Source organism: Salinivibrio sp. MA607, assembly GCF_001996245.1.
In the GTDB taxonomy this organism is placed as follows: domain Bacteria; phylum Pseudomonadota; class Gammaproteobacteria; order Enterobacterales; family Vibrionaceae; genus Salinivibrio; species Salinivibrio costicola.
Genome location: NZ_MUFJ01000028.1, coordinates 1 through 48,440, shown reverse-complemented (window position 1 = coordinate 48,440; position 48,440 = coordinate 1). Strand labels below are relative to the sequence as shown.

At 46.9% G+C, this 48,440-nt stretch carries 39 protein-coding genes; 18 read left to right on the top strand and 21 right to left on the bottom strand.

What is annotated here, in order from left to right; translation table 11 throughout:
* Positions 1–78 precede the first annotated feature (78 nt).
* Positions 79–2,859, bottom strand: a complete 2,781-nt coding sequence (locus BZG81_RS12610; protein ID WP_077677548.1) for a glycoside hydrolase family 3 protein — start codon at positions 2,857–2,859, stop codon at positions 79–81.
* A 238-nt stretch (positions 2,860–3,097) separates the two neighbouring features.
* On the opposite strand from BZG81_RS12610, the gene BZG81_RS12605 reads away from it, so the two are divergent.
* A complete protein-coding gene (locus BZG81_RS12605; RefSeq protein ID WP_077677547.1) occupies positions 3,098–3,988 on the top strand; it encodes a helix-turn-helix domain-containing protein in 891 nt (296 codons plus the stop codon).
* A gap of 153 nt (positions 3,989–4,141) precedes the next feature.
* Here the strand turns inward: BZG81_RS12605 and BZG81_RS12600 are convergent, their stop codons facing one another.
* Genes BZG81_RS12600 through BZG81_RS12585 form a run of 4 tightly spaced genes read right to left on the bottom strand, consistent with a single transcriptional unit; the run spans position 4,142 to position 9,648 of the window.
* Positions 4,142–5,023 (bottom strand): DUF7281 domain-containing protein, encoded by an 882-nt coding sequence (locus BZG81_RS12600; RefSeq protein WP_077677546.1) that lies wholly within the window; start codon positions 5,021–5,023, stop codon positions 4,142–4,144.
* Complete coding sequence (locus BZG81_RS12595; protein WP_077677545.1) at positions 5,020–7,812, bottom strand: hypothetical protein; 2,793 nt, start codon at positions 7,810–7,812, stop codon at positions 5,020–5,022. The genes BZG81_RS12600 and BZG81_RS12595 overlap by 4 nt, the downstream gene beginning before the upstream one ends.
* Positions 7,806–8,381, bottom strand: a complete 576-nt coding sequence (locus BZG81_RS12590; RefSeq protein WP_077677544.1) for a condensin complex protein MksE — start codon at positions 8,379–8,381, stop codon at positions 7,806–7,808. Before BZG81_RS12590 ends, BZG81_RS12595 begins: the two co-directional genes overlap by 7 nt.
* Entirely contained in the window at positions 8,371–9,648 is a 1,278-nt protein-coding gene (locus tag BZG81_RS12585; protein WP_077661305.1) for a hypothetical protein, read from the bottom strand. The genes BZG81_RS12590 and BZG81_RS12585 overlap by 11 nt, the downstream gene beginning before the upstream one ends.
* Positions 9,649–9,965: 317 nt before the next feature.
* Here BZG81_RS12585 and ylqF point away from each other — a divergent pair, with 317 nt between their 5' ends.
* Complete coding sequence (gene ylqF / locus BZG81_RS12580) at positions 9,966–10,910, top strand: ribosome biogenesis GTPase YlqF (RefSeq protein ID WP_025744796.1); 945 nt, start codon at positions 9,966–9,968, stop codon at positions 10,908–10,910.
* A 67-nt stretch (positions 10,911–10,977) separates the two neighbouring features.
* Here the strand turns inward: ylqF and BZG81_RS12575 are convergent, their stop codons facing one another.
* From BZG81_RS12575 to nrdD, 4 genes are all read right to left on the bottom strand, one after another.
* Positions 10,978–12,969: a methyl-accepting chemotaxis protein gene (locus tag BZG81_RS12575; RefSeq protein ID WP_077677543.1), complete on the bottom strand. Its 1,992-nt coding sequence runs from the start codon at positions 12,967–12,969 to the stop codon at positions 10,978–10,980.
* Positions 12,970–13,134: 165 nt separating this feature from the next.
* Positions 13,135–14,319, bottom strand: a complete 1,185-nt coding sequence (locus BZG81_RS12570; protein WP_077661306.1) for an amino acid aminotransferase — start codon at positions 14,317–14,319, stop codon at positions 13,135–13,137.
* Positions 14,320–14,393: 74 nt separating this feature from the next.
* A complete protein-coding gene (gene nrdG, locus BZG81_RS12565; protein WP_077661307.1) occupies positions 14,394–14,891 on the bottom strand; it encodes an anaerobic ribonucleoside-triphosphate reductase-activating protein in 498 nt (165 codons plus the stop codon).
* A 10-nt stretch (positions 14,892–14,901) separates the two neighbouring features.
* On the bottom strand, positions 14,902–17,043 hold the full coding sequence (nrdD, locus tag BZG81_RS12560; protein WP_077677542.1) for an anaerobic ribonucleoside-triphosphate reductase: 2,142 nt from the start codon (positions 17,041–17,043) through the stop codon (positions 14,902–14,904).
* A 284-nt stretch (positions 17,044–17,327) separates the two neighbouring features.
* Here nrdD and BZG81_RS12555 point away from each other — a divergent pair, with 284 nt between their 5' ends.
* The 4 genes from BZG81_RS12555 to BZG81_RS12545 all read left to right on the top strand — a co-directional run bounded on the left by BZG81_RS12555 (position 17,328) and on the right by BZG81_RS12545 (position 19,855).
* Positions 17,328–18,251 carry an endonuclease/exonuclease/phosphatase family protein gene (locus tag BZG81_RS12555; RefSeq protein WP_158011847.1) on the top strand — a complete coding sequence of 308 codons (924 nt, stop codon included), beginning with the start codon at positions 17,328–17,330 and terminating at the stop codon, positions 18,249–18,251.
* 120 nt (positions 18,252–18,371) lie between these two features.
* Positions 18,372–18,515, top strand: a complete 144-nt coding sequence (locus tag BZG81_RS15625) for a hypothetical protein (protein ID WP_158011801.1) — start codon at positions 18,372–18,374, stop codon at positions 18,513–18,515.
* Between the two features lie 95 nt (positions 18,516–18,610).
* Positions 18,611–18,928, top strand: a complete 318-nt coding sequence (locus BZG81_RS12550; RefSeq protein ID WP_077460778.1) for a hypothetical protein — start codon at positions 18,611–18,613, stop codon at positions 18,926–18,928.
* 132 nt (positions 18,929–19,060) lie between these two features.
* Positions 19,061–19,855: a DUF2797 domain-containing protein gene (locus BZG81_RS12545; protein ID WP_077677550.1), complete on the top strand. Its 795-nt coding sequence runs from the start codon at positions 19,061–19,063 to the stop codon at positions 19,853–19,855.
* Positions 19,856–19,918: 63 nt separating this feature from the next.
* Here BZG81_RS12545 and BZG81_RS12540 read toward each other — a convergent pair whose 3' ends face one another.
* Positions 19,919–20,350 carry a hotdog fold thioesterase gene (locus BZG81_RS12540; protein WP_077677549.1) on the bottom strand — a complete coding sequence of 144 codons (432 nt, stop codon included), beginning with the start codon at positions 20,348–20,350 and terminating at the stop codon, positions 19,919–19,921.
* A gap of 193 nt (positions 20,351–20,543) precedes the next feature.
* On the opposite strand from BZG81_RS12540, the gene BZG81_RS12535 reads away from it, so the two are divergent.
* Complete coding sequence (locus BZG81_RS12535) at positions 20,544–21,344, top strand: M48 family metallopeptidase (RefSeq protein ID WP_077677540.1); 801 nt, start codon at positions 20,544–20,546, stop codon at positions 21,342–21,344.
* A 158-nt stretch (positions 21,345–21,502) separates the two neighbouring features.
* Entirely contained in the window at positions 21,503–23,026 is a 1,524-nt protein-coding gene (locus BZG81_RS12530; RefSeq protein ID WP_077677539.1) for a sensor domain-containing diguanylate cyclase, read from the top strand.
* Between the two features lie 98 nt (positions 23,027–23,124).
* Here the strand turns inward: BZG81_RS12530 and BZG81_RS12525 are convergent, their stop codons facing one another.
* The 3 genes from BZG81_RS12525 to BZG81_RS12515 form a co-directional block, all read right to left on the bottom strand.
* On the bottom strand, positions 23,125–23,574 hold the full coding sequence (locus BZG81_RS12525; RefSeq protein WP_021023812.1) for a PAS domain-containing protein: 450 nt from the start codon (positions 23,572–23,574) through the stop codon (positions 23,125–23,127).
* Between the two features lie 4 nt (positions 23,575–23,578).
* Positions 23,579–24,580: a response regulator gene (locus tag BZG81_RS12520; protein WP_077576957.1), complete on the bottom strand. Its 1,002-nt coding sequence runs from the start codon at positions 24,578–24,580 to the stop codon at positions 23,579–23,581.
* 119 nt (positions 24,581–24,699) lie between these two features.
* Positions 24,700–26,286 (bottom strand): hypothetical protein, encoded by a 1,587-nt coding sequence (locus tag BZG81_RS12515; RefSeq protein ID WP_025744561.1) that lies wholly within the window; start codon positions 26,284–26,286, stop codon positions 24,700–24,702.
* Between the two features lie 287 nt (positions 26,287–26,573).
* Here BZG81_RS12515 and BZG81_RS12510 point away from each other — a divergent pair, with 287 nt between their 5' ends.
* Entirely contained in the window at positions 26,574–27,722 is a 1,149-nt protein-coding gene (locus BZG81_RS12510; protein ID WP_077460782.1) for a fatty acid desaturase, read from the top strand.
* 80 nt (positions 27,723–27,802) lie between these two features.
* Here BZG81_RS12510 and BZG81_RS12505 read toward each other — a convergent pair whose 3' ends face one another.
* Together BZG81_RS12505 and BZG81_RS12500 are read right to left on the bottom strand one after the other, a co-directional pair.
* A complete protein-coding gene (locus BZG81_RS12505) occupies positions 27,803–28,780 on the bottom strand; it encodes a CobW family GTP-binding protein (RefSeq protein WP_077677538.1) in 978 nt (325 codons plus the stop codon).
* 227 nt (positions 28,781–29,007) lie between these two features.
* The gene (locus BZG81_RS12500) at positions 29,008–30,222 is read right to left on the bottom strand and encodes an RNA-guided endonuclease InsQ/TnpB family protein (RefSeq protein WP_077677537.1); all 1,215 of its coding nucleotides are present in this window, start codon (positions 30,220–30,222) and stop codon (positions 29,008–29,010) included.
* Positions 30,223–30,245: 23 nt separating this feature from the next.
* Between BZG81_RS12500 and tnpA the strand changes: the two genes are divergently transcribed.
* The 3 genes from tnpA to BZG81_RS12485 all read left to right on the top strand — a co-directional run bounded on the left by tnpA (position 30,246) and on the right by BZG81_RS12485 (position 33,531).
* The gene (gene tnpA / locus BZG81_RS12495; RefSeq protein ID WP_077677536.1) at positions 30,246–30,659 is read left to right on the top strand and encodes an IS200/IS605 family transposase; all 414 of its coding nucleotides are present in this window, start codon (positions 30,246–30,248) and stop codon (positions 30,657–30,659) included.
* Positions 30,660–30,793: 134 nt separating this feature from the next.
* Entirely contained in the window at positions 30,794–32,182 is a 1,389-nt protein-coding gene (locus tag BZG81_RS12490) for a TldD/PmbA family protein (protein ID WP_077460784.1), read from the top strand.
* Complete coding sequence (locus tag BZG81_RS12485) at positions 32,179–33,531, top strand: TldD/PmbA family protein (RefSeq protein ID WP_077677535.1); 1,353 nt, start codon at positions 32,179–32,181, stop codon at positions 33,529–33,531. Before BZG81_RS12490 ends, BZG81_RS12485 begins: the two co-directional genes overlap by 4 nt.
* A gap of 97 nt (positions 33,532–33,628) precedes the next feature.
* Here BZG81_RS12485 and BZG81_RS12480 read toward each other — a convergent pair whose 3' ends face one another.
* A complete protein-coding gene (locus BZG81_RS12480) occupies positions 33,629–34,585 on the bottom strand; it encodes an alpha/beta hydrolase (RefSeq protein ID WP_077677534.1) in 957 nt (318 codons plus the stop codon).
* Positions 34,586–34,955: 370 nt separating this feature from the next.
* Between BZG81_RS12480 and BZG81_RS12475 the strand changes: the two genes are divergently transcribed.
* The 6 genes from BZG81_RS12475 to BZG81_RS12450 all read left to right on the top strand — a co-directional run bounded on the left by BZG81_RS12475 (position 34,956) and on the right by BZG81_RS12450 (position 43,807).
* Positions 34,956–36,347 (top strand): L-cystine transporter, encoded by a 1,392-nt coding sequence (locus BZG81_RS12475; RefSeq protein WP_021023917.1) that lies wholly within the window; start codon positions 34,956–34,958, stop codon positions 36,345–36,347.
* Positions 36,348–36,521: 174 nt separating this feature from the next.
* Positions 36,522–37,085, top strand: coding sequence for a PhnA domain-containing protein (locus tag BZG81_RS12470; protein ID WP_077460788.1), 564 nt, complete (start codon positions 36,522–36,524; stop codon positions 37,083–37,085).
* A gap of 71 nt (positions 37,086–37,156) precedes the next feature.
* A complete protein-coding gene (locus BZG81_RS12465; RefSeq protein WP_077677533.1) occupies positions 37,157–38,827 on the top strand; it encodes a LytS/YhcK type 5TM receptor domain-containing protein in 1,671 nt (556 codons plus the stop codon).
* Positions 38,791–39,504: a LytR/AlgR family response regulator transcription factor gene (locus tag BZG81_RS12460; RefSeq protein WP_077576950.1), complete on the top strand. Its 714-nt coding sequence runs from the start codon at positions 38,791–38,793 to the stop codon at positions 39,502–39,504. Before BZG81_RS12465 ends, BZG81_RS12460 begins: the two co-directional genes overlap by 37 nt.
* A gap of 131 nt (positions 39,505–39,635) precedes the next feature.
* Positions 39,636–40,862, top strand: a complete 1,227-nt coding sequence (locus tag BZG81_RS12455) for an OFA family MFS transporter (protein WP_077677532.1) — start codon at positions 39,636–39,638, stop codon at positions 40,860–40,862.
* 266 nt (positions 40,863–41,128) lie between these two features.
* Positions 41,129–43,807 carry a bifunctional diguanylate cyclase/phosphodiesterase gene (locus BZG81_RS12450; protein ID WP_077677531.1) on the top strand — a complete coding sequence of 893 codons (2,679 nt, stop codon included), beginning with the start codon at positions 41,129–41,131 and terminating at the stop codon, positions 43,805–43,807.
* A gap of 157 nt (positions 43,808–43,964) precedes the next feature.
* Here BZG81_RS12450 and BZG81_RS12445 read toward each other — a convergent pair whose 3' ends face one another.
* The 5 genes from BZG81_RS12445 to BZG81_RS12425 form a co-directional block, all read right to left on the bottom strand.
* The gene (locus BZG81_RS12445) at positions 43,965–44,921 is read right to left on the bottom strand and encodes a hypothetical protein (RefSeq protein WP_077677530.1); all 957 of its coding nucleotides are present in this window, start codon (positions 44,919–44,921) and stop codon (positions 43,965–43,967) included.
* 1 nt (position 44,922) lies between these two features.
* Positions 44,923–45,879, bottom strand: coding sequence for a hypothetical protein (locus BZG81_RS12440; RefSeq protein ID WP_077677529.1), 957 nt, complete (start codon positions 45,877–45,879; stop codon positions 44,923–44,925).
* Position 45,880: 1 nt separating this feature from the next.
* Positions 45,881–46,765, bottom strand: a complete 885-nt coding sequence (locus BZG81_RS12435; RefSeq protein ID WP_241827392.1) for a hypothetical protein — start codon at positions 46,763–46,765, stop codon at positions 45,881–45,883.
* A gap of 73 nt (positions 46,766–46,838) precedes the next feature.
* Complete coding sequence (locus tag BZG81_RS12430; protein ID WP_077677527.1) at positions 46,839–47,795, bottom strand: hypothetical protein; 957 nt, start codon at positions 47,793–47,795, stop codon at positions 46,839–46,841.
* Position 47,796: 1 nt separating this feature from the next.
* Positions 47,797–48,440: hypothetical protein (locus tag BZG81_RS12425; protein ID WP_077677526.1), on the bottom strand; the 644-nt coding region annotated here is incomplete at its 5' end.

Here is a 48,440-nt window from a genome sequence, read left to right as displayed (position 1 = left end):
GTTAAAATACTCTACTTTATTGATATAAGCGCCTGATAAGATACGAAGTATTCATAAAAATATATACTTACCGTCCTTTCAATTATAACATTTTTGTGCAGACACCTTTTCTAGCTCAAGGCCAGGTTTAACAAAACTTATACCTAACATGTAATAACCTCGGTCTAACTTTATTTTGCTTCCTTCAACTTCAACTAAATTACCATTGGTTCCATTCAGAGATAGAGTCATACAGAATTGATCATTAATAAATAAACTACATGATGATTGAGCTAAAGCGCCTCTCTGATAGCTCATTAAGCTATTAAACTGATAGGTGCTGGGTTCTGTCACCTCAACTGCTATTAAGATATCTTTTTTTGTATTGAGGACGATATCATTTTCAATGGAATAAATAGGTTCTGTTGGTGGCTTTGTTAAAGCGGGAATTGATTTGATTGGGTCATAAGCTTGCAAAGGGCGATCCATAACAGGTGAACCTATGATAAAACGACAAATATTTATTGCACTTCGCTGTAACTCACCTATTGTAAGCGTACCTTTTTCCAGCGCAATAAGTGTATCATCTCCCATAACGTTACGCTCCGCGCCATCATTACTCACCACCATGTACAGGTCGTTTTGTGCGCGGATCATAAATGAGGTATTAGTTTTTTCTGCTTTTCCTGCATAGATCGGATGGTTCATTTTCGCCCACCAATCAGTCATCACTATACCTGTATAGCCCCACTCATTTCGTAGAATGGTAGTGTTCAGGTCATAGTTTGATGCTGCCCAATAGCTATTAATCGGGTTATAAGAAGTCATAATACTTGATACTTCACCAAACTTTACCGTTATTTCAAAAGGTTTTATGTGAATGTCTCTTAATGCTCGTTCAGATACAATGCTATCAACATCTGTGCGTGCAGTTTCCTGATCATTTGCTGCGTAATGTTTTATAGTACCTGTAACTCCAGCCTTTTTAAGACCTCGAGTTTGAGCTGCTGCTAATAAGCCAGTTATTAAAGGATCTTCAGAGAAGTATTCAAAGTTTCGTCCATTCAACGGATTACGGTGGATATTAATGCCAGGACCGAGAAGAGTATCAATTTGGTTTGCACGGAGCTCTTGACCTACCAGATACAATAGTACCTCATTAAGTGCGGTGTTCCATGTACATCCGAGTAGGGTCCCAATTGGTATTTGAGTTGCTTTATGACCGCTATCCATACGAATTCCAGAAGGTCCATCGGCCGCTGCAGCTACTGGAATACCCATTTCAAATAGACTATCACATACACCACCAAAAGCAGCTGCAGTTCCTGGCGTCACCTTTGGACTACACATTCCCTCACCACGAACAATAGTCGCAAGCTGACTTAGAGTCATTTGGGCCACAAAAGTCTCTAAACTTGCCTTATTTTGCTTAACATCATTAAGCTTGATACCACGATCACCTGTAATTTCATAACTTTTTGGTGTATTAAGCTGTATTCGCTTATCCAAATCAACTGTACGTTGAGGTACAGCTTCATAACTAACTTGAAAGTCACATTTACCGTTTACTTTCCTCGGTTTTAGACGCTCGAAGGATCGAACTGGAGCACAGGCCTCATTTAATCTATCAATCACAAGTAACGCATTTAAATCAAATTTGGCTTCGATTAGTTTGGCTTCACGAACGCTACCCCCTAACATAAACTGGTATGTACCCGCTTCCAAGACATTACAATTACGATGTCCCGTCACACCAGTATCATCATAAGATGCCAGTGTGCTAATTGGAATACTGATCTGGACTTCTTCGCTTTCTCCTGGTTGGATCAGTGGAGTTTTACAAAATCCGGCAAGTATTCTAGATGGCTGACCAAGACTACCTTGAGGCATCTCTACATATAACTGAACTACCTCCTTACTCGGATGTATGTGACCACTGTTTGTTATTTTTATATCAAAATAAAGTTGAATATCTGTATCTTTCCCACAGCTTTCAAAAGCGACTAGTTCACGGTGGAAGTTTGTGTATGATAGACCAGCACCAAATTCAAACTGCACTGATTCGGGACTAAAAGTTTCAAAATAACGGTAGCCAACATAAATATCTTCAGCATAGATATTATAATCTTTCCGACCAAAGTTAGAAGAGGAAGGATAATCCCAGATGCTATATGCAATAGTGTCTGTTAATCGCCCGCTTGGTGACTGTAATCCTGAAACAATATCAGCAAGTCCATGACCACTTTCCATGCCAGCAGCCCAACTATAGATTACGGATTTAATAGACTTAGCATTTTCAATAGTATTTAACCAAGCCATATCCATAATATTAGTTACATTCATAACCACGATCACATTGTTAAAATGACAATTAACTTTAGTAATCATATCGATCTCATCKGTAGTAAGGTAATAGCTACCCTTTTCCAATGAATTATCTTTATCTTCTCCCGCCGTGCGCCCTATAAAAATCATGGCTYTGTTAGATTTCGCGGCCGCATCTTTAACTAATTCATCTTGCAGTGGCATCTCTTTTTGAAACCACGGCTCCGCCGCCCAGCCACCACCACCATCATCAAATGGATGATTAGAGATCCATTCCTGGTAAATCGAAATTAGTTCTTCATTTAAGTGGATTCTATCATTGGCCCTCAGCCCCTCTAGTACATTAACCGCGTACGGAACATTTACTGCTCCGCCTGATCCTGTTCCGCTACGATAAGTATCAATTTGGCAACGGCCAAAGAGAGAGACGGTATCTTGTGTATTTATAGGTAATACATTACCGTCATTTTTCAATAGGACTATCCCTTCAGCCGCTGCCTGGCGACTAACAGATACTAGGTCTTTTTGCGCCTGGATGATTTTTTTACTTTCCATATAGGCCTCCAATAGTCAATTTTTAGATTTATCCTAATATTCATGATTTTAGGTTACATGATCATGTAGAGTCAGGTACCAGATACATCATGTTCATCACCTCAATTGGGATACGAGGCATACAGGTATTCCCCATTTAGTAAAGTTGAATAGTATTCGTTTTTTTCTTCAGAAATAGTATGATTAAAAGTATCCTTGTTCTACCAAAATCACGCCATAAAAAGGGATTATTACGACAATGAGCATAACCTACAATCTACACTTACATCAGAAGCACGATCATGTTAAATTTGCTTACGTTGACGGACACCACCTACATGATTTTGCAGAGCATAAACACGATTTCTCCGAACTTTTTCTAGTTATCAGTGGTAGCGGTAAACATTCTGTCGCTGGATATGAGTACTCTCTTAATAAGGGAGACGTATTTGTGATTAATGGCGACGTAGAGCATGGCTTTCGAGATGTCAATCAACTAAAAGTAATTAACTTGATGTTTGACCAAAAAATTCCTTTTTTTGAGACTCCGTCCATTAGACAACTGTCCGGATATCAAGCTATGTTCAAAATCGAACCACTAGCGCGTCAAACAACAGATTATCAAGCCAAACTTACGCTCGAAAGCAGTCAGTTATCTTTTGTAAAAAAGATACTTAGAGAGGTAAAGATAGAATATTATGAGTCAAAATCTGGATTCGAGGTTATGCTCACTAGTTTAATGCAACAATTAGTAGTTACTCTAGCTCGTCAGTACCAAAGACAAAGCAATGAGCTTCCACAAACGACATTAGCTCTTAGTCGTGCGCTCATTTTTATTGAGCAAAACTTCAATAAGGTAAGTATAAGTAGTACTGAAATAGCTAAAGCAGCATTTATCAGCCGAAGGCAATTAGAGAGACTATTTCGTGATTTTTTGGGTAAGTCGCCTAATAATTATCTACGTGAGTTACAGTTGAACTTCGCAGCAAAACTTCTATGTGAAGAAAGCCAACGATCCATACAGTATATATCAGAACAATGTGGATTTAGAGACAGTAACTATTTTTCAAAGTGTTTCAAGAGCAAGTTTAACTATAGCCCTAGAGTTTATCGAAACCAATTATTAAATGTATCCGTCAACGTATATTAATCATAAGAAAGATCTGCGTCTGACATCTTAAATCTAGGTTATAATGAAAATAGACAATTAAAAGCTACCGGCTGTTACATCACGCTATAACATATGAGTGATAAGTATATAATTTACCGGGCTGTAGCAGTTGGTAAGCTTATTATAGCGCTGCTACCGTTCATTCAACCAAATCACCTCTTGCTCCAAAGCTAAGCCATGCTTCTTCATTTCCGTCACCAACTCTCGTAACTCTGATGACTGTACTAAAAGCTTTTGGCTGTTGCGCTCGAACGAGAAAAAGTCCCGGGCGGTGTCAACCCAAAGCTGGTTTTGTCCATAACGCAACAAAAACGCCTTCCAATTCGGCATCATCCAAAACTCTGCTCTTTCTGTGAGCTTCTCTTTGAGGCGGCGGTAGTTATTCAGCCCTACTCCATCATAGTCAGCAAAGAAGTAGACTATCGGTGCCCTTTCAGGCACCGATAACCAATCAATTAGTTTGTTGTGTAGCTGCCCGCGGTACCAAATAACGGTAGTAGGTTCGTTATTTGGCAACCAATCTAGTCTGTCAAATAGCGCTTGATTCTCTACCAGCCAAATGGAATGTTCTGTGTGAAGATGTCTATTTCGCTCTCCGCCCACCTCAAGCGACAAGACACCAAACGCTTCTGTGGCTGCATTTAAGTGCTCGGTTGGCACGCCGGAAACGTCCCACAAAGGGTTCGCAACCGTTTTAGCCAGAGCGTACGTGACATCGTGACCTGCGTATCCTTGTTTGCTGCTGCGTGTCGAAGCTATGTTTGCCGATCGTTGCGGTACACTGGAAGATACACGTTGGTCGGGGGCCAACCGTTCAAGTTCAACGGTGGCTACATCCATATCTTGAATTCGATAAACAACACCACGGCCTTTAGGCGTAATTTGCACACACCGCGTTTTGTGATTGAACGCTTCAAGCTGCTTCTTTTGAGACGGTGTCATTGTACTTCCGGCAACGGAATCAGGGTAAACCTCAACGAGTCGCGAGAGTGCTTTCACCAACGCCTGGCTCATAGCGATGGCTCTGCATATGATTGGGGCAGCTCTTGACTCTCTAGTGGTTCGAAAATCTGCCAGCTATTTCGACTAATATGATTTTTGCCATTGGCTTGGTGAATTGGCACACAATAACGCGCGGTGGTTAAGGGGGCTGGTGAGGCAAATATCAAGGCAAAACCGAATTGATCCGCAATCTCTATCAAGCTCGTTTGGTTCTGGGTATCCAAAGCTGACGCTTCATCCAAATAACAGACTGCTTTCATTTGGTGGCGTTTATCTTGCATGAGGTACAACATCGCCAGACCCGTCACAAGCTTCGCCATCAATACGGTTCCGTTAGAGGCGGCACTATCAATTTCTTCAAATGACTCTTGCGGCTGGCCGTGCTTGGCAACGACAAATTCAAGCCGGAATAAGTCTGCTACTCTTAAACCTTGGCGAGCATTGCCTTCATCAATCAGCAGGCTCTTCGCGCGCTCTAAATCAGCATCATCGAGGATACTGCCCTGATCAAATAGCTCAAAACTTTGACCACTTTCAGTTTGCTCTGCTTGTTGGATCAGCACATTCATCGCATCAACAAGCAGACTTTGTTCGACTGGCTCAATTTTGAAAATTTTAAGATCTGACAGCTGCCTTTGGCTGATCAGGCGGTTGAATTCCTTCATCTTACTTTGCAATGCATATAAACCACTGCGCAGCTCTCTTAAACTGGCAGTGACGTTGACGACGGCCGATCGGGCCCGCCTTTCCAGTGCTTTTTTCTCATCGTCCAAACAATGATTGAATTGAATAATACCCTCTAATTCTTCATCTTGTGTTTGCGCCATCTGAAACTTCGTCAGCCCTTTTTGACCCAATTCATTTTTCATTTGGCGCAGTTCTTTTGATAGCTGATCAAGGGCTTTGCAATCTTCAATGTAGTCCTGAAGACGATCCGGAAGTGACGCCAAAGACCAATCATCCCCCGCTATCCAGGGCGAATGTGGCTGGTCAGAAAGTCCGCTAAATAGCGCTTGGTCATCTATTCTTTGTTTTTTTAGTTTTTCAACACTGCTCTCGTCTGAAGCCAGTTTATTAAGCTTATCCGCTACCTCACTTAATTGCCTTGAAAGATAGGCTTGCTTTTCTCCTGAGTTGTTAAGCGCATCGTTAATCGCTACTCGCTGTTTCTCAACAGCCTGTCTTTGCTCGATTCGCTGTGCTTGATTGTGTGTTAACTCTTGTAACTGTTGGAATTCTTTTAGCTGTTGTTCACACTGCCTAACAGCACTATTTAATTCGGCCTTTTTCCTCTCAGCCGCCTCTTGCTCTCTACTTGCTTGTAGTAATTCTTTGAGCTCGTTTATTTGCTCATTAACGCTACCAATTTCCTCCAAAACCTCTGACTCTGTTTTCTGCACATGCTGAGGCAATAGCTCATGAAGCGACAATGTTAAGCCGGGGAGCAAGCATTGCTGTGAGGACTCGCGATTAAAAACGCTTCGCAACTGCTCAGCATTAAGCGAGTACTGTGAGGGTGGCAGTTGCAGAACTTGTTGGCTGAGCACTTTGTTTAGATTATCTAACTCGTGTGTATTGAGCGTCTTAGAAAGGTGAAGGTATAAATTGTCATTTAGGGTTCGCTGTTGATACTGCAGCCGCTGGCGCTGCTGTTCTTTTTCTTGCAATTGTTTTCGAAGCATCTCGGAAGAGGAGCGCTGGGACTGAACACATAATGTGGCCTGCGCTTCATACTCTTTCTCGGCGGATCGTAACTGGCTCTCTAGGAATCCTTGATCCGGAATCAGGGCAAAACGCGCTTCCAGCTCTTGATGTTGCTTCTCCGTATGATCTAGCTTTGCCAGCTCATTGACTAAGTCTTGGCGTTTCCCTGCTTGAGCGATATCTTGCTCTCGAAGTTCACGTGAGGTTTGTTCAAGCTTAGCCTTTTGCTTAACTAGCTGTTCCCGCGTCGTTTGAACGTGACCATGCCAGTCTTTTAGCAACGCATCCACTTTCGGTTGGCATACGGCAATCTTTCCTCGTAAAGATAAGGTACGCTCAAACTTTTGCTCGAGTTGGTAAATCATCTTTTGATTATTGAAAGCGGCTAGGTACTGCTCGTGCTCTAAGTTAATGTCTTGAAACGCTTTTTCCCATTCCTGCTTAAAATCAATACTGGCGTTGGGTAGCTCTCGACTAAATATCGTTAACAAATATTCTTTCACATCACTAGAATTTAGTTTGTCGAGTCGCAGCGTCTTGGTGAGTACCTGCTGGAAGGAACGGGCATCGCTAATATGCTCAAGCTTAAATACGGTAAAGTCAATATCGCTCGTCTTCTTGCTTTTTGCACCGCCATAAATCAAGTGACGGAAGTCCCTCTCGTTATATCGATGGACGCTATATTTCTTTTTTGCTAAGTGACTGACAAGCTTTGGTTGGCTGACGATATTACCATCATCTAAACGATAATCGTCTAAATTCAACTCTCCCTTGTAGGCAAAGTACTCATAGTCATGGCCCACCCCTTTACCGACACACCCAAACACTACTGTGCCCGTTTGCGGTAGAATTACTTCTAGTAAGATATAGGCGCTGTTATTTGGGAAGTAAAAGCGACGCGTTTGATCTCGCGTGTGCGAGCCAAAATCCATTTTTCTCTGATCGATGATAAGTAGAAATTGAAGCGCATTGATAAGGCTTGTTTTGCCATGGTTATTGGGTGCGATTAATGATACAGAATCATCGAGAGGAAGTTCAGCGCGCTGGTATCCCGCACTGCCGATTAACGCTACACGTTGAAAGCCATAACTTAACATGATTCATCTTCCTCATAAGCCGTAGCCGCTATATCACTCTCAGATGCGTGCTCTGTAATTGCTTGGAAGTGATCAAGGTAGCGATATACCGACGGCAACAAACGCCAGTGATTGTTCTCTTGAACGGCAAAACCTTTTCGCACAGCGTTGTCGAGTATCTTTGCGAGTGCATCTCGGTCTAGCTCTTCTGCATCCAAAAGTCCTTGATGCTTTCCGTAAATGTCATCGAGTAAGGTGTTATCAATTGTCCATTGGTAAAACTGGCCAAGGGAGCGACCGCTATCCGCTTGATGATCAAATAGCACCATTAGCAATAACGCTAAATGACGCGATTGTTTATTGATGTTCTGATTACCTTCTTCATCATGAAACCAAGCAAAGCCGCGTCCATCAATGCGCAAATCAAAACCTAGGTTTGCAAATAGATACTGATACTGTTCTGCTTGCAGCTCAAGCTCATGCCATAGCGCGGCATCCGCCGAGCGGTTAAGGTGTCGTCCAGAGCTAAAAAGGTGAAATAACTCGGTCAAATATGCCAGTTCATTTAAATCGATTTTACTATTTCGCATGATCTATACCCTTTGCAGGAGTTGGATCAGTTAATGCCCTGATTTTATGGGGGTAATAAGTAACGGCGACGGTGTTTAACGCTGTAGTATTCGAGTGTGGCCCTAACGTGCTTTCCCATTGAGGCTCTTGCACAAGTTCATGGTAAAGTCTTAATAACGCTGCGTCCGATAAATGCGGATAGTGTTCCCTCAGCCATATCATAAGATTGTCAACCGGCAACGAATCGCTCAGCTTTTCTCTCAACCGCGCTTCATCCACCCAGCTGACCGTTGAACTCGTCGGTCCATCTCCTTCATCAGGGAAAACGACAGCAATAGGCTCAAAATTCATGAATTCAGCCATTAATTCGCGCACCTCATTGCCCAATTGAATTTTGGTGACACGGCTACTTGTCCACAAAGGTAGCCCCTTGGCGTTGAGCCCTCGCGCTAATCCCTTTTTACGAACTTGACTGAGCTGCTTACTAATCACCGCTGAAAGCTGGTTATGCTGTCTTGCTTCCTCACGTAATGGCAGCAAAGTATCAGCACATTGTTGAGCAATGACGCGTCCTTGATAACGAAGCTCTTTCACTTGATAAGCAATCTGGCGCATCGCCAGCCTTTGTTGATACAAAGCTCCACGTATCGAGAGTCGATCGACCGCATCATCCAGTGCTTCTTCTGCTTTTTCTAATAACGGGTAGAAGCTACCACCAAGGCCGCTGTCCATCATTTCGTTCATCGGCTCAACGTATTGATCGTACACTTCTAGGACTTCACGGTAACGACGCTCAATCGGCATACTGGTATCCGCCGATTTCGCTAATTCTGCTATTTCAAAAATTGCTTGTTTGTCTTGGATTAGCTGTTGGGTGATCTTTCTGACAAGCTCTGAGAGTCTGTTCGCGCCGGCACGCAGCAAATCATTGTCCGACCCATCTAGCCCTTCTAACACCTGGCTGGTGGCGTCTTTAATCGCGTCGACTCGCGCTCTAAGTACCGCTGATAAGCCAAGCTCATGCTCTTGCGTCAAGCCTCTCACAAAATCCACGACTAATGTATTTAGCTGATAGTCACTACTTCGGTTAATAGGTTGCAATATATCTGCATTAACAAGGCTAGTGAGTACAGTATTACTGTCTGTTTGCTTATTTTTGAATTGATTGATCACCTGCTCAAGTACTCTCAGCTCAAACGCTGGAAACTCTCGCGAAAGCCGCGTTAGCTGCTCAATAACCTCCCAATGTTGATGTAACTGAAAAATGAGACTTTTAGGTGCGACCATTTCACTCCCTTATTCAACGACTTGCCGGCTTTCATTCCGCCGAGACTATCTGCAGGTTTAACTATTTTTATGATGTCTCCTTAATAGCAGTAGGTAAACACTAAACGCATAAACATGTCGAATAACTAGACTAGGATCTAAATTGCGCACGTAGTCTATTAGGTGAGAGTAGCTATTTCGATACCGCGCGTTGTCATCGATAATCCAGAACACCTCAGCTTTTCTCATCGATACCGTTAAGTGGTATGATGCGCGCCATTGTCGCGCCACTGACTTGTATGACGTTGGCGCATTCGCATCAGCAAGGTTGTACAAACATGGTTAACAACAAGATCCAGTGGTTTCCGGGCCATATGCACAAGGCTCGAAAGGAAATCGAAGAAGTCGTCCCTAAGATCGATGTGATCATCGAAGTGCTCGACGCACGCATCCCCTTTAGTAGCGAAAACCCTCTGATCCGCACACTGCGTGGCGACAAGCCAGTGATCAAAGTACTGAACAAACGCGATCTTGCCGATCCGGCTATGACAGATATTTGGATGGCCCACTTGGAGCAAGAGCAAGGCGTTTCAGCAATGGCGATCACCACGCAGCAGCAAAGTGAAGTCAATCGAATCATGGAGCGGTGCCGCGCACTGGCCCCTCATCGCGAAGCCATGGGTAAAAATATTCGCTCAATGATCATGGGGATCCCTAACGTAGGCAAGTCCACCATCATTAACAGCCTTGCCGGCCGAGTGATTGCAAAAACAGGCAACCAGCCCGCCGTGACGCGCCAGCAGCAACGGATTAACTTGCAAAACGGCGTAGTGCTCTCTGATACACCGGGAATTTTATGGCCAAAGGTTGAGAACCCACATAGCGGTTTTCGTCTCGCAGCAACCGGCGCTGTGAAAGATACAGCAATGGACTACGACGAAGTGGCTTTTTATACCGTGGAGTACTTGGCGAGTGCCTACCCCGAGCGGCTACAAGAACGCTATCAGCTTGATGTATTACCCGACACAGACATTGAGTTGATGGAAGCGATTGGTGCCAAGCGCGGTTGTCTGCGCGCGGGAGGGCGGGTTGACTTRCACAAAGCCTCAGAAGTGCTGTTGCATGATTTACGCGCCGGTGCGCTAGGTGGCCTCACGTTAGAGAAACCGGACATGATTGAAACCGAGCTGGTGCAGGTTGAAGAAGACAACGCCCGTCGAGAGGAAGAAAAAGCCGCTAAAAAAGAGGCCCGTCGTAAGCGTTACCTCAAAAACAAGCGTTAATACAGCCAGTGACATGACAACCAGTCTCATGCCAAAGGGGCATTCGGCTCCTTTGGCAAGGATGCAGCTAGACTTTAAATTGCCCCACTAATTGTTGCAACGCCGTATTTGCCGCTTGTAAATCATGTGCACGCTGCTCGGTAGTTTGCCCATGTTGATGCAGCTTAGCGACGATATCACGGATAGACGTCATGGTTTGACTAATATCTTCAGTGACCTGGCTTTGCTCGGTGGCAGCCGTGGCGATTTGCGTGCTTAGCTCGTCAACCTGCGTCACTGATTGGGTCATGGTTTCAATCCGCTGCTCAACCTGTTGGCTACTCTCTGAAGATGAAACACACTGCTCTCTCGTCTCCTGCATAGATTGACTGGCCTGTGTCACAGCGTCACTGACCTGTGCCAACATCTTATCGACTTCACCGGTGCTCTGTTGCGTCCGCGAGGCGAGGTTTCTCACTTCATCCGCGACAACCGCAAAACCGCGTCCCTGGTCGCCCGCCCGAGCCGCTTCAATCGCCGCATTCAAGGCCAGTAAGTTAGTCTGTTCTGCAATATCACCAATCACGCCGAGAATCGATTCAATTGCTTTAGTATGCTCTCGCATTTGCGCGACTTTTTGCTCACTGGTTTCCACGTTATCGACAAGGGCTAAGACACTGCGTGTCGATGCCTGCGTCTCTTCACGCGCTTGCTGGGCTTCTGATTGCATCTGACGCGTGACATCATGGCTTTGATTAACGTTTTCCGCGACATCAGAAGCAGAGGCACTTAGTTGATTAATCGCGGTAGCAACGCCTTCTGTTTCTCTTACATGGGCATCTAATGTCGATAAGGTTTGGCTAGCATCATGACTGATTTGCTCAACATAGTTCGAACAGGTTTGATTTGCGCTCATCACTTTCTGCACTAAGTCTTGCAAGTACGCGATGAAGTCATTCACTGAATGAGAGATGCTATCCAGCTCATCATTACCTTTTGTCGGCAATCGTAGTGTGAGATCCGCATCGCCTGAGGATAAGCTATCCACATTTTGCTTAAATGTCGCAAATCGGCCATGAAGTCGTTTAAACGCAATGAGCATGACCACGAGCAATAAGCCGATCAGAGGTAACTGGATCCAAGCAAGGGTGGTGAGAATTTTATCGCTCAACGCCGTGAGTGCCGAGGTTGGCTTGGCAACGACCAGCGTCCATGGCGTACCAGAGACTGGCGACAGCAATAAAGTTTGCTCCTGGTCTTTACCTTCAAAGATCAAACGCTGCGTCTGTTGATTTAGAGCCGTATCAATAGCCTTGGCGAAAGGCGTGTTGAAACGTGAGACCGATTTAAGTACATCGTCACGCGTGAAACCACCACGGCTTTGGCTAAGGATCTTGCCATCGGATTCCACAATGGCAATGTTGGCATCTAAGGCTTTTTGCTTTTCCGCGACCAATTGATTAAAAAAACCAAGCGTGACATCAATGGTTGCTACACCATATAAATTGCCTTGCTGATAAATCCCCATGGCACAATTGGTACGAGGCTGAGCGCTGGCACCATCTTTATAAGCATTGGCCCAAACGCATGCTCCCCGAGGCGCATTTTGACCCGCACGATGCCAAGGTTGGGTGTAATAATTTGGGGCCTCGTCGCTATTCCAGTAAGTATTCTCAACTAATTGTCCGCTGTCATCACGGTGATAAAAGGTAGAGGCGCGATCAACGCCCGCGAGGCGTTTATTAGGTAGTGGCCATATACCGCCTCCAAATACCAGAGGGTTGCCGTACTGATCAATAAGGTGCGGTAGTTGGGTATCGATTTRGGCGCTGGTTAAGGTTGGGATAAGTTGCGTAATGGCGCGCTGCTGCGCTTTTACTTCACGAAGAGCGAAGGTAATATCGCGACCCACTTCATTCAGGTTAAGCTTAAGTCTTTCTTCTCCCTCTTTTTTTAGCGTCGGTGCAATCCATGTCTGTATGCTAAAAACAGTCAGGATCGTCGCGATCAGTAAAAAGACGATCAATCCGATACTGTATCGACCTTGTATGGTGGCAAACGGTGATCGAGTCGGTTGCATGAAAATATTCCCTATTTACGAACAGCTCAGCTACTCACATCACCATACTTTTGTGTACCAAGAAAAGCGTGGGGGAGCATCACATTATGTGTGCACGATTATAAAAAACCCGTCGTACCGAAGTACAACGGGCGTATGCTAATGCCTTTATGTAATTATCATTGTTTATGACGTCACATCCACCAGCGCATCGGCCAACCTATCGATATGTCGCTCTGCCAGGCCAGCAATGTTTATCCGGCTATCTCCTACCGCATAGACGCCGTGTTTGTCTCGCAACTGATGGATCTGCTCACCAGTCAAACCAAGTACGGAAAACATGCCACGATGGTGTTGGATAAAATCAAAATAACCGTCACCTGTGCGATCGCGAAGGGCTAACGTCAGGCCTTCTCGTAAGGCATTAATGCGGGTGTTCATGGCTTTAATTTCATTGCGCCATTGCTGCGTAAGCGCATCATCCGTCAAAATGGTTTCGACAATTGCGGCACCGTGATCCGGTGGCATGGTATAGGTGCTGCGCGCCAGTTGCATGATGCGCCCTTTCGCATTCTGCGCTTCTTGGGCAGATTTACCCACCACAATCGCCGCGCCTGTACGTTCTCGATACAAGCCAAAACTCTTAGAGCAAGATGTCGCAATTAATAGCTCTTCAACATTATCGGCTAAAAGACGCAAACCCCGAGCATCTTCTTCTACCCCATCACCAAAGCCTTGATAGGCAATATCAACAAAGGGGGTAAATCCGTTGCGATTTGCAAGCTCTGTGATCGCTTCCCATTCCTTCAGGCTTATATCAGCACCTGTGGGGTTATGACAACAACCGTGTAACAATACCACATCGTCGGCGCCCGCCTGTGATAAGGCATTCAGCATGGCATCGGCATCCACCATTTTGGTCTCACGATTAAAATACGGATAGAATTTCACCGTCAGGCCTGCCGCTTCCATCACCGGCTTGTGATTCACATAGCTGGGGTCTGTCAACCATACGGTGGTCACCGGCTTCGCGAGATTCATCAGATCGGCCAGCATACGCAGCGCCCCACTTGCGCCTGGTGTTTGCACGGCGGCACAACGGTCATATGCGTCCGTCCCTTTGAGTAAGAGATCGACCATAGCTTGGTTGAAGTTTTCATTGCCGGCCAGGCCAACATAGGCTTTCGTTTGCTGAGTTTGCGCTAGGGATTGTTGTGCCGCTTTAACGGCTTGCATAATTGGCGTTTGACCATGACTATCACGGTAAACGCCAATGCCTAAGTCCATTTTATGCTCACGCGGATCGTCACGATAAGCCAGTGACAAAGAGAGAATGGGATCCTGCTGGGCAGGCGAGAGCAGATCTAACATAGTAATACGTCCTTTTAAGCCTGGATGCTCAAGATACGCTATACCCTACCCCATGCGGGAAAATTGGCAACCTCTTACCCGCGATTCTCTTGTCGATGTTGCGCACGCTCGGACAGAAAGTGTACGCATTGGTTGGCACTCCCCCGCCATACGAGGTTTGGATCGGCCTCTGCTTGGATAAATTTGCCGTCGATCAACACATCAATCAACGCCACCACCTCTTGCTGCTCAGAGGATAATTGTTCCAGCGTGTAGCCTGTCCACAACCAAATGTCTTTATCCGGGGCACTTAACACCACCTCTTGTAACAATTTTTTTACACTGTCGAGGTTAGCAGGATGCAAAGGATCGCCACCACTTAACGATAAACCGCGCCGCGGGATCCGTGTATCGAGAAGATCACGAATGATCTGATCTTTAATCACATCAGTGAAAAGGTGGCCACTTTTCAGCGGCCATGTGGCTTTGTTATAACAGCCTCGACATTGATGCTCACAACCTGAGACAAACAAAGTGCAGCGCGTGCCAGGCCCATTGACAATATCGACCGGGATATACTGGTGATAATGCACGATATACTCCCTACATATGTTTAACGCGGCGGATCACTTCTTGCTGCTTACCTGGGTTAAATGGACGTGTATCCGGGCTACCCAAATAGCCACAGACGCGACGAGTCACCGACACGCGCGCTGGGTCGTGATTACCACATGCCGGACAGGTAAAGCCTTTGCTGGTGCAATCAAATTCGCCGGTAAACCCACATTCATAGCATTCATCGATCGGCGTATTGGTGCCATAGTACGGCACGCGATCGTAGCTATAATCCCAGACGTTCTCCAACGCTTCTAAATTATGCTGGATGTTGGGATACTCGCCATAGCAAATAAAGCCACCATTGGCTAAGCGTGGATAGTCCATTTCGAAATCGATTTTATCGTAAGGTGTGACTTGTTTTTCCACGTCGAGGTGGAAGCTGTTGGTGTAATAGCCCTTATCCGTCACCCCTTCAAGCACACCAAAGGCTTGCGTATCAAGCTGGCAAAAACGACTACAGAGGTTCTCACTCGGGGTGCTATACAAACTAAAGCCATAGCCTGTTTCTTCTTTCCAGCGCTCGGTCGCATCATGCAAGTAGGCGACAATCGCTTTCGCTTTCTTTTGCTTAACCACGCTGTCGTAAAGATGCGGCGTGCTGCCATAAAGGGCATTAATCGTTTCGTGTAGGCCAATATACCCTAGCGAAATCGATGCTCGGCCATGTTTGAAAATCTCACTGACTTCATCATCTGGGTTAAGGCGGATCCCACATGCACCTTCCATATATAAAATGGGCGCCACGCGGGCTTTTACCCCTTTAAAACGCGCAATTCGAGTATCGAGTGCCTGACGAGCAATATTTAACGTTGCATCGAGGCGCGCATAAAAGGCGTCTTCATCCCCTTCTGCTTCAATCGCCAATCTGGGTAAATTGACACTGACCACGCCCAAGTTATTCCGCCCTTCATGGATCAATTCGCCGTTTTCTTCATAGTCACTTAAGAAGCTTCGGCAGCCCATCGGAGTTTTAAACGAACCGGTGACCGATACAACTTGGTCATAATTGAGAATATCGGGATACATTCGTTTTGAGGCGCATTCAAGCGCAAGTTGCTTGATCTCATAGTTCGGATCGTCAGGCTGTCGGTTTAAGCCCTCGCGAATGCAAAAGACCAATTTAGGGAACACAGCGGTTTTGCGATTTTCGCCCAAACCGGCAATACGGTTGGCTAAAATAGCACGTTGTACTGCACGCGCAGACCATGATTCACCGAGCCCTAACCCAAACGTAACAAACGGGGTTTGCCCATTGGCCGTATGTAAGGTGTTTACCTCATACTCCAGCGATTGAAACGCATCAAAGCACTCTTTATCGGTTCTTGCTCGCGCATATGCCTCGGGCTCAGCAATGGCCCACTCTCGCGCCACAAGTAAATGTTTTTGGTAGCTTGCTTCAACGTAAGGCGCTAACACCTCATCAATACGATTGATGGYGGTGCCACCGTATATATGACTCGCCACTTGCGCGATAATTTGTGCCGTCACCGCTGTGGCGGTCGAAATCGACTTAGGCGGGGCAATTTCTGCGTTCCCCATTTTAAAGCCTTTTTGCAACATGCCGGCTAAGTCAATCAACATGCAATTAAACATGGGGAAGAAAGGCGCATAGTCTAAATCGTGGTAATGAATTTCGCCGGATTCATGGGCGCGGACAACGGCGCTCGGTAGCATGTGCTGTTTGGCGTAATGCTTCGCCACAATGCCCGCGAGTAGATCGCGTTGCGTCGGAATAACTTTGCTGTCTTTGTTGGCGTTTTCATGCAGCAACTCGGTGTTCGTTTGACCGACCAACCCTTGTACCTCATGATTCAATCGCCCTCGGCGCTCTCGTGCAATGTCTCTATCGTGGCGGTATTCAATGTACGCGCGCGCGACCGCTTTATGCGGGCCAGCCATAAGCACATCTTCTACCGCATATTGGATGTGATCGATATCTACTTCGGCATCGCCAGCAAATTGCGTCGCAATGGTATCCGCTAAACGACGAATCGCCTCATCAGTCAATGGGCATGATTCAACGTCACGCAGCGACTGCGCTGATTCTCGCGCACACGTCACCGCCTGAACGATACGATCTGCATCAAATGGGACGCGTGTTCCGTCGCGCTTAATTACCGCTGGCATATGCCCTCCACACCATATATAGGATTATAAAAACATCATAAACACAAGATGTGGCATTAGATAGCAAATGCGGGATCGATTGTGTTGACTCAGATCATCGAACTTTCGAATAACCAAAGTCGGCCGTTTAAACGCCTATCTGTTCTCCAGTTTGCTGATCTGTATTGTTGCAATTRTTAGCGAAAATCAAACCTTGTCCGCAATTTGATCGCGAACTCACCTACACGTTGAATATTTGCAGTAGGATCACGGTGAAAAGCAAATGATTAAGGTAAGGGGCAATCGTGCTTCGACGCGTCGGACTGTTGGTGCTGCTAGGGCTATATGTTGCCCCAAGCTATGCACTCACGGTAGCAACATGGAATTTTGAATGGCTAACCTTAAAGACCGATCAACGGGCTGGTATTCGCCATGAAGAGGATTACCTACAACTCGCGGCCATATTGGCGCAGATCTCTCCAGACGTGTTGGCATTTCAGGAGGTCGATAGCCCTGAGGCGCTAGCCCGTGTGGTACCAAAAGAAAAATATAACTATTACTTTTCCGACCGTTACGCCGCACTCAAATCCTCTTCTCACAGTCAGCAGCTGACTGGCATCGCCGTGCGCAAAGGTTGGCAGGTGGACGATCGGAAGGATTTTCGTGAGATTGCCTTACCCGGACTGTTTGGACCCCCTTCTTTGCGTTATGGCGCCTATGTGGTGGTCACGCCTCCTGGCCATGCACCTATTCACTTGTTATCCGTTCATCTCAAGTCGGGATGTTTTCACCAACGCCAAGGCACAAGCAGCTGTAAAAAACTGAGTCAACAATTCAGAGCGCTCGCGGAATGGCTCGCGGATCGTGATGATAAAAACGTTATCATTGCCGGCGACTTTAATCGCTACATCGGGGAAAATAATGATCCATTTTGGCATACATTTAACGCTCATCGCCTTGAAATCGAGGCCAATCCCCCCAACATCGTCAACGTCACCAAAAACGTGCGAGCACGCTGTAAAGCACGTCGTTACAACTGGCGTACTCAAACCTGGAACCAGGTGATGTACAGCCGCTTAGTGGATCATGTTTTGGTCTCTGAGCCTCTTGCAGCCCAATGGCAGTACAGTTTTCAGTATCAGTTTGACTACCACAAGGTAATGACATACCGGCTCAGCGACCACTGCCCGATTGTTGCGCACTTCGACATTGAGTCGGCGTCGAAATAGATTGACCCAATCGCAAAAGGTTGAGAAGGTCGTAATGCCGCTAGGAATGTCATGGTATTGACACAGTGAGCCGTTAGCCTTGCTATATGTGATGGGTTAACGATCACTCAAGGAGAAAAAATGAACAGTTTACAGCATCAGGTTATCCCAACAGATGATGACCTGTTAGCCGATTATCTTGATGATACATCGGCGTATCATCGCCCCAACATAGCGGGCCACAATGATGTCTTTAGTGATGATATTGAAGACGCCACACGCTAGTCTGATTGCCTCAGCGTTAATTTAACTTCACGCTGACAACGCGTCATCCTACCCTTGTTACGTTGTCAGCAAATCCACCGACGTGTCGATATATTATGAAAAAAGCTCTCTCTGCGGTGCTGTTATGCGCCTCTTTTCTGTCTTTTCAAGCCCTTGCGGCCCCCGAACTGATAGCCAAATCAACCCTTGATTTTGGTGACTTCGAAAAAACAGCGAATGTCGAGATCGAGGGCAATATTCAAGACGATGTACTTCGTCTTGTTGAGCGTGGAGTCAAAGAAGAAGAAGCTGACTACTTTGTGATTAACCAAGTCAGTGAAGATACCCACAAAGAGGTATTGATCGTGTCGGTGACCCTCTACCGTGAGTTCACTACTGACAATCAAAAACGCTTTGAGAATCGGCTCGGATAAGCATGGAATGATAAGAGAGGTAGGTACGAGTGCGTCCCAGCGTCGACCTACCTAACGCTTTAGGCTTTCCTTTGTTACACTTCTGCACTTTATAACGATAAGAGCAATGTTGTGATTGGAACCTTAAATAAAATGCGCACCGAAGCAGGCGCATCCGTGCAGTATTTTCTCCGTGTCGGTGAGCAAGAACTACACCTTAACCCGCTACTGGGCCACACGCTCACCCTGACACACACTGGCAATATCTTTTGTGATGCGTGTGGTCGAAAAACCAAAAAAAGCTATTCACAAGGTCACTGTTATCCCTGCATGAAGAAGCTAGCGCGCTGTGACATGTGTATTATGAAGCCTGAAACCTGTCATTATGCACAAGGGACATGCCGGGAGCCTGAATGGGGCGAGCAGTTTTGCATGACCGACCACATCGTGTATCTCGCCAACACGTCTGGGCTAAAAGTCGGGATCACACGCGCGAACCAAATGCCAACCCGCTGGCATGATCAAGGCGCCACGCAGGCCTTGCCAATCTTCCGTGTGAAAACCCGCCATGTATCTGGCCTGGTTGAGGTGGCAATCGCTAAACACGTTGCCGACAAGACTAACTGGCGTGCGATTCTAAAGGGGGACAACGACGTACTTGATTTACCAACAGAAGCGGAACGCCTCACCCAGGCCATTGCATCCGAGCTTGCTGATATCCGTTTACAATTTGGTCAAGATGCCATTGTGCCGGCTGAGCAAGACGCACTGACATTTAGTTACCCTGTCACTGAACACCCAACCAAGATAAGCTCCCACAACTTTGATAAAAATCCGCACGTAAGCGGTATATTGAAAGGAATAAAGGGCCAATATTTGATTTTCGATACTGGCGTGATCAATGTGCGTAAATTTACCAGCTATGAAGTCACGGCTTCGCACGAGTAACTGACACTTGGGATTTCCCTAAAACCGTGCAAGGCTACCCACAGACTTGCACGGCGTCTGCTTTTATCGGTGTGCTTTWTCWGTCAGCACCGCCATCGTAAGACGGCTCACGCATATATCGCGGCCGCGTTCATCTTGGAGGGTAATACTCCAAACTTGCGTGGTTGCCCCAAGATGAATCGGGCGTGCGACCCCGGTCACTGTGCCGTGTCGCATCGCGCGTAAATGATTGGCGTTAATATCGAGGCCGACGCAGTATTTCCCTTCAGGCACACACATATTAGCGGCGAGTGATCCCAAAGTTTCAGCCAACACCACCGACGCACCGCCGTGCAACATGCCCAGCGGTTGATGCGTATGCGCGGCAACCGGCATGGTGCCTGTTAAGCTGTTGTCATCAAACGCCGTATAAATAATCCCTAAATGCTCAACCAAGGTATTCGCCGATGAGGCATTTAGCCCCGCGAGCGACATGTCTTTTTTCCAAATGCTCACCATGTCTCACCTATTATTCATTCAATAACCGCTAACGGTTGCCCTGATGATCAACGTCGACTAGCGCAACACGAAGAAAGCAGCACCGTAGACGCCGGGGCGATAAGACAGTACATTACCTGTACTAACTGAGCGCCGTTCACGGCATGCTTCGGTCACGCCCATGTTAGGTAAAACGATACAGGAAACAATCATGCGACGCRCGGCCCACACAGTCATTCTGTCTATCTGCTTCATTCTCACACTTACAGCCTGCTCAAATTCACCCACAGGCCGGAATCAGCTTTTGCTCTTTTCTGGCAATCAAATGGCTGACCTAGGCCAGCGTTCATTTGAGGAAATGAAGCAATCCCAGCCAATCAGTCAGGACAAAGCCGTGAATACGTACGTACAGTGCGTGACCCAAGCGATTTTAAAAGTGGTTCCGCCTCAATCAAATTTTTCCGAATGGGAGGTGGTGGTGTTCGACAGTGAGCAAGTGAATGCGTTTGCTTTACCAGGCGGAAAAGTAGGCGTCTATACCGGCCTACTCAATGTCGCAGAGACGCCCGATCAATTAGCAGCGGTTATTGGTCATGAAATTGGTCATGTGTTAGCCGATCATAGTAATGAACGTCTTTCTCGCTCTCAACTTGCCGCACTGGGCCTAACGGTTACCGGTATGTCTCTATCAGATAGCCCTCATGCCGCCATGGCAATGGCAGGTTTAGGACTTGGTGTGCAAGTCGGTATTTTGCTGCCCTATAACCGCGCGCAAGAATCAGAATCGGATAAAATTGGCCTACAGCTGATGCATCAAGCCGGTTTCAATCCGAGTGCCAGTGTCGACCTATGGCGCAATATGGCCAAAGCGTCTGATGGCGCACCACCCGAACTGCTCTCGACGCATCCGTCTCCCAACACTCGCATAAAAGCACTCGAGTCAGGTGTGTCTCGCTTGCCTAACGTCCCTCACCGTATGACAGCCCAGTGCCAACGCCCGCGTACAAACTAATCATATGCAAACATTGTATTAACAAAGTGAATTCACTCACAAAGGCACTATCTATCGTGACTGATAATCGATGAAGCACAGTAACCCCTACCCTTGTCACACAAATCATTAACCTTTGTGTTACGCTTAGCCTAGGTTTTAGTGGGTAGTGATTCTGTGTGATTAAGCAGTCTTTCATCTTTTTGATTTGCATGCTATGGGCGCCGTTTACGTTAGCAACGTCACAACCCCATGCAGATTTATTTGATCAGATGTTTGAAAAACATGCACTGGTCATGATGCTAATCGATCCTGATAAAGGCGATATTCTTGCTGCTAACACAGCTGCCAGCGAATTTTATGGGTATTCGCGTGATACGCTGGCGCAAATGAACATCACAGAGATTAACGATTTATCCCCTCAATCGGTTGCAGAAGAACGAAAGCTGGCAGCATTAGAAAAACGTCGTTATTTTGTGTTCCGTCACCAGTTAGCCGATGGCTCAACCCGTACCGTTAAAGTCTCATCGGTTCCGGTTTCTTATCGCGGCAGTCCAGTGCTTTTTTCTATCGTCACCGACATCAGTGAATTTCGCGCCACACAAGAATCCTTGTGGCATTACCAAAATCGTCTAGAGCACATGGTTGATGAACAAACTCAACAGCTTGAAAAACGCACAGACCACCAACTGATTGCGACTTCACTGGTTATTATCTTTCTCGGTGTGATGTTGACCACGATGTGGCTGGTGTTACGCAAAAAACGCCGCACCGAATATGAGTTACAACTTGAACGTGGTCGTCTCGATGAAATTATCCGTGGTACACATGTAGGCACGTGGGAGTGGCACGTCCCGAGTGGTCAGCTGGTAGTGAATGATCGCTGGGCCGAAATCATCGGATACAGCCAAAAAGCGCTTGCTCCGATCACGATAGAAACATGGAAGTCACTCTGTCACAGCGAAGACTATGTCCATGCTCAAGAGAGAATACATTCAGCCTTTGGTGACTTAACGCCAAACTATGAATGTGAGTTCAGAATGCTGCATAAAGAGGGTTTCTGGGTCTGGATATTATCGAAAGGCAAGGTGATGGAGTGGGATCGGAGCCATAATCCAGTCCGGATGGTTGGTACACACCAGGATATTAACGAAACCAAGCGTTTGTACCTGCAGTTTGAACACATGGCCCATACAGATACCTTAACAGGTGCCCTCAATCGAATGGCATTCAAACAACGCGCCGACCAAGCACTGGTCCAAGCTCGGCAGCAAGGTGCGCACTTTTCTTTACTTTTTATTGATTTAGACGGCTTTAAAGCAATTAACGATACCTACGGCCATGACGCAGGTGACAGCGTACTCGTGGAAACCACAAAACGCATGAGTAGTAGTATTCGCAATTCTGATACGCTTGCTCGCCTTGGTGGCGATGAATTTGCCGTATTGCTCGAATACACCAGCCATCCAGATGACGCGGGGCGCGTGGCTGAAAAAATAATTGCCGGTTTAAGCCAGCCCTTTCATGTCAATAACAATCAAGAAGTCACACTCTCAGCGAGCATAGGTATTGCCTGTTACCCTGAACATGGTGAATCGTTTGAGTCGTTATTAAGTTGCTCGGACGCCGCCATGTATTATGCAAAAAGGACATTAAACGGCGGCATTTTTGCGTACTGTGATCCCAAACGAGACACGATTTGACCTTAAAAGCTCGCTCCACCTCAAAAACAAAAATAAGCCTTATCTAAAAAATCGAGTCGCAACCAGTAATTTCGCTATGATGACGCGCAGTACTTACTCTATGATGACGCTATAGCTTTAGGGCTTTGACTCGCTAATGCCTCATTGGTCACATCTTGAATCGAAATAAACATATGATTCACTTCACCACGCGTATTGGCCATCGGATGCATGGTGATATTTTGGTACATAAACGGTAACTGTCCGGTAATCGGGCGCACATGACGGCAGCGAAACAAATAAGGTCGCTGTTGCCAAACAATGAAACTGCGACACCGTAATTCGAAAACCGGCTGAGACTTGGCGCGAAACCAGGACGCATTGATCTCGGGAAACACGTCGAACAGCGAACGACCTTGTACATCTTTCGCATGTTTGCCGCTATGGTGGATCATAAATCCGTTCCACATTTGGATGTGAAAATCGCGATCGAGTACGATTAATCCCATATCGATATGCTGCACCATATCTAGCATCCAATGGAATTGATCAAAATCTTGTGTGCTCATTCCATTACTCCTCATCCATCAGGTACGCTAACTTGGCATCCAGTAGCGGTAGTGATTCATCCAACAGCAGCAATAGAAGATCGCATTTTATCTCGGTACCATCAATCTGATAACTGACCTCAATGGTCACTGTTCGCTTCCATGAACCCTTCATCGCCGAGATCAATTGGTCAACGTCAGCATGTTGTCCAAGTAAGGCCGGATAGCTTTGCGAAAACTCTAACGCCGCCTGATCGCCCAGTCCGCGGAGAAAAGCGCTGATTAAAATGTTGCTCACATCCACAAGGAGCTCTAATTCATTATCCACCGATCCGTCGTCTGGGTAGTCGAGCAGTTGGATCATTTCAGTAATACTCGAGTCACTGATCAACATCAGCGCTTCACCAGCGATCCCTTCACCACTAAAGCCTTGGCACACTCCATTCATGGTGTTGGACTGGGCCAGATGGCGAATCGTCATGGTTAATTCAGTCACCTCAAACACATTGACTTGCGGCAAAGGCATATGGACAAACACACCGCAGTGCCGGGCGAGTTTATCCGCCGCCTGGCCCATGGCAATGTTCACGACTTCCATATAAATATCACGACGGCTCAGTTTTTCGTGCGACGTTTGCGCACGCTGGGTATCTAAAGTGGATGTATTAGGCAAATAGGCTTTGATTAACGCATCGACCCGCTCGCGACTAATCGGCTTTTTAACAAAGTCTTTCGCGCCTCGCTCCAACACTTGCTGCTGTGCTAATGGCTGGATATCACCCGACACCACCACAACCGGAGTGGTCATGCCCGCTTTTTGCATAGCCTCTAACGTTTGATAACCGTCTAATTCTGGCATGGTCAAGTCTAGAAACATGATGTCAATCGGCTGACTGTTGAGCACGTCGAGTGCCACTTTACCGTTTTCAGCAAAGTGCACGTCAGCATCGAGGTCTTGAGGCAAGGTTCGAGATAGCTGTTTGCGCGCCAGGGCAGAATCATCGGTGATCAATATTTGTTTGGTCAAAAGCCTCTCCTTTTCGACTTCTTAGCTGAGACTATGGCAGCGTGATCACTGTAAGCATAAACCAAGTTCGCCAGGTATGAGGTCGAACCCGTAAAAATCACTGAGATTATTTGAGATCGCTAAGGATTCACGTTTGATTGCGTGACATCGTGTTCGCACAGATAGCTCAGCCGGTCGGGGCGAGTCATCAGCATCGGGGCATGCACGTAGAAATGACGTAAACAGGTTAAACACAGCTGGACGCATTGATAGACTTTTTCACGGATGGTCTCAGGATCGTCATCAAACTCCCCAGTTAACAAGGCACGCCAATCCTCGGCAAGCTGATCAATCATAGCAAGGTCCGTCTCTTGCTCGATAATATGCGTCAGCGCCGCTTTTATCGGGACAATGTCTTCACTGGCAGCAAATATATTGCGTAACGCAATAATCACATCCATCAAGGCATCTTGTGTGACCGGTTTTTTTGCTGCCGCATAGAGGCGAGACATGGCCAATCGAATCCCGCTGGAATCGGTATCATCCACCAGCATGCTCCAACGCTCAATATCCACTAAGTCTTCATCACCAATTGCCACAGGATCGCTGGTTTCCGCTACGGTGCTAAAATCTTGTCGTCGGTTGTCCAATGAAAATGGATCAATACGCCACACCCACTCTGGCGCGACAAATGCCTTATGTTGGCCAAGATAACAAAGCGCCATGCATAAAATGATATTCAGCTCGGTAGTTTGCTGCTCGCCCTCGGCATCCAGAACCTCCTCGGGCCAATCATCGTCTTCAAGAAAGTCGCCAAAGTTGATCGCAAATGCGTAGCCAGACTCTAACATAAAGCCATTATTCCGGCGCTTCGCCATCAGCCCCGCCGCTTGTAAGACATATTCAGCAATACCCGGGGTGTAGCGCCGTACACTGCCCCATTTGGTATCGAGTTCGGCCAAATTCGTGAGCGCCGCATTACGAAATCCTACAAACATGGGAATATGCGCGACCTCACCATCGGCAAGGCTGCGTGCCATGTCTAACATCTCTTGGACGGTAGTCACGAAACGGTCAGCACTGACCACGCCACGTATCCGCATTAAGTCATAACTATTGACCAAAATGGAGACAGGGAGACTGGCTAAACTCACCATGCCGCGATGTCCGGTGGCATCTTTATAGTCACCACACGTTTGTTGTGGCTCTTTGCCAGTGGTGGTGAATAATCTTGATAAGGCAGGATCGGCCGCCATCCGCTTTTGCACCAACTTACTGATAGGGAATTGCTCAATAGCTGCGGTCAGGTAACCTGCTCCCCGATAAAAAAGGTGCGGGCGTTGTCCCGCCTTAATCAGAAACAAGGGATACAGCTCACCGGCCAGTTGGCAAAATGCACTGGTCAAGGGGTCGGCGGTGGTGATCCGCGTGGCGAGCTCTCCCCCTTGTTGTGCCCGCCACACATTAAAGACATGACGACCATTTTGCATCACATGGGGGAGGCGATAAAAAAAAGATTGTTCACTTTCTCCCTGGTCGACCGCGGATACCCGTAGCTGACGGCACAGCTCGATATACTGGTTCAGCGTGTCTCGCTGGATCCGGCTTAGTCCGAGTTTCTGCATTAAAATTAAGCGGCCTTCGGCCTCTGTGACATTCAAGATGTAACTCACCACACGGTGGCCCATCGCCTTCACAAAGTGCGGTATGGCCGGATAGGACATCATACTTCCTAACCTTTCGTGAATAAGGAACACGTATACATATCGGCACACATCCTAAAAACTATAAAAATCAAAAAAGCGTCAAACCAACAACGCCAACGAGCGAATAGGCCATGGCATCCTCCCAACGCTTTCCCATGTTTACCTAAGTATAGCCATTTCAATCATTAATCTTTCGATGACAAACCCAGAAACAATTTTGCGCACAAAGGGGATGACGAGGCCTTGACCAATTGATGACCCCCATCTATTCTAGCGTACAAGTGTACGCTTAAATAAAGATAAGAGTTATGGAAACCAAAACGACAACCTCACCGCCACAAAAACCACGTTTGATTTGGCTAAATATCAGCGTATTTACGCTCACGTTTTTCATCGCAGTCATTGGCACCCCGCTTTGGGCTTGGCACCATGGTTTCGATTGGATGCAGATCACCGCACTGATTGTCGCCTTTAGTTTTTGTGGGCTGTCGATAACGGCAGGCTATCACCGCTTATGGGCCCACAAAACTTATCAAGCCCATCCGGTCCTGCGGTTTATTTTTGCCATTGGGGGCGCGTTTGCACTCCAAAACAGTGCCCTTCATTGGTCATCCGATCACCGTATTCACCATCGTCACGTAGATGACAACGATGTCGACCCTTACTCGGCGAAACGCGGCTTTTGGTTCTCGCACCTAGGCTGGATGTTACGTGAATATCATCCCGACCGTTATGGTGATTACAGCAATTGTCGTGACTTGCAAAAAGACAAGATCGTGATGTGGCAGCACAAGCACTACTTGGCCCTGACACTGGCAACCAACTTTGGTTTTCCTATCGCGTTTGGCGTGATTCACGGCGATGTGTGGGGGGCCATTTTACTGGTCGGCTTCACACGATTAGTGCTCAGCCACCATACAACGTTTTTCATTAACTCCTTGGCCCACGTATGGGGAAGTCAACCGTATACCGAGAAGAATACAGCCCGCGATAATGGTGTTTTAGCCTTTATGACCTTTGGTGAGGGGTACCATAATTTCCATCACATCTTTGAGAATGATTACCGCAACGGCATTCGCTGGTGGCAATTTGATCCAACGAAGTGGTTAATTAAAACGGCCTCTTGGCTTGGGTTGGCTGAAAAGCTGCGTGTTACGCCGGAAGAAAAGATAGAAAAAGCACGGGCGACAATGCAGCTTCAGCGTGCAACGCAAAAGCTAAGCAATAAGCCCAATGCCGCGCATCGCTTGCAAATTCTACAACAAGAATACGATACCTTGGTGGCGAAGATGGCTGATTACTACACGCTCAAAAAACAATTACTGGCATTTGAACGCGATAAATTCCGCGAAAAAGTAGAAAAGGCCGAGTTAAGTCAGCAATATCAAGATTTGAAACTGCGTTTTCATCAACAAAAACGCAGCTGGCAAGTACTCACAGCGAAATACGCCAGCTAACCCAACGTCATCGTCAACGTCGATAAAAATCGGTCAGTGATACTGACCGGTTTTATTGTCATTTTCTATAACGGCGTGATTTATTCGGCCGGCGGCTCGAGAAACGAAAGCAAGATGGTTTCTAACTCATCCCACGGTAAGGGTTGGATATCAATCACCTCAATCCGTGACTCTGCCGTTTCAATCGACATGGGTGTGACGGTGACAACCTGATTGGCAACGTTAAACGCAAAAAATCCCTCTTCGGTGTTTACCACCGCCTTGATTCGCTGAGCATTGAGATTGCTAAATAACCCATACAAGGCATCAAAGGGAAAACAACAGTGCGCGGCAAATAACCAACCACAACTGACATAGCCCTGCCCCTGATTTTCTTTGCGGGTAAAAATGTCATCTGGACCCAACGCAAGCGTGGTCATCGGCTCAGCATTGCTGTGATGATGGTGATAATGCGCTTTGCGATCTTGCCGAGGTAGCGAAAGCCATGCCGTCTCGAGCGCGCCGTGTTCAACGCCAGTCACCAAGCTTTTCTTGCCATCAAACGCCGCGACATAATCATAAAACGTTGCGATTTGCCCTTCAGTACACTGATCGAGCTTGTTGGCGATCACCACATCCGCTAACGCGATTTGATCGTGAAAATTCTGATTTTCACGATAACGCACATCGTCAATGCAACGCGGGTCCACCAAGGTCATCGTCGCGTGTAGCGACAAATGGGTATCGAAAGGCGGCTGGGTAAGCTTACCGATAATATCCTTAGGATGACCCAGCCCTGTCGGCTCAATTAAAATTCGATCCGGCTTTTGCGCTAATAGCGTATTCAAGCCTACCGTCATAGGCAACCCAGCGACACAGCACATGCATCCCCCCGGCACCTCCTTCACCAGCGCACCTTGCTCAGAGAGGATCGCACCATCGACACCCACTTCACCAAACTCATTGACCAATACCGCCCAGCGCGCTTGCTCAGGTTTATTCGCCAGCAAATGACGAATGGCAGTCGTTTTGCCCACTCCAAGAAAGCCAGTGATGATGTTGGCTGCTACGTGACTCATTGCTTTATCCTGCTCGTTATCTGCATCGACGTAGTGTAACGGATCGCGAAAAAGTCGTCGCCTATTGGTAATCATGCACTGAAAAGCCCCATTTCCCATCCAGTCAATTACACAGAAAGTGATGAAATATCATGCACTCACTGAACGTGGTGATCATTGCTGATAAAAGCTTGATGAACAACTCCCACTAAACGCTGCGCGTTTTGAAGGAGTTTCAAAAAGAAAGCCTAAGCTGCCTCTTTAGGCTGGTTCCCAGCCTGAATACCTAACGCCCAGTTTAAATTAACTTGCGCACTGGCTACATCTCGGGGCTTCTCACAGCCACAATCGCATGAGTGCCAGCGATCAGCTAAGGTTTTTTTCTTCTTAGCTCCGCAGTCTGGGCAGGTTTGACTTGGCTTAACTTGCTTTGTTGGTACTTCAACGTATTCGCTACCAGCTTCTTCCGCTTTATAGGACAGCAAATTAAGAGTCATGGCTGGCGCGGTATTCAGGATTTCCCGATTCAAGCCAGCCTTTTGTTTTACGTTCTTCCCATGCTTCTCAGCAGTCCCTTTGGCGGTGCTGGTCATGTTCTTAACGGTTAGTTTTTCAGTGGCAATTAATGCCGCCACTTTCACTAACTTTGCAGTTTCTTTATGAGTAAAATCGAGTCGTTGACGGGCGATTTTTTGGTGCAATTTAGCAATTCTGTGCTTCAGTTTGCGATGGGCGCGAGTCCCCCTTTTTGCTAACGCAAGGTCGCGTTGCAAAGACGCTAGTTGATCTTTGCTGTTTCTCAGGTAGCGAGGGTTTTCGACTTGCTCAAAATGACCATCTTGATCGATGGTCGAAAAATAATGAGAAACACCCCAATCAAGACCAATGGCTTTAGTGCCACACTGTCTTTCAATGGAATCGTATTCCATTGAAACCGAGATAAACCACTCACCATTCTTGCGAATGATCTCGGCAGTTTTTGGCTTACCGCCAGCGTTTCTGGCTTTGCCTCGGATCTTAACGATGCCGACATTAGCCAGATAAACTGCGCCATGTTTTTTCTCTTTTAGGTGAAGTTTCCATCCATCACCATGCGCTTTGTAACCCCAGCCTTTAAATCGTTGAAATGGCTTAAATCGTGGAAAGCCAGCTTTCTTATCACCTTTCTTTAAACGGCGAAAAAACCCGTCAAATGCCAGTGCAACCCGCTTTAATGTGACTTGTTCACTCTGAGCATTGGCATTGAAAATGCCATGCGCTTTGCGAGTGTTGCGCCAGAGAGTATTAATTTTGCACTGCTCTGAAAAGCTAAGGCCATAATCAGAATTGCGGTAAGTTTCGATGCGATCACGTAAAGCCCAGTTGTACAACTGGTGATGATGCACAAACAAATCCATCAGCGATTCTTCTTGAGAAGCAGATGGTTTTAATTTGAATGTGACTTTACGGATTGCTTTTTTCATACAACTGATTATATTTAGTTATTATGAAAAAACAAGCTCTAAACACGCTTTATCACAGCGTTTATAACATTCACTACCATTTAGTTCTTGTGACTAAATATCGCCGTCATTGTATCACGCCAGAAGTTGCTGCGTACTTAGAGTCTCAGTATAAAAGATTACTGGAAACTTGGGGTTGTGAACTCTTGGAGTGCAACGGTGAACCAGATCATCTTCACCTTTTGATTTCTGCGAACCCCAAAATACAACCAAGCAAAATGGTGAACAGCTTAAAAACTTCCACATCAAGACTTGTTAGAAAGGAGTTTTCTGAGTACTTGGGTAAGTTTTACTGGAAGCCAGTTTTTTACAGCAGAAGTTATTGTCTGGTTAGTTGCGGAGGTGCGCCACTTGAGATTGTGAAGCAATACCTAGATCAGCAAGAAGGGTTTGATTAAAGCCACCACTTCGTGGTGGTGCGCCTTTCACCACCACCTAAATTAATTTCGCTTAGGCTCATTAGATTTAGATGGAGCACTTGGCGCTATTGGGTAGAATAAAAGATTCGCTAACACACTTCTTAGGAGGAAGTATGCTGAATCCATCAACGGCAAAATCGGTGATTGATCACGCCATGTTTATGGGCGCAGATTTCGCCGAGCTCTTTGTCGAGCACCACCACTCGGGCAACGTCGAGTTATTGTCTGGTGAGGTGGATAAAGTCAGTTCAGGGATTGATTTTGGAATTGGTATCCGTTTGTTTTTCGGTCATAAGGTCCTTTATGGCTATACCAATAGTCGCGATGAAGAACAGCTTAAAAAAGTGACCAGTTTACTTTGCGCGCGTGATAAGCGTGACCAAATTGCCGCTGCTGGCCCCCTTAATTTGTCGCATTTAAATGACAAACATCCTGTGTCTGAACCTCTATCTCGTGACCAGCATGTGGCAGATAAAGTCGATTTTTTACGCCACGTAGACCAACGTATACGCGCCGAAAGTGAAAAAATCACACAAATTATTGGTCGCGTCGGCCAACGTGAACAACAGATTGAGATCTTTAACTCTCGCGGGTTGCACGTTAGCGATACACGTCATTACACTCGGATTGCTGCAACCGCGGTTGCCACCGATGGAAAAGAGCAATCGACCGGCTTTGATGCCCCTGGCGCACTCACTGGCTGGGAATTTCATCACGATATTGATCCCGTGGCGATGGGCGAACGCGTTGCACGTCAAGCATTAACCAAACTCGGCGCCCAAACCTGTCCTTCTGGTGAAATGCCCGTGGTTATTGGAAATGGATTCGGTGGGGTCATTTTCCACGAAGCCTGTGGCCATTTACTAGAAACCACCTCGGTAGCCAAACAAGCCTCGGTGTTTCATGATCAAATGGGTGAGATGATTGCTAGCCCAGTGGTTAGCGCCGTCGATGATGGCACCTTAGCCAACGCATGGGGCTCAATTAACATCGATGATGAAGGTATGGAGACTCAGCATACCCAGCTTATCAAAGACGGTAAGCTCACCTCGTTTATGGTCGATCATATGGGCAGCCTGAAAACCGGTTATGCACGCACCGGCTCAGGCCGTCGTGAGTCTTACAAGTTCGCGCCGACCTCGCGGATGCGGAACACCTTTATCGAGCCGGGTAATGATGATCTTGATAAGATGATTGGCTCCATGGAGCGCGGCATTTATGCTAAAAAAATGGGTGGTGGTTCAGTACAGCCCGGCACCGGCGAGTTTAACTTCGCGGTGCAAGAAGCCTATTTGGTAGAAGATGGCCAAATCACCGCACCACTCAAGTCCGCAACGTTAATCAGCACCGGTCCGAAAGTACTTAAAGAAATTAGCATGGTTGGTAAGGATCTCGCCCTCGCCGCGGGTATGTGTGGCTCTGTGAGTGGTGCCGTACCGACGACTGTGGGTCAGCCCGCACTTAAAGTCGACAACATCCTAGTAGGAGGCGGTAACGCATGAGTGAGCAAAACGTGAAAGCAACCCTAAGCGATGCCGTCGATCAGGTATTAGCACTCGTTCAGGCAAAAGGGGCCCATGCAGACGTCATTGCCAACGCCAGTGAAAGCTTGTCATTGAAGGCGGATCAAGGCGATCTGTCCGAGCACAAAGTCACCGCGGGCCAAGTGATTGGCGTACGTGTGATCCAAGGTGACCAAGTTGCCACCAGTTATTCCGAATCGCTAGATAGCGACAGCCTTGCCAGCATGGTCAATGCCGCGCTAACGAATGCGAGCTTTACCAAAGCCGACCCTGACCAGAAAATTCGCGCCGAAGGGCAGCAGATCGATAGCCAAGATCCCACTTTGTTTCAAGCAGATAATACGCCGATTGAAGATAAGATTGCATTAGCGCTGGCGATGGAGCAAGACGTGGTCAATCAACCACGGGCAACGGGTGCGCCCTACAATGGCTACGGTGAGCAAACCCAGTATCAGCTGCTGGCTAATACCCTGGGCACACGCTGCTATCATCGCGAACGGAGTTTTAGCTGCTACACGGCAGCACTGCTCAATCACGACGGCAAGCAATCGATGCATTTGGGGGCGTCAGTGTCACGCCGCTTTGCCGATCTCGACCAAGCATATGCAACCCGCTTAGCCTATGACACGGCTGATGCATTGTTAGAGGGTGGGCCAGTCAAAACCGGTCAATATGCGGTAGTGTTTGAACATAATTGTTTAAGCGAATTGCTGGGCGCATTTGGCAGTTGTTTTTCGGGGGATGCGGCCAAACGGGGTACCAATCCATGGCGCGAAAAAATCGGAAAACCGATTGCCGATCCAGCCCTGACCATTACCGATATCGCACGTATCGATGACGGGATGCGCAGCAAAGCCTTTGACAGCGAGGGCTTTGCTACAACCGACACGCCGCTAATTGAAAATGGCATATTAGTTGGGTTGTTACATAATAGCGCCACGGCCCATCATTTTGGCGTGCGTCACACTGCCAACGCCGGCCGCAGCCCGAAAGGCGGCTTAGATGTCACTTCACGTCACGACCTCATTGCCGCCGGCAAACAAAGTGGTGCCGAAGTGCATGGAGGCGAGTATCTCGAACTGGTTTCGCTGCAAGGGGTGCATTCTGGCGCGAATGCTATCAGTGGCGACTTCTCGTTTGGAGCCAGTGGCTTCTTGTGCCGTGACGGTAAACGTGTTCGCCCCGTGCGTGGCATCACAGTGGCAGGTAATTTCTATACCATGCTCAATGAGATTGATGCGATTGGCAACACAGTCACGCCTAATTACGATGGCGCCTTCTTCGCCCCTCGGATACGGTTTGCCCGTTTGTCGATAGCTGGCGAGTAGATAGCTGGCGAGTAATACGTTTTTTATAAGCCACATACTATAGACCCCATATGGCACCGCAGACGTCGGTGCCTTTTTTAGATTATTTGCCGGTGGCTTACACATCCATGGCTGACGCGCTGGTCTCAATTGTCTGCCAGTTTTTTTTCCGCGCTGCGATATCGCTACTTGACGTTGCGCTCTCAACACTGTGTACCGCTGGATCCGTCTTAGCCGCAAGATCAGTAAACGCTTGTAAAGTCACGTCGCTTTTTAAAATCCGCCCATGCCCTAGCCCATCAGTAGGCAGCAAGCAGACATGTTGATAGTCGTTTGCTTTTTCAGTCACGCTGAACGAGGCAAAACGATCGCTTCTGTCATGCGCAATGACCACCTGATGACGACGCGCGCCGAGTTTAGTCAAGGGTTCGATGGTTTCGATCGGATAACCATGCTGCTCCCCCACTTCTTGTACAATTTCATCAAACAGCTTGAGTGAATATCCGGACTGACGCACCGTTGCATACAGATTCTCACGATAATTCAACACAGGCGCGACCAAGAGTAATGGTAAGTCATCTAATTGCGGATGTTGGCTCTCGAGGACGGCCGCCGCACCCATACTGTGGGCGACGACACCAGAAACGTTGTCTACTTGATCCAAAACATCGTTGATTGCCTGCACAAACCCTGGAATATGGCTTTCGTGCCCCCCACTTTCACCATGGGCCGGATGATCAAACGCCACAGCGCGAAAACCCAACGAGGCAATATGCGCCATTAAAGGAAAAAATTGGCTCGCCGAACCGGACCATCCATGTGTCAGTAACCAGGTCGGGCCCGCGCCAACGCTGTACATCTGTAGCTCGCCTTGTTGACTTTGCGCAGTAAACCGCTCTAAGCCATTCGGGGCCGCGTTCACCGCTGGACTGCGCGTGGGGGTAAGAAAGAGCTTGCGGGCAATCTTCCTTGCATGACTGGGGGCAAGTCGATGATGACAACGGCTAACCGCGCCTATCAACGTACGTTTTGCACTAAACCGGCCCGGGGTCGAGAAGTAGATTTTTCTGCTCATTGTGAATCCTTCAAATCAATAACACATCACTCCTGGTATGCGTCCAAAAATAAACACGGTGAGGGTGAGTCAACACGCGCGGCCTTACCTTACCGGAACCTTAGGTGTATTCCTAGAACGAACGCTTGTTTTAAAACAGCCGGAATAACTTGTCGTCGCCATTGCGCGATATACCACCGCAAATTGTGCAATAACTGTTCCATATTCTTTTTAGTTTTAATAAGTGCTTTTTTTATCTAGCCGTAATGTGACATATGTCTTCATTATGTGTATCCGTCGGCATAAGATGCGAACCAATATCGATCCCTGAACGACATCCACGGGATCTAACGCTGAAATTATTATAATTCTCTAGGTGGGAACGCCAACTATGACAGTTATCCTTTTAAATCTGATCGCTTTTGCGCTGTTACTGGCAGTGCTTGTGAAGTTGCACAAGCAACAAAAATCCCTATCAACGCGAGTCTTTACTGGCTTAGGCTTAGGGGTGGCATTCGGTGCTGCGCTGCAAGCGTTATATGGTGCTGACGGCACGGTTACACGCGAAACCATTGACTATATCAATATCGTCGGCTCAGGCTACGTGAGCTTGTTAAAAATGATCATCATGCCGTTGATTACCGTATCAATTATTGGTGCCATCTTAAAGGTGAAAGACTCGGGTTCACTGGGTAAAGTCTCTAGCTTAAATATTGGGATTTTGCTGGCAACGACCGCAGCATCTGCACTCATTGGCGTGTTCGTCAGCAGTCTATTTGGATTGTCTGCGCAAGATATCGTGCAAGGTGCGCAAGAAATGGCTCGCGGGGCTGCACTTGAAGAACGCCTAGGTACCGTTGAAAACCTGTCACTGGCTGATATGGTGATCTCTTTCTTCCCACAAAATCCGTTCGCAGATTTAGCAGGAAGCCGTCCAACGTCTACGATTGCTGTGGTGATTTTCTCTGCGCTTGTGGGAATTGCCGGAGTAACGCTTTCACGCACACAGCCTGAACTGGGTGAGCGCTTTGAACGCTTTATGGATGTTGCTCAGGCGCTTGTACGTACTCTGGTGCGCATGATTATCGGTTTAACGCCATACGGTGTCTTGGCACTCATGACAAAAGTCATTGCCGGATCAAATGTCAGTGAAATCCTGCAACTGGCAAACTTCGTTGTCGCTTCATACGTTGGCCTAGGCGCGATTTTGGTGATGCATTTGATCTTAATCGGCCTAGTAGGAATGAGCCCAGCTCAATACTTGAAAAAGATACTCCCGGTACTAACGTTTGCCTTCACATCGCGCTCTAGTGCCGCGACTATTCCGCTAAACATTGATTCTCAAATGAAGAACTTGGGGAACGATCCGGCCAGTGCCAATTTCTCAGCCTCTTTCGGTGCGACCATGGGGCAAAACGGCTGTGCAGGGCTATACCCTGCCATGTTGGCGGTGATGATTGCACCAACCATTGGTATTAATCCGCTCGATCCTGGCTTTATCGCGACCTTGGTTGCCATCGTAACGGTGAGCTCTTTCGGTATTGCTGGCGTTGGTGGCGGGGCAACGTTTGCCGCGCTGATTGTACTCTCGGCACTGGATATGCCGGTCGCACTTGCGGGTCTGTTAATCTCAATTGAACCGTTAATCGATATGGGCCGCACCGCGATTAACGTTAGCGGCTCAATGACTGCTGGCACGCTCACCTCACGCTTAACCGGTGGCCAAGATAAGACTATCTTCGAGCACCACGAAGTGGTGAAACAAGACACTGCAAACGCTTAATGGCGCGGTGCCATCGTTTATAAAATGCCACGCCGCATTGGCGTGGCATTTTTGTGTCTATAATCATCCATCAATTCGCTGACTTAATCCCTTATAACTTGTAAGAATTTATGTCAGCGATTACACTCTGCCGCATTGTTAACGCAGGCTCGATCTGCCCTACACGAGACATTTATGAGTATTGAACAAACACTTCAGGCACGCAGCGGCGGCCAATGTGAACTTTGTACCCGCCAAGACAACTTATCTGTATATGACGTCCCGTACTCACCAGATACCACCGCGAACAGCTGCGTATTGGTTTGTGGCACCTGTCATGACCAGCTAAGTAATCCTGACAATATGGATGTGAACCACTGGCGTTGCCTGAGTGACAGCATGTGGAGCCAAGAGCCGGCCGTGCAAGTCGTCGCTTATCGCCAGCTTTCTCGCCTTTCGAGTGAAAGCTGGGCGCAAGATAATCTCGACATGATGTATATGGAAGATGACGTGCGTAAATGGGCGGAAACCGGTCAAGATATCGAAGAAGTTAAAGTGCTGGATGCAAATGGTGTGGCGCTGCAAAAAGGCGACGACGTGACCGTGATTAAAGATTTGCCAGTGAAAGGCTCAAGCCAGGTAATCAAACAAGGTACCGTGATCCGTGGCATTAACCTGACCGATGATCCCACCCATGTGCAGGGTAAAGTGAACGGCCAAACGTTGTTCGTGATCGCTGAGTTCTGCCGCCGCAAGTAATTGGCAGCATACCGTCGCCCTTTATTTAAACACGGTCTTTTCTTTTGTTAGCGTATAACGACCAGTTATTGATGCTGTTGGCGGTATTTGAACGTGCCGCCTTATTACTCATGGCCTTATTTTGGCTCACTCGCACCCATCTGATCCAAACCATCGTACAGAAGACCCAGCGCCATCCAATGGAAACAGCGCTCATTGCCGCTTTATTTGTATTGTTTGCCTTATTCAGTACCTACACGGGAGTGAATGTCGATGGGTCGCTGGTAAATGTACGCATCATCGCCATTATCGCCGGCGGTATTTTGTTTGGTCCTTGGGTTGGCGTGACTGCCGGCGTCGTCTCGGGCGTTCACCGCTATCTTATCGATATTGATGGGCCAACCTCACAAGCCTGTTTGATCGCCAGTATTATTGCTGGGTGCCTGTCGGCACTGATTCATTATCGCGCAGATAAACAGCATTATGCACGCTACGGCATTTTGGCGGGTATGCTCTGCGAATCGCTGACGATGCTGCTTATCCTTTTGCTTGCCCGCGATCAAACGCTCGCCCAACACATTGTTGCTACCATTAGCTTCCCGATGATTGCGGGTACCGTCTGTATTGGCCTGATCATCCAACTGGTGCAGTACATCGATGATGAAAAAGAACATTTAGCCGCCCAGCAGGCTAAGCAAGCGTTAGATATTGCCAACCGCACTCTACCGTATTTTCGACGCGGAGAGGCGCGAGGTTTGACCAAAGCGTGCAGTATTATTCGTAAAGACACCGGTGCCGATGCCGTGGCTATTACCGATACCGCCGATGTTTTGGCGTATGTTGGCATTGGTGAGGAGCAATACATTGATGCCCATCACCAAATTAGCCGCCTTACTCAGCAAGCGGTAAGAACCGGTGAACAAATTATCAGCAATGATCTCAATGTGCATGATTTTCGCTCTTTGTTGATCATTCCGCTATGGGAAAATGGCGTGGTCACGGGAACCTTAAAGGTTTTTTATCGCCAGCCCCATCGTATTCGTCGCCCCATGCAGGAAATGGCGATTGGTTTATCACAATTGATTTCGACCCAAATGGAAGTTGCGCGGATACAAAACCTCAAAGAAATGGCGAGTAAGGCCGAATTTTCTGCCTTACAAAGTAAAATTAACCCTCATTTTTTGTTTAACGCCCTCAATGCGATCTCCAGCTTGATCCGCCTGCGTCCGGATGACGCCCGTGGCTTGATTGCCAATTTGGCCGACTTTATGCGTTACAATTTAGAGCGCACGCAGGATCTGATCCCCATTAGTGATGCCATTAAACAAGTCAAAGACTATGTCGCCATTGAGCAAGCACGTTTTGGTGACAAACTTACGATCCGCTTTGATATTGAAACGACCGACACCAATATTGCGCCCTTGCTGATACAGCCACTGGTTGAAAATGCGATTCGCCATGGTTTTCAACCTTCTCGTCGTTCTTGTGATGTTATCATTGCGGTGCGCGAAATTGCGCAAGGAACGGAGATTAGCATCACAGATACCGGGATCGGCATCGATCCTAATATTGTCGAGCAACTTTATCATGGCACCATCGACAGTCATCATATTGGATTGATGAATGTGCATCAGCGTTTAATCATGCTCTATGGACAAGGCTTAACTGTTGAGCCACGCAATCCCGGCACACGTGTATCATTTGTGATTAACCATAAGGAGCCTTCATGCTTCGCGCTGTCATTGTCGAAGACGAATACTTAGCGCAAGAAGAGCTACGTTACTTAGTTGAAAAGCATAGTGATCTCGAGATCATCGAAAGCTTTGATGATGGGCTTGCAGCGCTAAAATACCTGCAGACCCATTCAGTGGACGTGCTGTTTTTAGATATCAATATCCCCTCGATTGATGGCATGTTACTCGCGCGGAGTTTACATGCCGATGCGCGCCCGCCCTTTGTGATTTTTACCACCGCTTACAAAGAGCATGCCGCAGATGCTTTTGAGCTTGAAGCGTTCGACTACCTGCTTAAGCCGCTTAACGAAACACGGGTGAAAGGCGTACTCAATAAGCTTGCTCTCGCGGCTGCACCTACCGATACCCTGACAGAGCAACGCCATACCTTGCATTTGATGCGTGATAATCGGATCCGCATTACCGATACCGCCGACATTCTTTATGCCGCTGCCAACGAAAAGACCACCTTGGTGTACACACCCGACGGTGAGTTCTATGTGCCTTACACTATCAGTGAATTGATGACGCAATTGCCGGCTAATTTTTTTCGTTGCCATCGCTCTTATTGCATCAACTTAGATAAAATCACCGAAATTGAACCAGGCTTAAACAGCACCTATCACGTTTTCCTCCCCGGCATTTCTGATCCTGTCTTGGTCAGTCGCGGTAATCTGAAAGCGTTTCGCGAACGGATGCAATTGTAATTCATGCCCTCTCGCTGCAGTTCATGCCCGCTAACTGCAGCTCATTTTATCTTTTTCACCTACTCTTGATGTGGGGATTCAGGGTCGTATCTTGGGGGTGTTCTCAATAGATAAAACCCTGGAGCGTTACCATGAACGCACGTTTATCCCCCGGCATCAAAACCCTTATCGGCACCGTATTGGCCCAGTTTGCACTTGGCTCTGTATATACGTGGAGCCTGTTTAATGCTCCCCTTGCAGCCCAGCTTGACGAGCCGGTCAGTCAAGTGGCCTTCACCTTTGGCATTATGACACTGGCATTGGCTCTGGCTTCTTCCGTGTCGGGCCATCTACAAGCACGATTCGGTGTCCGCCGCGTGACAATTGGCGCAGGCATACTGCTTGGCGCCAGTCTCGCGCTAACCTCGGTGATCAGCCAACTATGGCTACTTTACCTTACCGCCGGCCTTCTGATTGGTTTAGCAGATGGTACTGGCTACCTCATGACGCTCTCCAATTGCGTACGCTTTTTTCCCAAAAACAAAGGGCTTGCCTCAGCCTGTGCCATTGGCGCTTATGGGTTAGGCAGCTTAGGTTTTAAATACATCAATCTATACTTTTTAGCCGCAGGCGGCGCAGCACTAAGTTTTCAAATGTGGGCGGTTCTGGCCTGTGTGATGGTCGTGATTGGCGGCGCACTGATGCACGATGCGCCACAGCAAAAAGTCGCCACAAACGCATCTGAGGCCGATGCGCCTGCTGATTACACCCTTTCTCAATGTTTTAAAACCCCGCAATTTTGGTTACTTGCCACGGTATTTGTCACGATTTGTATGAGTGGGCTTTATGTCATTGGCGTCGCTAAAGATGTGGGTGAACTTTATGTCCACCTTGATGCTGCCACCGCTGCGGAAGCGGTTGCCATTATCGCACTGGCAAATCTAGGCGGCCGTCTGGTACTGGGGGTGTTGTCTGATCGCATGGCGCGCAGCAAAGTGGTTGGCTTGGCACTCCTCGTCTGCGCGGCAGGCGTGGGTATGCTCCGCTTTATGCCACTGGACCAATACAGCTTCTATTTATCGGTTGCTTGTGTCGCGTTCAGTTTTGGCGGAGCAATTACCGTATTCCCCACCTTGATGAGCGACTATTTTGGCATGAACCACCTCAGCCAAAACTATGGTTTTATGTACCTGGGCTTTGGTGTCGGTAGCTTTATGGGCTCTGTCATTGCGGCGCTATTTGGCGGTTTTGTTGCCGCGTTTAGTGTGATGCTGGTAATGATCACTATATCCTTGTGTATTGCATTCACTATTCACTCGCCCAAGCACAATCAAGAGAAGATTAAGCATCATTGGCAGTTGGAGTCATCGACCAGCTAAGCATTGTTATACACTTTCCCCTCGTCTTAGCAATAATACGAGGGGCTCTTGTTTGTAATCGACACACCAAAAATAAAATGTGACAGCGTCACATAAAGTGATCCAGTTTACACTGTAAACCCCGTAATATCGGCGCTTGTTGATAAGTCTATCCCTAAATACTGAATAACATCTCAATACATTAACAACACTATTGATTGTTGTGGTGTACTCGCCTAATTTAAAGCCTCGGCGTCGGGCCTTCCTCTTTTCTTGCTAGGTATTAAATGACACGGACGCGATTTGTTACGCTTCACAGCAAAGCAGCACTTATTTTTATCCTAGGGTTACTTGCCATTATTTTCAGTAGCCTTTTATTGACTCGCTATTTTTTCCTCTTCGGTATTGACCACCTAGAAGACATAGAAATCACGCGCGCAAATCAGCAAGCCAAAGCGGTGATTCAGCGTGTCATCGATAATCAAGTTGAATATGCAATTGATTGGGCCTATTGGGATGATACTTACGCGCTACTTACAACAGGTAATAATCGCTATGCGCAGAGGAATCTAAGCGACGAGACATTACTCGCACTCAGTTTAGATATGATGGGATTTGCCGACTTAAGTGGTGAGGTAGTCGAAGCAAAAGTACTGGAAGATGCGGGCAACAAGTCGATTATTGATGCAATATATCGCTCCCCTGCCGTCACAGCCCATATTCATCAACCCATTCCTGATAAAGAGCTGACTCCTTTCGCTGGTTTACTCCAGCTTAGAGGCCGCATATGGGTGATCAGTGTCAACCCAGTCCGAGACAGTGCGGGCACTGCACCGGTCGTCGGCTGGATGGTTTGGGGGCAAGCACTGACGGGTCGCTTTCCCTCCGCTTACGATAACATATTAGCGGGCAACAACCGTCTCGTTAACAAGGGGGATATAACAAGAGAAGGGAGCGTTGAACGCATTGTTCGTACTGACAATAAGATAACCCGCTATACCCCCTTATATGATTTGAGCAACCGCCCCATTGCGGCCTTAGAAACCACCGAATCTCGCCATTACTATCAAAAGGGAAAGCAAGTATTTCAATATCTTATCTTAGCTTTACTAGCGATGACCTCATTTATCGCTTTCGTGGTTTATCTGCTTTATCGACACAATATTGCTAGACAATTTATCTCTTTTGAGAAAAATGTGAACGCTCTGCTCGGTAACACAGCTCCTATCACAGCGCCCAAAGATATGTTTACCCGCATTACTGAACAAATCGAGGCAATGGCGAGCACGTCCTCTTACGCCGAACAACAACTTAAAGAAACACTGTCTAAATTTGAAGCGCTGTACCATAGCCAACATCTAGGCATGATACTTTTAGAAAATAACCAGATTGTCGACGTGAATCAGGCACTACTTAATTTGCTTGGTCATCAACGCACACAGCTTATCGATGCCCCACTCGATATCCTATTAAATAACAAAGATGGCACACTGTCTGATCTGAATGCCTTCCAAAAACAAGACGAGCAGGATGTTACTCACTTTGAAACTAACCTACGCAGTGTCACTGGGCAAACTATCTCTTGCAATGTAGAAGCGATGCGGCTAGACAATCAGACGTCTCAAACTGTGATGCTGGCGGTGAAAGATATTAGCCAGCAAAAACGACAAGCCGCTTTAATAGAAACACTATCACACCATGACACCCTGTCTGGTTTACTTAATCGGCCCTCGACAACTAAAGCCTTAAATCAAGCGCTTACGAACAAAAAGGCCATTATCACCCTCTACATAATTGCCACACGTCTTCGTGAAATTTACGAGATATATGGGCATCAAGCCTATGACAATGCGGTAAAGCATATCGCTGATGCTTTGAAGCAACAGTTTCCGCAAGCGGAAATCGGTAGGCTAAGCGAAAATGAGTTTATCGTTTTTACTGATCAAATAGAGGAGGAGCAATTTATTCCTCGCGCGAATACCGTGCTAAAAGTCAGTGCAAGTCATCTAGCTGAGACGACTGCAGACTTTGATATCGGCCTTAACGCCGCAATGATAGGGCCTGAGTTCGCGTTTACCCATTTTGAACCCCTCGTCCACTGTGGTTTCTACGCGATAGAGCAACAGTTGGTACCCAAGCACAATGTGACGATTGTTGATGAAGAGATTGTGCAAGCTGCCAATGAGACATTAACAATTAATCGAAACCTGATCACTGCACTGAAAAACGAAGAGTTTACCGCTTTCTTCCAGCCCATCGTTAACGCGACATCGAATCAAGTGATCGGTTTTGAAGCATTGGCGCGTTGGCATCATCCCGATTTGGGGATGATATCGCCAGGGGTTTTTATTCCGTTGGCCGAAAAACACAAATTAATTATTGAGCTCGACGAACTGGTGTTAGAAAAAGCCTGCGCATTTTTACAAACCATACAAAGGTATTGGAGTAAAAAATCGCAGCACCGTCTCACCATTCATGTCAACCTCTCTAGTCCTCACTTTGGCGCAAGTGCGCTGATTAATAACTTGCAGCGACTCATTAAGCAGTACCAACTTTCGCCAGGACAGCTGGTGCTGGAAGTTACCGAAAGTATTCTACTCGGTGCCGACCAGGAGACAATTGAACGGATGCATGCCCTCAAAGCGTTAGGCGTCCAGCTAGCCTTAGATGACTTCGGTACCGGCTATTCATCGTTTAGCTCGCTGTGTAATTTCCCGCTCGATATCGTCAAATTGGATAAATCGTATATGAGCGAAATTGAAACCAATGAAAAGGCCAAAACCTTAGTCCGCAGCATCATCAACATGGCTCAAGAGCTGGGCATGACCACCGTTGCCGAAGGCGTCGAAACCGCGTCTCAATTGCGCATTCTCAACGTCTGGCGTGTCGATGAAATTCAAGGGTTCTACCACTTTAAACCAATGAGTGCAGAGCAGGCATTAAACACCTTTGGTGAAAATGGTTAATTGTAAGAGCGAGCCATATTTATTATTCCTCTCGCAACGTGCTAATACAATTGCTATTTAGTATTATGAGGTTATAAATAAAGGTTATTTGGCCTGCTCTTACTTTATGATGAGCGCCTCTCGCTGCTTCAGACTGAAGAAGTCTGCTCAAGTCACTTTAATCATCCGCAAAGATGTTGATCTTTGGGCCGGTGGCGGGGGATGTTTTTTGTTGTTCGGCTATTTCCTCTAGGGTCTTCTTGTAGGTGTCATCGCTCATATCTCGCCAGTAATGCGGATCGCGGCCCGTCTGTTGGTCATGGGCGGCGGTTACAGGGTCTTTGGCTCGGGCTTCTTCTAACACCAACAGATCGGGCATCGGTTGACTCACATCCATGTAACGCTGGATCATATTCCACAAGCGCTGGTACTCCACCACACGCTCGTTGGTGCCAATTAAATTACTAATAGGCACTCCCACAGAGTAAGGCTGATAGCGATGAACTAGCATTAAGTTATAGTTTAGGTGGCCTTGCGGACTCGGTGCTGACATCAATACACAATCAAATTCGATAAAAGGATGCGTAAAGCGCACTTTATTGCCACGCTTATACAGCGTCACCATCCCTGTTTGACGGTTTAAGCTATATACACGTTTGCTTTTCAAAAAAGGTGCTAAGAAATAGTAGCCTTTACATACCAACTTATAGTGACCCCATATCAGCAAGCAAGGAAGCGTGAAATAAAGGGATAAGCCATAGGTTCCGGTTGACCAAGTCTCCCACCTAGCATCCCAACTTGCATAACCAAATAATAGTGGATAAATCAATATTAAATAAGCCAAAGGCAAAAATAAAATCAATAGTATTTTTGTCATAGTTAGTAAAAATGTATAAAACTGAGACCAGCCGGACAATGCCTCACTATTCAACCTTTCTTCATTCCAGTATAACGACTTATTGTCGCCCTCTATCTCCTTGAGATAAGAGGGCGTAATCTCCCCAGCCAAAGATAGAGCAATGGTGTCATTTGCCTTGGTAAAGGGGAACACTTTCCCCTTAGTTAGTAGCTGCTGCAAAAAACCGTGCGGTGGTTTAGCGGGTTGTAGCGACAGTTGCTCGGTGTTGTAGACCATGTCAGCTATCTGCAAAGATATTGATTTTTGGACCGGTCGCAGGCGATGTTTTTTGTTGTTCGGCTATTTTCGCTAGCGTCTTCTTGTAGGTTTCATCGCTCATATCTCGCCAGTAACGCGGATCGCGACCAGTCTCTTGGTCATGAGCGGCGGTTACAGGATCGTTGGCTCGGGCTTCTTCTAACACCAAAAGATCTGGCATCGGTTGACTCACATCCATGTAACGCTGGATCATATTCCACAAGCGCTGGTACTCCACTACACGCTCGTTGGTGCCAATTAAGTTGCCAATAGGTACACCCACAGAGTAAGGTTGATAACGGTGAACTAGCATTAAGTTGTAGTTCAGGTGGCCTTGAGGACTGGGTGCCGACATCAACACACAGTCAAATTCAATAAAAGGATGCGTAAAGCGCACTTTATTGCCACGCATATACAGCGTCACCATCCCTGTTTGACGGTTTAAGCTGTAAACACGTTTGCTTTTTAAGAAAGGAGCAAGAAAATAATAGCCTTTACATACCAGTTTATAGTGCCCCCATATCAGCAAGCAAGGAAGTGTGAAATAAAGGGTCAGGCCATAAAAAACAGCTGACAAGTCATCCCATCTTTCACCCCAACTTCCATGACTGAATAATAATGGAAAAAGAAAAATCAAGTAAAACAATGGCAAAAACAAAATCAATAGTATTTTTGTCATAGTTAGTAAAAATGTATAAAACTGAGACCAGCCGGATAGCGCTTCACTATTTAACCTTTCTTCATTCCAGTATAACGATTTATTATCACCTTCAATATCCTTGAGGTAAGAGGGCGTAACCTCTCCAGCCAAAGATAGAGCAATGGTGTCATTTGCCTTGGTAAGGGGTAAAACTTGCCCTTTAGTCAGTAGCCGTTGCAAAAAACCGTGCGGTGGTTTAGTGGGTTGTAGCTGCAGTTGCTCGGTGTTGTAGGTCATATCAGCTATCCGCAAAAATGTTGATCTTTGGACCGGTGGCGGGCGATGTTTTTTGTTTTTCGGCTATTTTCGCTAGGGTCTTCTTGTAGGTATCATCGCTCATATCTCGCCAGTAACGCGGATCGCGACCAGTCTGTTGGTCATGAGCGGCGGTTACAGGATCGTTGGCTCGGGCTTCTTCTAACACCAAAAGATCTGGCATCGGTTGACTCACATCCATGTAACGCTGGATCATATTCCACAAGCGCTGGTACTCCACCACACGTTCGTTGGTGCCAATTAAGTTACTAATAGGTACACCCACAGAGTAAGGCTGATAGCGGTGAACTAGCATTAAGTTATAGTTTAGGTGGCCTTGCGGACTGGGGGCCGACATCAATACACAGTCAAATTCAATAAAAGGATGTGTAAAGCGCACTTTATTGCCACGCTTATACAGCGTCACCATCCCTGTCTGACGGTTTAAACTAYAAACACGTTTGCTTTTTAAAAAAGGTGCTAAAAAATAGTAGCCTTTACATACCAATTTATAGTGAGCCCATATAACTAAGCAGGGCAGTGTAAAATAAACTGTAATCACATAAAAAACAGTGGACCAACTTCTCCAAGAAGAGTCGAAATCCATCGGCCCAAAGAAAAGGGACGCTAGTATAAAAAAATAAGGTATCGGCAAAAAAAACATTAACACTACTTTTGCCAATCCCACCAGCAAAAAGTATAGTTGGGACCAGCCTGATAACGACTCACTGTCTAGACTTTCTTCAGTCCAGAATGATGGCTTTCCATTCCTTTCTGTCTTCTCTATTTTCGATGGTAGTGTTTCTCGAGCAAGTGATAAAGCTATGGTGTCATTTGCCTTGGTAAAGGGGAACACTTTCCCCTTCATTAGTAGCTGCTGCAAAAATCCGTGCGGTGGTTTAGCGGGTTGTAGCGACAGTTGCTCGGTGTTGTAGACCATGTCAGCTATCTGCAAAGATATTGATTTTTGGACCGGTCGCAGGCGATGTTTTTTGTTGTTCGGCTATTTCCGCTAGCGTCTTCTTGTAGGTTTCATCGCTCATATCCCGCCAGTAACGGGGGTCGCGGCCAGTCTGTTGATCATGGGCAGCGGTTACAGGATCGTTGGCTCGGGCTTCTTCTAACACCAACAGATCGGGCATCGGTTGACTCACATCCATGTAACGCTGGATCATATTCCACAAGCGCTGGTACTCCACCACACGCTCGTTGGTGCCAATTAAGTTACTAATAGGTACACCCACAGAGTAAGGCTGATAGCGATGAACTAACATCAAATTGTAGTTCAGGTGACCTTGTGGACTCGGTGCTGACATCAATACACAATCAAATTCGATAAAAGGATGTGTAAAGCGCACTTTATTGTCACGCTTATACAGCGTCACCATCCCTGTCTGACGGTTTAAGCTATAAACACGTTTGCTTTTTAAGAAAGGCGCTAAAAAATAGTAGCCTTTACATACCAGTTTATAGTGCCCCCATATAAGCAAGCAAGGAAGCGTAAAATAAAGGGTTAGGCCATAGGCAATTATTGACCAATCCTCCCATTTCTCTACCCATTCTCCTTGACCAAAAAATAGAGCATATGCGATTAACAAGTAAAATAATGGCAAGAAAAAAATTAATAGTATTTTTGCCAGTCCCACCATTAAAAAGTAAAGTTGAGACCAGCCTGATAAAGATTCACTATCTAAGCTTTCTTCGGTCCAGAATGATGGCTTTTCATTCCCTTCTGTCTCTTTTATTTTCGATGGTATCGTTTCTCGAGCAAGAGATAAAGCAATAGTGTCATTTGCCTTGGTAAAGGGGAACACTTTCCCCTTAGTGAGTAGCTGCTGCAAAAAACCGTGCGGTGGTTTAGTGGGCTGTAGCTGCAGTTGCTCGGTGTTGTAGGTCATATCAGCTATCCGCAAAAATGTTGATCTTTGGACCGGTGGCGGGCGATGTTTTTTGTTTTTCGGCTATTTCCGCTAGCGTCTTCTTGTAGGTATCATCGCTCATATCTCGCCAGTAACGCGGATCACGGCCAGTCTGTTGATCATGAGCAGCGGTTACAGGGTCTTTGACTCGAGCTTCTTCTAATACCAACAGATCTGGCATCGGTTGACTCGCATCCATATAACGCTGGATCATATTCCACAAACGCTGGTACTCCACCACTCGCTCGTTGGTGCCAATCAAGTTACTAATAGGCACACCCACAGAATAAGGCTGATAGCGATGAACCAACATCAAATTGTAGTTCAGGTGGCCTTGCGGACTCGGTGCTGACATCAACACGCAGTCAAATTCGATAAAAGGATGCGTAAAGCGCACTTTATTTCCACGCTTATACAAGGTCACCATCCCTGTCTGGCGATTTAAGCTATAAACACGTTTGCTTTTTAAGAAAGGCGCTAGGAAATAGTAGCCTTTACATACCAGTTTATAGTGTCCCCATATAAGCAAGCAAGGAAGCGTGAAATAAAGGGTTAGGCCATAGGTTCCGGTTGACCAAGTCTCCCACCTAGCATCCCAACTTGCATAACCAAATAATAGTGGAT

What these genes read in the sequence shown, in the direction of transcription:
- BZG81_RS12605 (WP_077677547.1), top strand. Translation starts at nt 3,098, where the DNA reads ATGAGCATAACCTACAATCTACACTTACATCAGAAGCACGATCATGTT.
- BZG81_RS12600 (WP_077677546.1), bottom strand. Translation starts at nt 5,023, where the DNA reads ATGAGCCAGGCGTTGGTGAAAGCACTCTCGCGACTCGTTGAGGTTTAC.
- BZG81_RS12595 (WP_077677545.1), bottom strand. Translation starts at nt 7,812, where the DNA reads ATGTTAAGTTATGGCTTTCAACGTGTAGCGTTAATCGGCAGTGCGGGA.
- BZG81_RS12590 (WP_077677544.1), bottom strand. Translation starts at nt 8,381, where the DNA reads ATGCGAAATAGTAAAATCGATTTAAATGAACTGGCATATTTGACCGAG.
- BZG81_RS12585 (WP_077661305.1), bottom strand. Translation starts at nt 9,648, where the DNA reads ATGGTCGCACCTAAAAGTCTCATTTTTCAGTTACATCAACATTGGGAG.
- BZG81_RS12570 (WP_077661306.1), bottom strand. Translation starts at nt 14,319, where the DNA reads ATGTTAGATCTGCTCTCGCCTGCCCAGCAGGATCCCATTCTCTCTTTG.
- BZG81_RS15625 (WP_158011801.1), top strand. Translation starts at nt 18,372, where the DNA reads ATGAACAGTTTACAGCATCAGGTTATCCCAACAGATGATGACCTGTTA.
- BZG81_RS12550 (WP_077460778.1), top strand. Translation starts at nt 18,611, where the DNA reads ATGAAAAAAGCTCTCTCTGCGGTGCTGTTATGCGCCTCTTTTCTGTCT.
- BZG81_RS12545 (WP_077677550.1), top strand. Translation starts at nt 19,061, where the DNA reads ATGCGCACCGAAGCAGGCGCATCCGTGCAGTATTTTCTCCGTGTCGGT.
- BZG81_RS12525 (WP_021023812.1), bottom strand. Translation starts at nt 23,574, where the DNA reads ATGAGCACACAAGATTTTGATCAATTCCATTGGATGCTAGATATGGTG.
- BZG81_RS12515 (WP_025744561.1), bottom strand. Translation starts at nt 26,286, where the DNA reads ATGATGTCCTATCCGGCCATACCGCACTTTGTGAAGGCGATGGGCCAC.
- BZG81_RS12510 (WP_077460782.1), top strand. Translation starts at nt 26,574, where the DNA reads ATGGAAACCAAAACGACAACCTCACCGCCACAAAAACCACGTTTGATT.
- BZG81_RS12505 (WP_077677538.1), bottom strand. Translation starts at nt 28,780, where the DNA reads ATGAGTCACGTAGCAGCCAACATCATCACTGGCTTTCTTGGAGTGGGC.
- BZG81_RS12500 (WP_077677537.1), bottom strand. Translation starts at nt 30,222, where the DNA reads ATGAAAAAAGCAATCCGTAAAGTCACATTCAAATTAAAACCATCTGCT.
- tnpA (WP_077677536.1), top strand. Translation starts at nt 30,246, where the DNA reads ATGAAAAAACAAGCTCTAAACACGCTTTATCACAGCGTTTATAACATT.
- BZG81_RS12490 (WP_077460784.1), top strand. Translation starts at nt 30,794, where the DNA reads ATGCTGAATCCATCAACGGCAAAATCGGTGATTGATCACGCCATGTTT.
- BZG81_RS12485 (WP_077677535.1), top strand. Translation starts at nt 32,179, where the DNA reads ATGAGTGAGCAAAACGTGAAAGCAACCCTAAGCGATGCCGTCGATCAG.
- BZG81_RS12480 (WP_077677534.1), bottom strand. Translation starts at nt 34,585, where the DNA reads ATGAGCAGAAAAATCTACTTCTCGACCCCGGGCCGGTTTAGTGCAAAA.
- BZG81_RS12475 (WP_021023917.1), top strand. Translation starts at nt 34,956, where the DNA reads ATGACAGTTATCCTTTTAAATCTGATCGCTTTTGCGCTGTTACTGGCA.
- BZG81_RS12470 (WP_077460788.1), top strand. Translation starts at nt 36,522, where the DNA reads ATGAGTATTGAACAAACACTTCAGGCACGCAGCGGCGGCCAATGTGAA.
- BZG81_RS12465 (WP_077677533.1), top strand. Translation starts at nt 37,157, where the DNA reads ATGCTGTTGGCGGTATTTGAACGTGCCGCCTTATTACTCATGGCCTTA.
- BZG81_RS12460 (WP_077576950.1), top strand. Translation starts at nt 38,791, where the DNA reads ATGCTTCGCGCTGTCATTGTCGAAGACGAATACTTAGCGCAAGAAGAG.
- BZG81_RS12455 (WP_077677532.1), top strand. Translation starts at nt 39,636, where the DNA reads ATGAACGCACGTTTATCCCCCGGCATCAAAACCCTTATCGGCACCGTA.
- BZG81_RS12450 (WP_077677531.1), top strand. Translation starts at nt 41,129, where the DNA reads ATGACACGGACGCGATTTGTTACGCTTCACAGCAAAGCAGCACTTATT.
- BZG81_RS12445 (WP_077677530.1), bottom strand. Translation starts at nt 44,921, where the DNA reads ATGGTCTACAACACCGAGCAACTGTCGCTACAACCCGCTAAACCACCG.
- BZG81_RS12440 (WP_077677529.1), bottom strand. Translation starts at nt 45,879, where the DNA reads ATGACCTACAACACCGAGCAACTGCAGCTACAACCCACTAAACCACCG.
- BZG81_RS12430 (WP_077677527.1), bottom strand. Translation starts at nt 47,795, where the DNA reads ATGACCTACAACACCGAGCAACTGCAGCTACAGCCCACTAAACCACCG.